This is a genomic window from Arcanobacterium phocae, from assembly GCF_018913465.1.
GTDB lineage: Bacteria > Actinomycetota > Actinomycetes > Actinomycetales > Actinomycetaceae > Arcanobacterium > Arcanobacterium phocae_A.
Genome location: NZ_JABAPM010000002.1, coordinates 173,015 through 230,685 on the forward strand (window position 1 = coordinate 173,015; position 57,671 = coordinate 230,685).

The 57,671-nt window shown below is 49.1% G+C and carries 52 protein-coding genes (1 of these 52 cut by a window edge); 17 read left to right on the plus strand and 35 right to left on the minus strand.

From position 1 onward, the window contains the following. Positions 1 to 53: 53 nt before the first annotated feature. Together nrdR and KSO86_RS03375 are read right to left on the minus strand one after the other, a co-directional pair. Entirely contained in the window at positions 54 to 506 is a 453-nt protein-coding gene (gene nrdR / locus KSO86_RS03370) for a transcriptional regulator NrdR (RefSeq protein ID WP_091281955.1), read from the minus strand. 54 nt (positions 507 to 560) lie between these two features. Next, positions 561 to 1,187 (minus strand): LysM peptidoglycan-binding domain-containing protein, encoded by a 627-nt coding sequence (locus tag KSO86_RS03375; RefSeq protein ID WP_216378939.1) that lies wholly within the window; start codon positions 1,185 to 1,187, stop codon positions 561 to 563. A 255-nt stretch (positions 1,188 to 1,442) separates the two neighbouring features. On the opposite strand from KSO86_RS03375, the gene lexA reads away from it, so the two are divergent. Further along, positions 1,443 to 2,144 carry a transcriptional repressor LexA gene (gene lexA / locus KSO86_RS03380; RefSeq protein ID WP_216431824.1) on the plus strand — a complete coding sequence of 234 codons (702 nt, stop codon included), beginning with the start codon at positions 1,443 to 1,445 and terminating at the stop codon, positions 2,142 to 2,144. Between the two features lie 24 nt (positions 2,145 to 2,168). Here lexA and KSO86_RS03385 read toward each other — a convergent pair whose 3' ends face one another. After that, positions 2,169 to 4,103 (minus strand): ATP-dependent DNA helicase, encoded by a 1,935-nt coding sequence (locus KSO86_RS03385; protein ID WP_216378937.1) that lies wholly within the window; start codon positions 4,101 to 4,103, stop codon positions 2,169 to 2,171. Beyond that, positions 4,096 to 5,547, minus strand: coding sequence for a GTPase HflX (gene hflX, locus KSO86_RS03390; protein WP_216378936.1), 1,452 nt, complete (start codon positions 5,545 to 5,547; stop codon positions 4,096 to 4,098). Before hflX ends, KSO86_RS03385 begins: the two co-directional genes overlap by 8 nt. Before the next feature lie 154 nt (positions 5,548 to 5,701). On the opposite strand from hflX, the gene KSO86_RS03395 reads away from it, so the two are divergent. Continuing rightward, positions 5,702 to 6,334 carry a class I SAM-dependent methyltransferase gene (locus tag KSO86_RS03395; protein WP_216378935.1) on the plus strand — a complete coding sequence of 211 codons (633 nt, stop codon included), beginning with the start codon at positions 5,702 to 5,704 and terminating at the stop codon, positions 6,332 to 6,334. On the opposite strand, the gene miaA is transcribed toward KSO86_RS03395, so the two are convergent. From miaA to KSO86_RS03440, 9 genes are all read right to left on the minus strand, one after another. Further along, complete coding sequence (gene miaA, locus KSO86_RS03400; protein WP_216378934.1) at positions 6,306 to 7,247, minus strand: tRNA (adenosine(37)-N6)-dimethylallyltransferase MiaA; 942 nt, start codon at positions 7,245 to 7,247, stop codon at positions 6,306 to 6,308. The two genes, KSO86_RS03395 and miaA, sit on opposite strands and share 29 nt — an antisense overlap. A 5-nt stretch (positions 7,248 to 7,252) precedes the next feature. Further along, the gene (miaB, locus tag KSO86_RS03405; RefSeq protein WP_216378933.1) at positions 7,253 to 8,797 is read right to left on the minus strand and encodes a tRNA (N6-isopentenyl adenosine(37)-C2)-methylthiotransferase MiaB; all 1,545 of its coding nucleotides are present in this window, start codon (positions 8,795 to 8,797) and stop codon (positions 7,253 to 7,255) included. Positions 8,798 to 8,888: 91 nt separating this feature from the next. Next, positions 8,889 to 9,482 (minus strand): regulatory protein RecX, encoded by a 594-nt coding sequence (locus tag KSO86_RS03410; protein WP_216378932.1) that lies wholly within the window; start codon positions 9,480 to 9,482, stop codon positions 8,889 to 8,891. 55 nt (positions 9,483 to 9,537) lie between these two features. After that, positions 9,538 to 10,584, minus strand: coding sequence for a recombinase RecA (gene recA / locus KSO86_RS03415; protein ID WP_216378931.1), 1,047 nt, complete (start codon positions 10,582 to 10,584; stop codon positions 9,538 to 9,540). A 272-nt stretch (positions 10,585 to 10,856) separates the two neighbouring features. Further along, a complete protein-coding gene (locus tag KSO86_RS03420) occupies positions 10,857 to 11,084 on the minus strand; it encodes a DUF3046 domain-containing protein (RefSeq protein WP_216378930.1) in 228 nt (75 codons plus the stop codon). Between the two features lie 2 nt (positions 11,085 to 11,086). Next, positions 11,087 to 11,446, minus strand: coding sequence for a helix-turn-helix domain-containing protein (locus KSO86_RS03425; RefSeq protein WP_091281988.1), 360 nt, complete (start codon positions 11,444 to 11,446; stop codon positions 11,087 to 11,089). Between the two features lie 126 nt (positions 11,447 to 11,572). Continuing rightward, a complete protein-coding gene (locus KSO86_RS03430; protein WP_216378929.1) occupies positions 11,573 to 12,061 on the minus strand; it encodes a CinA family protein in 489 nt (162 codons plus the stop codon). Continuing rightward, positions 12,058 to 12,663, minus strand: a complete 606-nt coding sequence (pgsA, locus tag KSO86_RS03435) for a CDP-diacylglycerol--glycerol-3-phosphate 3-phosphatidyltransferase (RefSeq protein ID WP_366493455.1) — start codon at positions 12,661 to 12,663, stop codon at positions 12,058 to 12,060. Before pgsA ends, KSO86_RS03430 begins: the two co-directional genes overlap by 4 nt. A gap of 54 nt (positions 12,664 to 12,717) precedes the next feature. Further along, positions 12,718 to 15,309: an FtsK/SpoIIIE family DNA translocase gene (locus tag KSO86_RS03440; RefSeq protein ID WP_216378928.1), complete on the minus strand. Its 2,592-nt coding sequence runs from the start codon at positions 15,307 to 15,309 to the stop codon at positions 12,718 to 12,720. 134 nt (positions 15,310 to 15,443) lie between these two features. Between KSO86_RS03440 and KSO86_RS03445 the strand changes: the two genes are divergently transcribed. The 6 genes from KSO86_RS03445 (at position 15,444) to KSO86_RS03470 (ending at position 19,000) form a co-directional block, all read left to right on the plus strand. Beyond that, a complete protein-coding gene (locus KSO86_RS03445) occupies positions 15,444 to 16,352 on the plus strand; it encodes a 2-hydroxyacid dehydrogenase (protein WP_216378927.1) in 909 nt (302 codons plus the stop codon). Further along, positions 16,352 to 17,191 carry a sensor histidine kinase gene (locus KSO86_RS03450; RefSeq protein ID WP_216378926.1) on the plus strand — a complete coding sequence of 280 codons (840 nt, stop codon included), beginning with the start codon at positions 16,352 to 16,354 and terminating at the stop codon, positions 17,189 to 17,191. Before KSO86_RS03445 ends, KSO86_RS03450 begins: the two co-directional genes overlap by 1 nt. Continuing rightward, on the plus strand, positions 17,188 to 17,865 hold the full coding sequence (locus KSO86_RS03455; protein ID WP_091282005.1) for a response regulator: 678 nt from the start codon (positions 17,188 to 17,190) through the stop codon (positions 17,863 to 17,865). Before KSO86_RS03450 ends, KSO86_RS03455 begins: the two co-directional genes overlap by 4 nt. 213 nt (positions 17,866 to 18,078) lie before the next feature. Then, a complete protein-coding gene (locus KSO86_RS08650) occupies positions 18,079 to 18,216 on the plus strand; it encodes a hypothetical protein (protein ID WP_366493507.1) in 138 nt (45 codons plus the stop codon). Beyond that, positions 18,171 to 18,467, plus strand: coding sequence for a hypothetical protein (locus tag KSO86_RS03465; protein WP_216378925.1), 297 nt, complete (start codon positions 18,171 to 18,173; stop codon positions 18,465 to 18,467). The genes KSO86_RS08650 and KSO86_RS03465 overlap by 46 nt, the downstream gene beginning before the upstream one ends. A gap of 2 nt (positions 18,468 to 18,469) precedes the next feature. After that, entirely contained in the window at positions 18,470 to 19,000 is a 531-nt protein-coding gene (locus KSO86_RS03470) for a HipA domain-containing protein (protein ID WP_216378924.1), read from the plus strand. Between the two features lie 165 nt (positions 19,001 to 19,165). Here KSO86_RS03470 and KSO86_RS03475 read toward each other — a convergent pair whose 3' ends face one another. From KSO86_RS03475 to KSO86_RS03485, 3 genes are read right to left on the minus strand one after another with little or no spacing between them, the layout of a single operon-like run. Further along, positions 19,166 to 20,890 carry an ABC transporter ATP-binding protein gene (locus KSO86_RS03475; protein WP_216378923.1) on the minus strand — a complete coding sequence of 575 codons (1,725 nt, stop codon included), beginning with the start codon at positions 20,888 to 20,890 and terminating at the stop codon, positions 19,166 to 19,168. A 5-nt stretch (positions 20,891 to 20,895) separates the two neighbouring features. Next, on the minus strand, positions 20,896 to 22,635 hold the full coding sequence (locus KSO86_RS03480) for an ABC transporter ATP-binding protein/permease (RefSeq protein ID WP_216378922.1): 1,740 nt from the start codon (positions 22,633 to 22,635) through the stop codon (positions 20,896 to 20,898). 32 nt (positions 22,636 to 22,667) lie between these two features. Then, positions 22,668 to 24,902 carry a YcaO-like family protein gene (locus tag KSO86_RS03485; RefSeq protein WP_216378921.1) on the minus strand — a complete coding sequence of 745 codons (2,235 nt, stop codon included), beginning with the start codon at positions 24,900 to 24,902 and terminating at the stop codon, positions 22,668 to 22,670. 382 nt (positions 24,903 to 25,284) lie between these two features. On the opposite strand from KSO86_RS03485, the gene KSO86_RS03490 reads away from it, so the two are divergent. The 7 genes from KSO86_RS03490 (at position 25,285) to KSO86_RS03520 (ending at position 33,508) form a co-directional block, all read left to right on the plus strand. Further along, a complete protein-coding gene (locus KSO86_RS03490; RefSeq protein WP_216431826.1) occupies positions 25,285 to 26,529 on the plus strand; it encodes a prolyl oligopeptidase family serine peptidase in 1,245 nt (414 codons plus the stop codon). 7 nt (positions 26,530 to 26,536) lie between these two features. Further along, positions 26,537 to 27,565: a FecCD family ABC transporter permease gene (locus KSO86_RS03495; protein ID WP_216378919.1), complete on the plus strand. Its 1,029-nt coding sequence runs from the start codon at positions 26,537 to 26,539 to the stop codon at positions 27,563 to 27,565. Positions 27,566 to 27,583: 18 nt separating this feature from the next. Next, a complete protein-coding gene (locus KSO86_RS03500; protein ID WP_216378918.1) occupies positions 27,584 to 28,576 on the plus strand; it encodes an ABC transporter substrate-binding protein in 993 nt (330 codons plus the stop codon). A 5-nt stretch (positions 28,577 to 28,581) separates the two neighbouring features. Beyond that, positions 28,582 to 29,346, plus strand: a complete 765-nt coding sequence (locus KSO86_RS03505; protein ID WP_216378917.1) for an ABC transporter ATP-binding protein — start codon at positions 28,582 to 28,584, stop codon at positions 29,344 to 29,346. 118 nt (positions 29,347 to 29,464) lie between these two features. Continuing rightward, positions 29,465 to 30,517: an ABC transporter substrate-binding protein gene (locus KSO86_RS03510; protein ID WP_216378916.1), complete on the plus strand. Its 1,053-nt coding sequence runs from the start codon at positions 29,465 to 29,467 to the stop codon at positions 30,515 to 30,517. 28 nt (positions 30,518 to 30,545) lie between these two features. Further along, the gene (locus tag KSO86_RS03515) at positions 30,546 to 32,336 is read left to right on the plus strand and encodes an ABC transporter permease (protein ID WP_216378915.1); all 1,791 of its coding nucleotides are present in this window, start codon (positions 30,546 to 30,548) and stop codon (positions 32,334 to 32,336) included. A 47-nt stretch (positions 32,337 to 32,383) separates the two neighbouring features. Next, positions 32,384 to 33,508, plus strand: a complete 1,125-nt coding sequence (locus tag KSO86_RS03520; protein WP_216378914.1) for an ABC transporter ATP-binding protein — start codon at positions 32,384 to 32,386, stop codon at positions 33,506 to 33,508. 604 nt (positions 33,509 to 34,112) lie between these two features. Here KSO86_RS03520 and KSO86_RS03525 read toward each other — a convergent pair. Beyond that, positions 34,113 to 35,786, minus strand: coding sequence for a ribonuclease J (locus KSO86_RS03525; protein WP_216378913.1), 1,674 nt, complete (start codon positions 35,784 to 35,786; stop codon positions 34,113 to 34,115). A gap of 76 nt (positions 35,787 to 35,862) precedes the next feature. Between KSO86_RS03525 and KSO86_RS03530 the strand changes: the two genes are divergently transcribed. Further along, the gene (locus KSO86_RS03530) at positions 35,863 to 36,444 is read left to right on the plus strand and encodes a hypothetical protein (protein ID WP_216378912.1); all 582 of its coding nucleotides are present in this window, start codon (positions 35,863 to 35,865) and stop codon (positions 36,442 to 36,444) included. A 5-nt stretch (positions 36,445 to 36,449) separates the two neighbouring features. Here KSO86_RS03530 and KSO86_RS03535 read toward each other — a convergent pair whose 3' ends face one another. The 13 genes from KSO86_RS03535 to rimP form a co-directional block, all read right to left on the minus strand. Then, positions 36,450 to 37,760, minus strand: coding sequence for a M16 family metallopeptidase (locus tag KSO86_RS03535; RefSeq protein WP_216378911.1), 1,311 nt, complete (start codon positions 37,758 to 37,760; stop codon positions 36,450 to 36,452). Positions 37,761 to 37,964: 204 nt separating this feature from the next. Beyond that, the gene (locus tag KSO86_RS03540; protein ID WP_216378910.1) at positions 37,965 to 40,346 is read right to left on the minus strand and encodes a polyribonucleotide nucleotidyltransferase; all 2,382 of its coding nucleotides are present in this window, start codon (positions 40,344 to 40,346) and stop codon (positions 37,965 to 37,967) included. Between the two features lie 320 nt (positions 40,347 to 40,666). Further along, positions 40,667 to 40,936 (minus strand): 30S ribosomal protein S15, encoded by a 270-nt coding sequence (gene rpsO, locus KSO86_RS03545; protein WP_091282045.1) that lies wholly within the window; start codon positions 40,934 to 40,936, stop codon positions 40,667 to 40,669. Between the two features lie 155 nt (positions 40,937 to 41,091). Beyond that, the gene (locus KSO86_RS03550; RefSeq protein ID WP_216378909.1) at positions 41,092 to 41,502 is read right to left on the minus strand and encodes a hypothetical protein; all 411 of its coding nucleotides are present in this window, start codon (positions 41,500 to 41,502) and stop codon (positions 41,092 to 41,094) included. A gap of 141 nt (positions 41,503 to 41,643) precedes the next feature. After that, on the minus strand, positions 41,644 to 42,639 hold the full coding sequence (locus KSO86_RS03555; protein ID WP_216378908.1) for a bifunctional riboflavin kinase/FAD synthetase: 996 nt from the start codon (positions 42,637 to 42,639) through the stop codon (positions 41,644 to 41,646). Positions 42,640 to 42,642: 3 nt separating this feature from the next. Then, on the minus strand, positions 42,643 to 42,825 hold the full coding sequence (locus KSO86_RS03560) for a hypothetical protein (RefSeq protein ID WP_157672976.1): 183 nt from the start codon (positions 42,823 to 42,825) through the stop codon (positions 42,643 to 42,645). Positions 42,826 to 43,008: 183 nt separating this feature from the next. Next, positions 43,009 to 44,916, minus strand: coding sequence for an HAD family acid phosphatase (locus tag KSO86_RS03565; protein WP_216378907.1), 1,908 nt, complete (start codon positions 44,914 to 44,916; stop codon positions 43,009 to 43,011). 167 nt (positions 44,917 to 45,083) lie between these two features. Continuing rightward, positions 45,084 to 46,067, minus strand: a complete 984-nt coding sequence (gene truB, locus KSO86_RS03570) for a tRNA pseudouridine(55) synthase TruB (RefSeq protein WP_216379066.1) — start codon at positions 46,065 to 46,067, stop codon at positions 45,084 to 45,086. A 45-nt stretch (positions 46,068 to 46,112) separates the two neighbouring features. Further along, positions 46,113 to 46,604 carry a 30S ribosome-binding factor RbfA gene (rbfA, locus tag KSO86_RS03575; RefSeq protein ID WP_216378906.1) on the minus strand — a complete coding sequence of 164 codons (492 nt, stop codon included), beginning with the start codon at positions 46,602 to 46,604 and terminating at the stop codon, positions 46,113 to 46,115. Between the two features lie 31 nt (positions 46,605 to 46,635). After that, entirely contained in the window at positions 46,636 to 49,545 is a 2,910-nt protein-coding gene (gene infB / locus KSO86_RS03580) for a translation initiation factor IF-2 (RefSeq protein ID WP_216378905.1), read from the minus strand. Positions 49,546 to 49,614: 69 nt separating this feature from the next. Next, positions 49,615 to 49,974: a YlxR family protein gene (locus KSO86_RS03585; RefSeq protein WP_216378904.1), complete on the minus strand. Its 360-nt coding sequence runs from the start codon at positions 49,972 to 49,974 to the stop codon at positions 49,615 to 49,617. 110 nt (positions 49,975 to 50,084) lie between these two features. Continuing rightward, positions 50,085 to 51,062 (minus strand): transcription termination factor NusA, encoded by a 978-nt coding sequence (gene nusA, locus KSO86_RS03590; protein ID WP_216378903.1) that lies wholly within the window; start codon positions 51,060 to 51,062, stop codon positions 50,085 to 50,087. Further along, complete coding sequence (gene rimP, locus KSO86_RS03595) at positions 51,062 to 51,532, minus strand: ribosome maturation factor RimP (RefSeq protein WP_216378902.1); 471 nt, start codon at positions 51,530 to 51,532, stop codon at positions 51,062 to 51,064. Before rimP ends, nusA begins: the two co-directional genes overlap by 1 nt. A 118-nt stretch (positions 51,533 to 51,650) precedes the next feature. On the opposite strand from rimP, the gene KSO86_RS03600 reads away from it, so the two are divergent. Then, positions 51,651 to 52,559 carry a hypothetical protein gene (locus KSO86_RS03600; protein WP_216378901.1) on the plus strand — a complete coding sequence of 303 codons (909 nt, stop codon included), beginning with the start codon at positions 51,651 to 51,653 and terminating at the stop codon, positions 52,557 to 52,559. 16 nt (positions 52,560 to 52,575) lie between these two features. On the opposite strand, the gene KSO86_RS03605 is transcribed toward KSO86_RS03600, so the two are convergent. The 5 genes in view from KSO86_RS03605 to KSO86_RS03625 are tightly spaced (at most 10 nt apart) and all read right to left on the minus strand, a layout consistent with a single transcriptional unit that may run on beyond the window. Further along, complete coding sequence (locus KSO86_RS03605) at positions 52,576 to 53,964, minus strand: glycoside hydrolase family 13 protein (RefSeq protein WP_216378900.1); 1,389 nt, start codon at positions 53,962 to 53,964, stop codon at positions 52,576 to 52,578. A gap of 10 nt (positions 53,965 to 53,974) precedes the next feature. Continuing rightward, positions 53,975 to 55,030, minus strand: coding sequence for a LacI family DNA-binding transcriptional regulator (locus KSO86_RS03610; protein ID WP_216378899.1), 1,056 nt, complete (start codon positions 55,028 to 55,030; stop codon positions 53,975 to 53,977). Between the two features lies 1 nt (position 55,031). Then, positions 55,032 to 56,384 carry a glycoside hydrolase family 13 protein gene (locus tag KSO86_RS03615; RefSeq protein WP_216378898.1) on the minus strand — a complete coding sequence of 451 codons (1,353 nt, stop codon included), beginning with the start codon at positions 56,382 to 56,384 and terminating at the stop codon, positions 55,032 to 55,034. A 2-nt stretch (positions 56,385 to 56,386) separates the two neighbouring features. Beyond that, the gene (locus KSO86_RS03620; protein WP_216378897.1) at positions 56,387 to 57,205 is read right to left on the minus strand and encodes a carbohydrate ABC transporter permease; all 819 of its coding nucleotides are present in this window, start codon (positions 57,203 to 57,205) and stop codon (positions 56,387 to 56,389) included. Beyond that, a protein-coding gene (locus KSO86_RS03625) for a carbohydrate ABC transporter permease (RefSeq protein WP_216378896.1) crosses the window boundary here: on the minus strand, positions 57,195 to 57,671 show its 3' portion. It continues 414 nt past the right edge of the window; only the last 477 of its 891 coding nucleotides appear in the window; its start codon lies off the right edge, out of view; the stop codon is at positions 57,195 to 57,197. The genes KSO86_RS03620 and KSO86_RS03625 overlap by 11 nt, the downstream gene beginning before the upstream one ends.

Here is a 57,671-nt window from a genome sequence, read left to right on the forward strand (position 1 = left end):
TACACCCACATTTTTTAATCGTGTTCGGACACGGGAACTATAAGCTACTTATATCATTGTGCTTCTTCGGCACGGAGCTGGGAAATAGCAGATTCAAAATCTTCCAAGGTATCGAAGCTCGAATAAACAGAGGCAAACCTCAAGTACGCGATCTGATCAAGGTGCCGGAGTGGATTAAGGATCTCACGGCCGATATCGTGAGCATGGATCTGCGCAAGACCCTGAGCACGAATACTCTCTTCAACTTGCTGTGCTAAAACAGCAAGTTGATCATCAGTTACTGGACGACCTTGGCATGCCTTGCCCACGCCAGCAATAATTTTTTCCCGCGAAAATGCCTCTGACGTGCCCGACCGCTTAATAACCATAAGCGTAGCGGTTTCAGATGTAGAAAAACGCCGTTTGCACTGCGGGCATTCACGACGGCGACGAATAACTGTACCGTCATCTGATGTACGAGTATCAATAACACGCGAATCCGCGTAGCGACAGAAAGGACAATGCATGTTCCAACAATAGCGCGTCATGACACATTTTACATATCAAACAATTCATATAAATTAATATTGTGGCAAAACCAGTTCCTGGCCAGGCTGAATTAAGCCCCCGTCTAAGGCATTAAGAGCATAAATATCAGCAATGATCTGCGATGGCTCCACCGGCGCGTCGAGGCTAGAAGCGATAGAAGCTACAGTTTCCCCCGGCTGAACAACACGAATTTGTCCGCTATCAGGAGCTAAATCAAAAATCCCAACAACGGCAAGACCCGCCACCACAGACATAGCCATAAGCCCAATGAATTGAAAAACTTTGCGTAGCTGAAGACTTACGATCATCTCTCGCAATTGCTCATAACCTGATTGCATCTGGAAAGACAGCGAATCCATCTCCAAAGAACTTGTACGAGCAACATTCCTTCCAGTTCCATCTAGCGCGTGAGCGCGGTTAGCCACTACCCACTGCGTGTCTCCATCCGAAATATATGCAGGCGTCTGAGCCGAAGGAACGGCATATAAAAATCCACAGCCATTACTTTGTGGCCGATCTGGTCGAATGGTGCGACGTGGTGTGCGCACGCGATCGGAAATAGGCTGCACTGGTGTACGAACTGCCTTTAATAATGGCTTTGTGCGGTGACGAGCATCTTTTTCGCGGACATCATATTCACGCATCTCTACAACCGACATAACAGCTCCTCATAATCCTGGTTCGAACATCTGTTCTAATGGTAATACAAGTACCGCAGTTTGTCTAGAACATCTGTTCGATAGCATCCGAACAAATGTTTGATTCTTTGCAGCATCTGCATTAGGCTTTGTTATAAGCAAAACATGAGCCTCCCACATACTTTGATGATCACTAGCAGAATCATCATTCACTGTTAGGACTTAGCTTTGTGTTTGTTCAACCACGTCCCCTGAAAGCCAAGAAAGAGAACTCCAATGACTCGGCTACCAATACTCACTCAACGTCAGCTAGCCATCGTTGATGCTCTCAAAAGCCTTCTAGCTCAACAGGGCTATTCACCGACTGTTCGAGAAATTGGCGAAGCTGTCGGCCTGAAATCTCCTTCATCAGTGAAACATCAACTTGATGCATTACTAAAGGCCGGAATCATTTCCCACGATCCCAACCGATCGCGGACTTTGGATCTCACCGATCTTGGTCGCCAGCTAGATACCAGCACTGGCGAGTTTCGTACAGAAACATTTCCTGACGCTGCGGCTTCATTTAACAGGGGTGAGGAGCCTTCATCCGAACCATCGATCAGCTTCGTCAACGTTCCGTTAGTTGGACGAATTGCAGCCGGAACACCTATTCTTGCGGAGCAACTGATCGAGGATACGTTCCCACTTCCCCGTCAGCTAACCGGATACGGCGAGCTCTTCATGCTCCAAGTCAGTGGAGACTCCATGATCGATGCTGCGATTTGTGACGGCGACTGGGTGGTTGTACGTCGCCAGCCAAATGCCGAGCAAGGTGAAATCGTGGCAGCAATGATCGATGGCGAAGCTACTGTGAAAGTTCTATCTCGCACCGACGGCCACCGGTGGCTTCTTCCACGTAATCCTGACTACTCACCAATTCCTGCAGACAACGCCCAAATTATTGGGCGGATCGTCACCGTTCTACGTTCGCTCTGATTCCACTGAGAGAAGCTTTGTTCGTCAACTATCTTGCGCCAGACGTTGTAGAACCTCTCGAACAATCCGCGGATCCGTCGTCGGCCACATTTTCGGCATAGACGCCAATAGGAAACTCGAATACCGTGCCGTTCGCAACCGCGGATCAAGAACCGCCACAACACCGCGGTCAGTGGTTCGACGCAACAAGCGCCCTGCTCCCTGTGCCAGTAACAAAGCTGCTTGAGTCGCCATAACGCTCATAAAACCATTGCCACCATTATGGTTGGCAGCTTCTGAACGCGCCTGCATTAACGGATCGTTAGGACGAGGAAACGGAATCCGGTCGATAATCACCAACCGGCAAGTTCTGCCCGGAACGTCAACCCCCTGCCACAAGGAGATCGTTCCAAATAAACACGCATCTTCATCGTCCGCGAAATTTTTAACCAACGTCGATAGCTGATCTTCGCCTTGAACAAATACTGGAACATCTACCCGATCCCGCACATACTCAGCAGCCCGCTCAGCAGCGGCTCGCGAGGTAAACAGAACAAGTGCACCACCATGCGAAGCTTGGATAAGTTCTACCATTTCCGCAAGCGGCTCGTCCCCATACCCGTTCTTACTAGGAACAGGCAAATGCTTAGCAACATACAGAATGCCCTGCTTTTCTGGCGTAAACGGACTGCCGACGTCTATACCTTCCCAAGGTCCTTGGCTCGGAAAATCTAGCCCTGTTCGCACTGCCATAACATCGAAAGAACCGTTGATTTTCAGCGTCGCCGACGTCAAAACGGTTGCTCGATTATCAAACAACTCATCGGCAATAGCGCCAGCAACTTCTAGCGGCGCGGCATACAACACCCCAACGCCGTCGCTAAACTCAGTTTTCCAGACAACAAGTGTTTCGTTAGCAATCGCGTCAGAAAGCAGATCATCACACAGGTCCCCCATTTCACTCAACCGCGAGCGCAGAATCTGTTTTGCAATTGCTTGATCCTCAACCTTGCCAGACAGGCCAGTAGCGTACTCCCCAGCTTCTTGAATCCGCCCAGTTAAACGCGCAATTGCATCAAACATATCTTGGGAAAAAGCAGTGATTCGTCCCTCAGGAAGATCTGCTAAAAGATCTACTAATTCGTCGGCAGATTCGTCAAGATCACAATCGCTTAGCCCTGATTTACGTAAGAGTCGAGCGATACTTGTGATGTCGTACTTTGATAACACCCGAGTAAGCTGACCAGTAACTCGATCAACAAGTTCATGAGCCTCATCGATAATGAACGCTTGAGCTTCAGGCAAAACCGGTGTACCGGTTGCTGCAATACCCAACATGGCGTGATTAGTTACGACGACGGGAGCCTCATCTGCAGCTTCGCGAGCCAAATAAGGGAAGCAACTCTGCCTGACGGGACATTTTTCTCCAATACATTCTCGTTTCGGTACGGAAACTTGGGCCCATGCCTTATCAGACACTCCCGGGACAAGATCGTCCCGGTCGCCGGTATCTGTACTCATTGCCCATTCGCGCGCTCTGACTATCTCCTCACCCGTCGCAGTTGCTCCTACTTCACCCTCTGCACGTGACAGTAGCGTTCCTTCTTCCGGGTAACCGCCGGTAGCCTTGCGTAAACACACATAATTGTTCCACCCTTTGAGCAACGCAATATCCACGTGCAGGCCCAATTCGCCATGCAAAGCATCTTTGACACGTGGCGCATCATGCAACATGATCTGACGTTGCAAAGCCAAGGTTGCCGTCGAAATAATCGCCCGTTTGCCGCTGGTAGCAGCCCACGACATGACCGGGACAAGATATCCAAAAGATTTTCCAGTTCCAGTTCCTGCCTGAATGAGGAGATGATCGTCATCTTCAAGAGCTTGTGCCACCCGTTGCGCCATCGTCACTTGCCCTTCGCGTGTAGTGCCGCCTACCGAAGCAACAACCTGCGACAGCAAAGGTTCGACATCACTCACGGTGCATCAATCCCGCATCGACTAATATGCCAGCGATTTCCTCCGTGACATGTGCATTAAGATGGGTTCCGTCTGCGGTAAATGACTCGGCGAAGATCTCGCCGTCGTCGTGAATCCGGGAAACGATATCCCCACGTGAGAACGGAATCGTCACGTCAATCAGAATATTTGGACGAGGTAACAACTGATCAATGCGCTCGTAAAGTTCGTCGATACCTTCGCCAGTAACCGCCGAGACCAGAACTGATTCTGGGTATCGGGAACGCAACGTAGCGACGTCGATCGGATCGGCAAGATCGGCTTTCGACAATACAATTAGCTCACGAACGTTTTCCGCTCCGGGGACATCGGCCAGTACCTTACGCACCGCCTGGATCTGCCCAACAGGATCATGATGCGAGGCATCAACGACGTGTAATAGCAGATCTGCCGAACCAACCTCTTCCAGTGTAGACCGAAACGCCTCAACCAATTGGGTTGGAAGATTACGCACGAATCCTACCGTGTCCGTCAGCGTATACGGGCGCCCATCCTTTGTTTCCGTACGCCGCACAGTAGGATCGAGTGTTGCAAAGAGTGCGTTCTCAACAAGCACGCCAGCACCGGTTAACGTGTTAAGTAGGGACGACTTCCCCGCGTTGGTGTACCCGACGACGACGACAGCTGGCACTGCATTTTTTGTTCGAGATGCCCGGCGAGTCACTCGTGCCGGCTTCATCGCCTTAATATCTGCTCGAAGCTTTGCCATTCGGGTACGAATACGACGGCGGTCAAGTTCGAGCTGAGTTTCGCCAGGACCGCGTGAACCAATACCAGCACCACCAGCAACTCGACCACCTGCCTGCCGGGACATCGAATCGCCCCACCCACGCAATCGAGGTAGCAAGTATTCTAATTGGGCAAGCTCAACTTGTGCCTTTCCCTCTTTAGACTTGGCATGTTGAGCAAAAATATCAAGGATCAATGCGGTCCGGTCAATAACTTTCACGTTGACGACATCTTCTAGCGCACGGCGCTGGGATGGAGCCAGTTCAGAATCAACAATCACCGTGTCTGCTTCATGGACTTGTACAATCTCGGCAAGCTCCTTCGCTTTACCTGAGCCGAGATAGGTTGCTGGATCCGGCAACTGACGGCGTTGAATAAGGCCATCGAGAACGGTAGAACCAGCTGTCTCGGCCAATGCAGCGAGCTCGCGCAACGAATCTTGTGCTCCCTCGTATGGTCCTTCTTGCCATAAGCCAACAAGCACAACGCGTTCTAGCCTCAGCTGACGGTACTCAACATCAACCTTATCGTCCACATGAGTTGCTAGGCTTGATACTCGTTTCAGCGAAGAGCGCGCTTCACGATCTAGAGACTCGCCAGCCCACTGCCCTTCGTAAGCTGGATTCTCTTGTAACGCAGTTCCTTCGTACGAGGATAGATCAACGTGTTTTTTCATTGGTTCTTCGTGCTGGTCAGAACCAACTGGACGTGACGGCTTGTTAGCAGAAATAGGGTTCTCCTTATGACTATAGTTAGGTCTCTATTATCTCACTTCTTTTCCCCCTTGCCCAACGTGGACATTCACACATGTGCCACGTATCGTTGTGTAGGTGAATGACCATTATTTTTCTGATTCTCCGCATGTGGCCTCAGCTCCCACCAAACGCACATATTCAGCGCTAGGGCAGCAATGGACAGTCACCACTGATGCCGGAGTTTTTTCGCCTTCAGGGTTAGATAAAGGCACTGCCGTACTACTGCATAAGGTCCCGATTATTGACCTTCCCGACGACGCACTGGTTGCCGATGTAGGTTGTGGATGGGGCCCCGTTACCTTGGCGCTGGCGCACACATACCCGCAGGCTAGAATTTTAGCTAGTGACGTCAATGAACGGGCTCTTGATTTGGCTTCACGCAATGTTGTAGACGCAGGTTTTAGGAACGTTGAGGTTGGTCTAGCACCCGATATGATTTCCCGGCTCACGAGCGAAATTGCGGCAGGACAGCACAAAGGTATCGACCTTATCTGGTCCAATCCGCCAATCCGCATAGGCAAAAACGCCCTGCATGAGTTGCTAGCGACCTGGATGGGCTTGCTGTCTCCTACCGGGGAGGCATTCTGGGTTGTTCAGAAGAACTTGGGCGCAGATTCGCTAGCCAAGTGGCTCAATAATTCCGGTTTCCCTACTGAAAAGATTGGTTCAGCAAAGGGCTTTAGAGTTCTTCACTCGCGTCGGAGATAAGTCGCAGAGCTTGATCGGCTGCAGCTTCGACGTTGTTCTCAGCAACGTCAACCCAGCTAATACGCGGATCTCGCCGGAACCAAGTGCGCTGTTTCTTCGCCAGCCGGCGAGTATGGAAAGCCACTGATTCCACTGCTTGCGGAATATCCATCTGTTGATCGAGCACGCTGATTGCCTCAGCATACCCAGTTGCTTTATGAGCGGTCGGGCTTTCCCGCAGGCCGTTTTTTAATAGTTGTTCAGTTTCTGCTATTAATCCACAGTCAAACATCATTTGAGCACGTGAGCTAATGGCCTGTTCTAACTCTGTTTTATCTCGTCTGACGCCGATATGAATAGTTTCTTCATAGTGGCTGGTGTGCCGAGGAAACACAGGCGTGTACGACTGCCCTGTAAGCCGAACTACCTCTAGCGCACGAATAACTCTCCGCGGATTTAAAAGATTGATTGTCTGTGCAGTGACCGGATCTTTTTCTTGTAGCTCTGCAATAAGCGACGCACCGTGATCATGTTTCCACTGATCTTCTAGCTCTGCACGAATCTGGGGATCAGTACCCGGAAAATCAAGCTCATCAAGGAGCGCACTAACATATAGCCCAGAACCACCAACAACGATAGGAATACGACCGGCTTGATGGATTGTTGCTATATCTTCTCGAGCATATTGTTGGTAGGCAGCAACCGAAGCAGCTTGCGAGACATCAAGAACATCTAGTTGGTGATGGACAATTCCTTGACGCTCTTCTAGGGTAGCTTTCGCAGTGCCGATATCCATGCCACGATATAATTGCATGGCATCTGCCGAGATAATTTCTACCCGATCAGATCCGCCAAGAAACTGGGCTAGACGGATAGATAGAGCTGTTTTTCCGGACGCAGTTGGTCCGACGACGGCTATGACTGGCAATGCCATACTGGCTATTTCTTCCGTACCGGAATGCTCGGAATACCAAGTGAGACTGGAGCACGCCCCGCAGCTTCTTCAGCAAGGTGTGCTTTGCGCCGTTCGCTTGCTTCATATGCGTCACCGGCACGAGTGGGGCGCACCTCAAAAAGACCACCACTAAGAGCAGAATCAGCCACCAAATGCGATGGAGCAGCGTGTGTCACGACTGCAGAGACCATGTCCCCCGGGCGAATATTGTGAGCACTGTGATCGGGTAGCCCGATATGCACGAGCCGGTTATCAGCTGCACGTCCGGTAATTCGAGCAGTCTGAGTGTCCTTACGTCCTCCATCGTGAGAGACTAAAACATCAACGCGCTGGCTGACTAATTTTTCGTTCTCTTCTAAAGTGATACGTTGCTGTAATGCAAGGAGGCGTTGATATCGTTCCGAAGCAACCTCGGCTGGAACCTGATTGTCCATATCCGCTGCTGGAGTTCCTGGACGAGGCGAGTATAAGAATGTGAACGCCGAAGAGAAACGCGATTGTTCCACTATGTCAAGGGTCTGCTGGAAGTCTTCCTCGGTTTCGCCAGGGAAACCGACAATAATATCGGTGGTGATTGCCGCGTGCGGGATTTGCTCCCGAACTCGATCTAGGATCCCTAGGAATTTCGCTGAACGATATGAGCGTCGCATCGCACGCAAAACGCGATCAGATCCGGACTGCAACGGCATATGTAGCGATGGCATAACATTAGGAGTTTCTGCCATCGCATCGATAACATCATCAGTGAAGGCAGCCGGATGAGGTGAGGTAAAGCGAACACGCTCCAGACCTTCAATATCGCCACATGAGCGAAGCAGTTTAGCAAATGCGCCACGATCCCCAAAACCAACGCCGTATGAATTGACATTCTGTCCCAACAGCGTAACTTCAATTGCTCCCTGAGCAACAACTGCTTCTATTTCGGCTAAAATTTCTCCCGGCCTGCGATCGCGTTCTTTTCCACGTAAATGCGGAACGATACAAAAAGTACAGGTATTGTTACAGCCCACAGCGATAGAAACCCACGCAGCATAGGCCGATTCTCGGTGCGCCGGAAGAGTCGAAGGGAAAACCTTGAGGGACTCTTCAATTTCAACTGCGGCTTTTTTATTATGCCGCGCACGTTCTAATAAAGTTGGAAGGACATCAAGATTGTGTGTTCCTAGGACAACATCTACCCACGGAGCTCGCTTGATGATACCGTCCCGCAACTGCTGCGCAAGGCAACCTCCAACAGCAATTTGCATATCAGGACGAGCGTCTTTCACAGATTTGAGCTGCCCAAGCTGCCCAAATAATTTATTGGCAGCATTTTCGCGAACTGAGCAGGTATTAATCACGAGAATATCGGCGCCCTGATCACCGGCTTCAGTCGCACGAGCGGCTTTTTCGGGAACAAGTTCAACGGGAACAATTCCGGCCTGGTCTAACAAGCCAGCCATCCGCTCTGAGTCATGAACGTTCATCTGGCACCCCAGGGTACGCACAGCATAGGTTTTCACATCAGTTGGATCCAGTATATCGTTCATTTCTGCCCTATCTGTCTGTCTGCCCTACAACCGGTCAGTTTAGTAGAAGGTACACACGCAAGCACCTCAAGCGAATGCGATATTAGACGCATCAATAGTTAGCCGAATCCGAATCGATAGAATCGAGCGCGGACTCCACGGCATACCTAACATGATCCGGCGAAAAGCCTCGCCGGGCAAGCGCACCATACAATCGTCGCCGAATGACTAGCGGTTCTAACGATGCCATTGACCTGATTCGCCGGCACGCAAAATCGAGCGCCGCATCACGTTCTGCCTCACTGTCAATCTGTTTAACAGCTCTGCTGATTATCTCTTGCGCGATGCCCTTGCGGACCAGTTCTTGGTGTAAACCACGACGCGAAATAGTTTTTTCGGCAAATTTTGATCTAACGTACATCGATGCGAACCGCTCATCATCGACTAAGCCTGCTTCGCAAAACGATTGTATGGTCTGGTCGATAATGTTCTGCGGAACAAGATTACGCTCCATTGATTGTCGCAGTTGAAAAACGGATCGTTCCATCATTCCCAATTGGCGATAGCACAGGTCTCTCGCATATTGGATCCACTCTTCTTCGCTGCGTCTTGCTGCCCGCTCTTGTTTGCGCTGAGCAATTTCCGCGGCAGATCTATATTTTCTCCTACGAATGCTTTCGTCTGCATCTTCTGCGTAATTAACCATAAAAATACATACCTTGCAGGGTGATCAAGCTATGCCTAACCACCCCGCTCACGTGCTAGAGTTCCGGAGCTTCCTCAGGTTCTTCAATGGGGGTTCCATCTTTGTTAATACCAATAGAGGCGAGAACTTTACGTTCGATCTCCTCTGATATCTCTGGATTATCCTGCAGGAACTGACGAGCTTTTTCTTTTCCTTGTCCTAGCTGGTCTCCTTCATAGGTGTACCATGAACCGGACCGCCGGACGATTCCCATATCGACAGCTAGATCAATGATGCCACTTTCAGTAGATATGCCCTTACCATAGAGAATATCGAACTCAGCTTGTTTAAATGGCGGCGCCATCTTATTCTTGACAACTTTAACGCGCGTTCTATTTCCAATTGGGTTAGAGCCCTCTTTAAGGGTTTCAATGCGCCGTACATCAAGACGAACTGACGCATAAAACTTAAGCGCCTTGCCTCCAGTAGTAGTTTCTGGATTACCGTAAAAGACGCCGATTTTTTCACGTAGCTGATTGATAAAAATCGCAGTTGTTCCAGCAGCTGAGAGTGCTCCAGTAAGCTTACGAAGGGCTTGGGACATCAATCGCGCTTGAAGGCCAACGTGAGAGTCGCCCATTTCACCTTCAATTTCGGCTTTCGGCACGAGAGCCGCAACGGAATCAATGACGATAATATCAAGTGCGCCAGACCGAATCAGCATATCGGCAATTTCGAGCGCCTGTTCGCCAGTGTCTGGCTGAGAGACAATCAATGCATCCGTATCAACGCCAAGCTTGCGCGCATACTCTGGATCTAATGCATGCTCCGCATCAACAAACGCGGCAATTCCTCCAAGCTTTTGAGCATTCGCTACAGCATGTAACGCGACCGTGGTTTTTCCCGATGATTCTGGACCATAAATTTCAACCACGCGCCCCCGAGGCAGACCACCAATACCGAGGGCAACATCTAATGCGAGTGAGCCGGTAGGAATGACCGCAACACGCTGCGGTGGAGCATCCCCCAACCGCATGGCAGATCCTTTACCAAACTGACGATCAATTTGACCTAGTGCAGTTTCTAGCGCTTTTGTACGCGCATCTTTATCCTTAGCAGCCATGACAGCTCCTCACATTCGTGATTGTAATTCTTGAACAGAACAGGTCTCTAGCATGAAAATCTCTCTCCGAGCACCTCATGGGAACAGCTTATGACCGACCTCCGACATAAAACGAAGTCACTTTCAACATTGTGGATAGAAAAATAAGCTTCGTGTCCCGTGGAAAACTCTAACCGAACAGATGTTCGAATTCTAGTCGACACACCGCATCCTAAATCATGCGCGCTTTATACATAAGACGACGGGAGGCCAGTGCCTCCCGTCGTCCCCATCTAGGTTATATCCCGAGGGTTAATTTTATGTAGGTAGTCGTAACGCTCCGGAAGATCCATTGCACGACGAAGTGCAGTCCATACAACTTGTGGATCAACCCGATCCTTCAATGCTTGCGCTGCAGTTACTGACCCAAGTTCCGGCAGGACTAAGTCCATTACCAATCCGCGCCCTAATCCCTCCGGAAAAGCACGCTCAACGCATTGCCAAAACTCGGTATATTTCACTGTTAGCCACGCATAGCAGCAAGCTCTGCACGAACGAGTGATTCAGGGACAGAATCTGGAATTCGCGGCTTACGCATCATTGGCGGAATACGTCCTTCAGCTATATCAATACGATCAGCGACGAGACGTAAGATATGACTCATTGGAACATTAAGTGCGACAGAAATAGAGTGTAGCAACTCAGATGAGGCTTCTTTCTGTCCGCGCTCAACTTCAGAAAGATATCCAAGTGAAACTCGAGCATCAGATGAGACTTCGCGGAGAGTACGCCCCTGCCGTTGACGATACTCACGAAGCACTTCACCTAGTTCACGACGGAATAGGACTGTTTCGCGGGCCATGTCATTCATAGTCATCTTCATTCAACCTCTTCTTGCCAAGTTATTTAGCTCCCGGCTTTAGCTTTCATCAATTAGCTCAACGCCTCTTGATGCAAATATCTTCCCAAGTTAATCTGTGAATTCACTGAAATTACTCTGCGGAACACCTCAGTTACTTTGAAAATTCAACAAAATACAGCGCAAAGCAGCTTCCACTGTTTGATACCTCACATAATCTCGGTCGCCATCGAACTGATAAGAAAACGCCAAGGAACCCGCAGATTTACTCCACACTCCAATCCAAACCGTGCCTGCCTCATGCCCGTCAGCTGGACCTGGTCCTGCCACGCCAGTCGTTGCAACCGCAATATCAGAATCGAATAACTGACCAACACCCGAAGCCATTTGACGCGCGACCAATTCATCAACCGGTCCTGTTAATGCCAAGCGTTCCTTACTTACCCCTAAAACACGAGATTTGCTGTCAGTAGCGTAAGTTACCGCACCTCCCCGAAAAACAGCAGAAGCACCCGGAATATTTACGATCGAATTAGCAACTGCCCCACCAGTAAGCGACTCGGCAACAGCGAGAGTTAACCGACGCGAACTGCAAAGTTCGAGCACCCGGTTAGCCAGCTCATTGAGCTCCTTTTTCATAGATGAGTCCGATGATCGGCAGGTATTTCCGATTCATGGTTAATCTTGCGAGCCTCAATAATGTACTCAACCGCACTGCTAACAGCAAAGACCAATGCAATTCCCATTAGCCCATAAGAAGCACCGATAAGAAGTTCAGTCAGCCCTTCTGATAAAAACGTATGCCACGGCAGGATAAGACCAGCTATACCAAACGACTGGGCAACCATCTTAATTTTTCCACCCAGCCCCGCTGCCATCACCTTTTTCTTCACCATGAACATACGCATTAGCGTAATCCCCAATTCACGGACGATGAATACGATAGTCATCCACCACCACAGATAGCCATGCCATGACAGAAGTATCAGTCCGGAAATAATTAATGCTTTGTCAGCAATCGAATCGGCAAGTTTACCGAAGTCAGTAACCAGCCCATACTTGCGCGCATAATGTCCATCCAACTTATCGGTACTAGCAGCAATGGCAAAGACTCCCCATGCCAGCCAGAGATGTCCATCAGTCACTTCTAAAAACGACACAATGAACACTGGTACGAGGATTAACCGCATAACGGTTAATACATTAGCTATATTGAAATTTGAGACGCGCTGTTCCTTCACCCTTATATCATAAAGGTTTTATGAGCAAAGTGGAGGCAACTCTCCGGTCAATCCTTACCGACCCGTCAGTTGCCATGCATCTTCGCCCGATTCGCCCTCATTGTCATTTTCATCGTCATACCATTGGCGAGCTTCGTCACCCTCGTTCGATTCAAGCGGATCTGTTGCATAACGATTAGCGGGCATGACAACAGTCGCACTCTCATCGTTCGCATACTCAGCTGAATCGACGATCTGGGTTGGAGCAACGTCACTCTCATCATCATCCTTGGGTGCGGTTAAATCCACGTCCTCCCCTTTAAGCAAAGCAATAACATCGCCAAGTTGCTCCGGAGTAACAAGCACATCACGAGCTTTACCACCAGTACCAGGGCCAACGATCTCTCGAGATTCCAATAGGTCCATCATACGTCCAGCCTTAGCAAAACCAATCCGTAGCTTACGCTGGAGCATCGACGTCGAACCGAACTGTGTGTTAACGACTAACTCCGCAGCCTGCAAAAGCACGTCGAGATCGTCACCGATATCGTCGTCGATCTTCTTCATCTCACCAGGCTTAGGAATAACATCCTCGCGATACGTTGGCTGCATCTGAGCCTTAACATGTTTAACAGTCGCAGCGATTTCCTCTTCATCAACCCACGCACCCTGCACACGCATCGGCTTCATCGAACCTGCTGGCGCAAACAGTGCATCACCCATACCAATGAGTTTTTCAGCACCTACAGAATCTAGAATTGTGCGCGAATCCGTTGCCGACGACGTCGAAAACGCCAGTCGCGATGGAACATTCGCCTTAATCAGACCCGTCACCACATCAACCGAAGGTCGCTGGGTCGCCAACACTAGATGGATACCTGCCGCACGAGCTAACTGCGTAATACGCTGGATCGACGCTTCGACATCACGCGGAGCCACCATCATTAGGTCAGCTAACTCGTCAACTACGACAAGCAAGTATGGGTACGGTTGCAACGTGCGTTGTGAGCCCTCATGCGCAGTGACTTTGCCCTCACGCACCGCCTCATTGAAATCATCAATATGCTTAAATCCGTATGCAGCCAGATCGTCATATCGCTGATCCATCTCTCGTACAACCCATTCCAGAGCCTCAGCAGCCTTTTTAGGGTTGGTAATAATAGGCGTGATCAAATGCGGGATTCCGGCATAGATAGTCAGTTCAACACGCTTCGGGTCAACCAAAATCATACGCACTTGTTCCGGCGTTGACCGCACCATGATCGAGGTAATCATCGAATTAATAAACGACGATTTACCAGCACCGGTAGCTCCTGCAACTAAAAGATGAGGCATCTTTGACAAATTCGCGACAACGTACTGTCCCCCAACATTTTTGCCCACGCCAACAACAAGTGGATGCGTCTGTTTCCGAGCTACCGCTGACCGTAAAACATCACCCAAGAGAACTGTTTCTCGATCTGCGTTCGGAATTTCAATACCGACAGCCGATTTCCCAGGGATCGGCGACAAAATGCGAACGTCAGATGAAGCTACTGCATACGCAATATTCTTCGAAAGTGACTCGATTTTATCGACCTTAACGCCCGGACCAAGTTCCACCTCATACTGGGTAACTGTTGGTCCTCGAGAAAAGCCAGTCACTTCAGCATTAATCGAAAACTCAGAGAACACTCGGGTCAACGCTTCAACGACGCGATCGTTAGCCTCAGACCGCTCGAGATGCGGCGGGCCCTGTTTCAACAAATCCATCGAAGGCAATGTATAAGTAATATTCGACGCCAACTCAAGTTGCTCAATGCGCTCCGGGATCGGCTCTGGCTTAGGAGCCTTACGTTCCGGCTCAGTCTGAGTTTTTGCCGGAACTTTGACAGGTTTCGCTGGCATTACCCGAGTTGCATCCGCAGCTGGCTGGCGGGGCTTCGACGTCGTCTTTTTAGCCTCTTCCACAGTGGAATCATCAGCATGTTCTTGTTTCTTGCGAGGTCGACGCAAGCGGGAAACAGGTGCGTCGTCGTCAATTTCTTCCGGATGATCAAATGGCACAGAAGCTGAATGGTGAGGCTCAAATTCTGCTCTTTCAGCTCGCTTGGCCGACACCCAATCAGCGATATCTTTTATAGCTGTTCCTGTTGAATAGAGAATCGCGTACAGGATAATAAAAACAAGGACCGGAACGGCACCCCAAACGGACAAAAGCTTTGCCAGCCCAGTGCCAACAAGAAATCCGACAAGACCACCTGCAGCTTCAACATGAGCAAAACCCGATTGAGGCGTGGGCTGTCCCATAAAGATATGTACAAGTCCGCTCACTGACACAACAATTAAAGCCAAGCCAATAACGACTCGTTGGGTAGTTTCTGTATGAGAACGGCGAAACAATTGCACCACAATTCCGAGTAACACAATCGGTACCAGAACCGAAAGCACGCCAACGATTCCGGCAGTCGCATGATGGATAACTGGCCCAACAGCGCCAGAAAGCCCGAACCATTCTTGCAGAGCCACAATAATAGCCAAGCTAATTAATATGAATAGCCGACCACCATTTCCGCCGAGGATACGGTCACTCACGCTTGATGTATGATTATCCGTTTCTGCTACGGCAGGCGCAGACTTTTTCTTTGGCTTATGTTGTGAATTCTCGGCTGATCCAGAGCGTGCCACTATGTTTCCTCCTCATAGCTATGCAACGGGCATAGCTGACAGTTAGCCTAGAACGAAAGAACATCTACCTACGGATGGCACGCCGACTGGTATCAGAATGCGACTGAAATCGCTTCGTAGGCTAGTCTAAAAATATGACTCTTACTATTTCTTCCCCAGATGAGAATATTCGGCACATTCTCGAAAAGTTTGGTTCTGATATAGAGATTATTGATTGGGACATTTGCGGCCCAGCACCGGTGTCCCACATAGACATGGTTATCACCCCACTGCTGACCAAAAATCCAGACTATCAGCATTTAGATGGGCTCGACTTCACGTACGTTCAGTGTTCCACACTGGGCTATGAACCACTTATTCCGCACCTTCGCAGCCATCATATTCTTGCAAATGCAAAAACGGTTCATGAGACCTCGACGGCAGAGCTCACTCTATCTCTCATCTTGGCTATGCAACGCAATATTAAGCGCTCAATCATTTCCCAAGCTGAGGGAAGGTGGGATACATTCTTTTCGCCCGGTTTAGCAGATCAACGAGTGGTCATGGTGGGCGTCGGCGGAGTAGGCTCAGCGATCGCTCAGCGGCTAGCACCATTCGAGGTAGACCTGATACGGGTAGCACGCAGCGAACGCGACGACGCCGAAGGGCACATCTATTCGACGACGCAACTTCCGCAGCTTTTGCCGGAGGCCGACGTCGTTATTTTGATAGTTCCCGCGACTGATGAAACTCGAGGGCTCGTTGATGACGAGTTCCTCAGCCTAATGAAAGACGGAGCACTGCTAGTCAATATGGCGCGTGGCGTCATCGTTGATACCGCCGCGATGGTCAAGCATGCTGACCGGCTTAGATTTGCGTTCGACGTTGTCGATCCTGAACCATTACCAACCGGACATCCTCTTTATACTCATCCGCATGTGCTTATATCTGCACATAACGGGGGCTATTCACGAGCTTTACTTCCACGGTTACAGAGATTGATCGAACGTCAAGTCCGTCATCTGCTTGCAGGTGAGAAGCTCGAAAATATCATTCACCGCTGATGTTTACAAAGATAGTATTGATTGCACTGGCTGCACTGAGCTGTATCAGTGTGATCATGTGGGTTTGGAATCGTCGTCTACTGTGTAAAGCAAAGCGAAGAAATGACGTCCTGCAGCAACGAGTCCTATCAAATCTAGTATCTCCCGCATACCTTTCGCACGAGATTAGGACGCCGTTAACAGTTATTAAAGGCGCATCAGAAATCCTTACTACCGGAGATTTAGGTCCGATCAGTTCTGTCCAACGCCAATTCCTGAATACGATCGCTGAAAATTCAGCAACTGCCTGCGCACTAGCAGAAGATTTCTTGGTGTTATTTCGGATGGAAAAATCTCTTGCAACTCTGAATTTAATTAATGTCGACCTTCGGCAACTCATCCGCGAGGCTGTCCACGAATTTCGAATTATGCACCCGTGCGATATTCGCCTCGACAATCACGGAGCCCCAACTTTTGTTGACGCAGATCCACGTATGCTAAAACAAGTTGTATGGAATTTGTTAACGAATTCCATACGCCATGGCGGCGAAGGCACACAAGTTCATATTCGAGTCTCCGCCGACGACGGAATAGCTCTCGTTGTTGTTGAAGACAACGGAAAAGGCATCATGGCTCGTACATTTTTGCCTCAAATTTCTTCAACGGACGCACAAACACATAGCGATTTACCGCAAGCTGGTTCCGGAATAGGAATGAAAGTCGTAGAGCATATTATCGCTGCACATCGCGGTAGGCTTATTGTTGATACTGTGCTTGGCTGCGGAACCCAGGTACTTGTCCAGCTCCCGATCCACGGGACACACACAGCTTTTTCTGCTAGAACGGAAGAAACAGTATGAACGTTGTCCTTGTAGTTGACGATGAACCCCAAATTCGAGCCATTATCGGGTATGTTGTGGAATCTACCGGGCGGGAATGGATTGGCGCGCAGAGTGCAGAAGAAGCACAAGAAATACTGAAGACACATAATGTTGAGCTCGTTTTACTTGATGTCATGTTACCAGGAGCGAGCGGAATTGAATTATGCCGTTCCATCCGAACAAGCTCAACACCTGTTATCCTCCTGTCAGCTCTGGGCGAAGAAGAAGATCGTATCCGAGGTTTGGAGGCTGGCGCAGACGACTACATCGTTAAGCCCTTTTCTCCGCGTGAAGTTGGCTTGCGCATTGAGGCGATTCTACGGAGACGTGGTGAAACTTCGTGGAGCGAGGCCGAAGGCATCCGAATTGATTCAGACACCGGTGAATTGAGTTTTGCCGGATCGACGACAGTGTTGCCGGCGATGGAGTCTCGCGTCTTGGAGCAACTCTTGCATAATAACAATCGCACGGTGAGTTTCCATGATCTGTTGCTTCACGTATGGAATACGGATGAGAGTGTGGGTGGGCGTGAAATGGTGCGGATTACGGTGCATCGGTTGCGTGCGCATTTGAAGGCTCTTGGGGTGCGGGAGAATCTGATTGAGACGGTGCGCGGAACGGGCTATCGGGTGCGTCAGCAGTCAACTACATGATTTAATGTTCACTTCACATAACATAAAGATATATATTGTTATGTATTAAGAACATTATAGAAGATGAAAGAAATGGGGAGCTCATGAAAAGTAATGACTTTGTTACTCGTCAGAATCTCCTAGAATTCGGTAAACACCTCCGCAACTGGCAAATTTGTTTCAAGCGAGTTTGCCTATGATTCAGAATGGCTTCATCGCAGAGATTCTTACGCAATTAGTCCAGATCTACCGCTCACTAATAAAACTCTGCCATTTTTCGGAAACCCGTCCTTACCTGGTGCAATTGATGATGCAGGACCAGATTCTTGGGGCAAAAACTTATTCGCATCCAGCAAGGTCCTCAAGAGCTAGCTATTTTTGATTATATAAGCCTTGTAGACGATAGAAGCCGGATGGGAAACCTACGGTTTTTCAGCAATGGTGAGTTACTTGCAGAGCACACTTCTCTTCTCCCAACAGAAAATGACGTTCTTTCTATTGCAGGTAAGGCTCAAAATCTCACTCATCTTAGCGAAGAAGATATTTCACATATTGCTTTCGCAGGATCGTCTCTCGGTGGCGCGCGTCCCAAAATTAACATAATTGATTCACTTTCGGGCTGAGCTTGGTCAAATTTTCATATAAATCAGATGATGATGACGTTGAAGCGTGGGAAGCTGTTGCACTCTCATGTGCACGTGATGCAGGACTGCCTGTTCCAGAATTCCGCCATGTTCGGATTGACACCTATGGTTCAGCATTGATCGCTAAAAGGTTTGATCGAATTGGAGACGAACGGATCGGATATATTTCTGCTGCCTATCTTCTTCATCTTCACAATCTTTCTCAACCGTATTCCTTCGAAATGCTGGCGAGCTATATGGATTCTTTCTGTGTCTCTCCCTGTGAAGATAAGGCGTCCCTTTTTGATCGGATCGCTCTATCAATCATTTTGAATAATGTTGATGACCACATGCGAAACTATGGTTTCATTCGCAATGATAAAGGATGGAGTTTGGCTCCACTTTTCGATGTCTCGCCAGATTTTCGTTCTCAAAGGATTGCAGGAACATCCATTCTTCATAACAGCACAGGTTTTCAACGTAATAAGAAAGAACTAATCCAAGCCGCCCATTGTTTTGGCCTTACAACTTAACAAGCAGCCGCACATTATTCCCAAATTCAAGAAGCTTGTTCTGCGTTTAAAGATTATGCAAACACCTATAACATCGCAGAAATTGATGATAATATCCTCGTCAAAAATATCGAACAACAATTAAACGAATAACACGCGGAGCCTTGAATACGTGCTAGCACGACCCTAGGATAGCTGGTCTCCTAATAATTCCTGATATGAGGGTTCGTGCATGAGTTGTTCGTGAGTACCTTGTGCACATATCTGGCCCTTTTCGAGTAGGATTATATGGTCTGCCATCAATATGGACGTCAATCGATGTGCGATGACGATCGTTGTTCGGTTGTTTCGTAGAGTCCTGACATTGTGAGTGATACTCGATTCTAGGATCGGATCGATATTCGCTAGGGGTTCGTCGAGTAGGAGTATCTCCGGATTGCGCAAGAAGGCGCGGGCAATACCGATACGTTGGCGTTCTCCTCCAGATAGTGTTGTCCCACGGTCGCCAATGTGAGCGTCTAAACCGCCAAGTTGGGTGACTAAATGATCGATGTGGGCAGCACGAAGGGATTCCCATATCTCCTCATCGGAGGCGTTCGGAGCGGCTAATGCGAGATTATGCCGTACAGTTCCCGCGAATATATGGCAATCTTGTGGAACGAGCGCGAGTTGTTTCCGGTAGCCATCAGGACCATACGATCGTAGGTTGGTTCCATTAAACCTGAGTTCGCCGTGTTGCGGATCTAAGAATCGCATGACTAGGTTGGCGAACGTCGTTTTTCCGGCACCGGATCGCCCCACCAGAGCTATTGTCTGGTTTGGCTTTGCAACAAGACTGACGCCGTTGACAACAGGTTCGTTTGCGTAGGAGAAAACAACGTTCTCGCTGACTAACGTTCCTTCTTCATGTTCTCGTGTGAGTGATTGCATCTCTATAGCAGCAGGTATTGGATCTGGAGCAGCGATGATAGTGTTAATACGTTCTGCGCAGGCGCCAATTTCTCCGATTCGTCCCATCATGGCAACGAACGTCATTGTTGGCATCACACACATATTTGCCGTAACGATGGCGATTGGCAATATTTGTCCATCACTATGCCCATCAAGAACGCGGCCAGTGAGGATGATCAGAATGATGGTTGTCCCTACTGCAGTGATGACCGAGGCAAATGTACTTTCCCAGGTTCTGCGCAGCATTTGGCGAGCGTATATATGTTGGACTCTATCGGCGATTTCTCCGATGTGGGCATGCTGATGCTCGTTCATTCCCAAAGAACGTAATTCGCGTTGTCCTTGGATAGAATCAAGCACAGTTGCTCGTAAATCCACGAGCCCGAATCGTAAAATCTTCCCTTGCTGGCGTTGAATCGGCATAAGAAGTAATGGAAAAACTATCATCAAGGCAATCGGAATGATCATGACAAGAGCGAGAGGTCCGATAAGCACGTATAAAATGGATATAAGAATGCTTGGAGTTACCACCGCACAGACAGCTGTGGAGGCGGTGTGGGCGTAAAACCATTCAAGTTTTTCTGCATCGTCCATGGCTGCCGATGCGACATCTGCCGTGCGGCGTCCGTGAAGGCCTAAAGGCGCAATGCGGCTAATAGCAGCATATATATGGCGCCTGAGTGTGTGAAGAATCCGGTAGGCAACTTCATGGGACCACCACACTTCGCATAGGGTTGCTACGGCCTGCGTAAGAACCAAAGTCCCCAAGAGAGCCACAAAACCAGTGAGTTCTGCGTGCGTATCGAGGAGAAAAGACGTGGAAATCCACACTGATGTTATCCCCGCGCCAACGACTGCTAATTGCGCTAGCATCGTGACGATCGTGGATGCTATAAAAAGTGGGAGACATTCGTGTAACCGCACCATCAGTTGCACGATATTGTTCATGGTGTTCTTCATATCTGCTACTGTCCTTTCTGCATTTCAAGGAGGCGCGACCATGCTGATTCTGGATCTTGAGCTAAGAGATGTGCATTACCAGAACACGCCAGCTCTCCATGAGCCATCACGATAATGTGATCCGCTTTCGCAGCAGTATCAATTCTGTGCGTTACGAGTATCAAGGTCAGATCAGGACGAGCCGTTCTTATTCCGGTAAGGAGTAGTTCTTCCGTATGCGTATCAAGTGCAGATGTGGATTCATCCAAGATCAACACGTCAGTGTTCCTGATGAGTGCTCGCGCAATCGCAAGACGTTGCTTTTGTCCACCTGATAGATTCGTTGCATGTTCGTTTATAAACAGATCCAACACATGATTGTGCGAACAGGTGTCCTCCATTTCCATCTGCAACATATCTGCCTGGGCTAGCCGAAGCGCACCCATCATGTCGTCGTCGTTCGCGTCCGGTTTAGCCATGTGGAGAATTTCTCGCACAGTTCCTGGGAAAATAAGTGGATCTTGAGGAACTAACGTCACTAACTGAGATATATCAATATCTGCAGGATTGTTCTCTCCCACCAGTACAGAGCCTGATTCTGGCTGATCGAACCCCATAAGTAATCCGAGTGCCGTGGATTTTCCTGAACCTGATGATCCTACTAAGGCAGTCGTTTGCTTTTCTGCAATGGTGAGGTTGAGGCAAGGAAGCGTTGGAGTATCGGACCCCACATACGTGTAAGTTACGTTCTGGAACGTGATAGTCAAAGGCACGTCCTTGTGAGTTTCTGGCTCTTTTTTACAGTTTTCTGTGGCGGACATAGATAAGATGCTGTTCATCGACGGCAATGCAGAAATGCCAAAGAATGCCTCATGCCAGGATGCTGACAGTTGGTTGAACGGCCGGAACATCTCAACCGATACCAAGGTCACTGTAAATACGTCGCCAATTTTAAGGCTCCCCGACCGAACCTGAATAAAAGCAATGATCAATGCTACAGCAGGCCCTAGGCCTTTCATTAACGTACTGAGCCCCGTCTCCCCTAAAGAAAGACGTAACTGCCCGAGCGTCGTCGCCAATAAATCACGTGACTGACGTTCAAGTCGTTCTCCGTACGCACCCGCTGCGCCAAAAGATTTCAAGGTAGTCATACCGAACATCGCGTCAATAAAATCTGCGTTCAATTCTTCGTAAGCTGCCCAGTGGGATTGACCTCGCTCCGCTAAAGCTTTGTCCCATAGTCGAGGAATAGCCACCACAGCAATCCCACACGTCAATAACACAACGGAAATTAACGGCGATATCATCGCAAGCCCAAATGCGAGTCCTATTGCTGTTACTACTGTAACAACCAGCTGGGTAAAATATTTAACAAAGTAGGTTTCAACCGCTTCAACGCCATCTGTTATCACAGATTGAACAACGCCCGCCCTATCAAGCCCAATTCGCATCGGCCCTTGTTGCTCAACTTTATTCAACAATGTTTGACGAAGATTGCGCTTCACGATTAACCCGGCACGGTTCTGTGCAAGCTGCCCAACAACATCTATCAGTGGGCGAATCAGAAGTAACACTGACACGATACACACGAACCAGATGATTCGCGTTGTATCTCTTTCGCCTAGTAACTCTACGAATAGGCGCGCATTAACGAGCGCTGTTATGACGTATATACAGGAAACGACGAGGCCGATCACGATACACGGGAGCAAGAGAATCACACGTAAACCTGCTGATCGAATAACCATCATTTGTTGAGTGAACATGCGTTATTACTTTCTTTGTGAGATGAGCCTGCTCATGCATGAGGCATCGGAAATAGATTTATCTCAGCATCCGTCAAGGCACGTTCTCGCCATCCAAGTTCTACCGCTTCACGCGCCACGACACCTTGCCCTAGATACGGGAACGCAGCCGGAGAGTTTCCAACTGCCCCCGGGACAAGAGCACGTACCACCCTCAAACCACACGAAGCTACATCAGGGGACGTGATATCAACGATTATGACGCGCTTCCCTCGAGCTTCAATTTTTTCTACATAGGAAGCAAGAGAATTGTCTTTTAGGTGAGGAACACTATTGGCCTGACGCGTTGCTGGGCGATCAATCAAATGTGCAACACGCCGTACAGCACGTGGATCCAGAAATACTTCTTGTTGTACGAGTAAATCGTCAACATCTTTCATATCTTGGCGGAAGTCATCCAGATAGCACCGATCGCCGCGCCATTTTTTATAGGATCTGCCAGGCAAGAAGCCTTCTGCAATAGCTTTCCAATGGACTCCCTCTGGATTTAAGAGATCAAGGGCACCTTCTTGCAACGTTAACGCCTCGCTCCATGCTTTTAACGCAGCATCATCTATCGTTGAACGACACGAGAAACCAACATGTACCAATTGGTGTGAATCATTATGAACGATTCCAGCTGCTACAGGCACATCAAACGTGTTATCAAGATGGACCAAGGAAGGGCGCAGAATATCTTGTGAACTCTCAAATAGCTGGCATTGTCCTGGCGCTAATTCAATACTCGGAAGAGCCTGTGCATTAAGCCACCACACCATCGTGGCATGGCGTTCCAAGATCTCGCTGACTCCTGAACGCGTAGCTTGTTCTATTGTTTCGCCTGCCGCAACTCCTGCAAAAGCTGGAAAGTTCACGCGAGGTTCATGGTGGTACTGATTCGTATACCAGTTGACATACACAAGAGAGGCAGGAACAAAAACGGGAGAATCCGAACCATAATAACGGCCTTCTACCCATGAAACTGGCAAATCATGAGAGAATTTTTCAAAAGGAAAGCCTGGTTCCGCATATTGTTGTTCAGAAAACAATACTAATTCTGAAGGATCAAGAACAGGGTAGCCACGTCGAAGAAGGCTATCGTAACTTCCATGAATAGCTGGGAGAAGATCAATAAGATTCGAACAGTATCGCTCTACAGACTCCCCGATTGCGGACTTCATGTTATATTCAATTTTTTTCTTTCGTTCCGAACCAGCACAAGTATCAGAAATAAGCGTGGAACCTTGACAGAATACCGTATTGGCATACCCCGCTACCCGAGCCAAGTCAGTGACTCTAGCTTGTGTTGTGTGAAGAGTTTTAGGCATCGAAGGAGAATAACGGACCTCATTCAACTCTCTAACTATGCCGAACTTTGAGTCCACCAGGTATGTTGGTGGGTGTATCTGAATTTGTTTTGAGGGTCCGTTAATAAAGGAACACTGCAGTACTGCACGCACATCTAGCTGACCATCTAACCCAATTTCCCAGACAGTATCGAGTGGAGATACTCCTTCTTTGTTTTCTACGTCTTTCTTAATTAGTCCCCTCACCAGATGTGCAAGCATTTCCATTGCAGGATGAGAAGAGATTAAACGACTGAGGAAGTTTCCCCATAACGCTGGTTGTAACTCTGCCAAATAAACTTCTTTATTGATAGCGTTTCCCCATGATCGTTTCATACAATCAGAAAAACGTGCACCTTTCCCATCTTGAACAACTGGGCCAAACAAGAATGATCTCGCAGCATAGTCAACCACTGCCCAGGTTATATCTAAAACTTCTAAAGCCCTCACTTCATCAGCAAACAGCTGACGCGACCCAGGGCCTCTACATATAAGTAGAAATCCTCCTCGAATAACTTCATACGAGCACTCTCGGATGGTTTTGGAAGAATACTGGGCCTTGACCCCCTCATTATGTAATAATGCCACCAAGCGTGTCCCAACAGGTTCATAACCACATACAAGAACCTCAACGCCGCTTTCGCCTTGGTGCACATGACAGTCATTTTCAGCAATAACTGCTTCATTGCAAGGACGTTCAATTGGAAGCACAGATCCATGCTTAAGAAGCATCTTTTTGAGAGGGACGCCCAAACAATCAAGATCTTGACATTCTTCAGCACGTTTGATTTCCTCAATAATGGAATACGTGTCAGCAGTCACAATTATCTTGGCATCATCTGCACAGTGGATCAAAGTACATCCTTCAGAAAGGTGACGAGCCTCAAGACATAACGAAAACATCTTCTCTTACCATCCGATTTTCAATACACACTATTGAAAATGTGGAAGGCGATAGATTTCCTACCACCTTCCACATCACCCATTTTTGCTATGCCCACGCAAAGGTTGGCGTGACTTGAGCGTGATGGCAATGCGGAACAGTAATCTGATCCGTAATAGTTTCGTCTACCTCAATGATTTCAACATCGGACATAGTGTTCTCCTCTTTGACGAACATCCTTTTCACTACAGGTTAGCCAGGTTAGGCTAACCTAAGTCGATTCTAACCATCCAACACTTTTTTCACAAGAACCAAATTTCCCCAACTAAGGTTATCGACACAGTAAGAATGAATTGTTCCAAAGTCTTGAACTTAGGCAAACCTAATTATATATTTTTGTCCATGCACACTCGATTCCCTTCCTTGATGGAGTATATAGATCTACAACAACATAATGAAAACGCTCAAAGAGCTACGTTGGAGACATTCTCGGACCCCGCATCCCGCTTTAAAGGGAAGATGAGCCAAATTAATGGATGCGCACATATTCAAGGCACACAAAAATGTTATTTAACGTCCGCGATCTCAAATGAGAATTCTATCTATATCGGACACTACGATGCCGCTTGTGCAATAGTTTTCTCTTCAAAAGGTTCAGCTAAGGCACTAGTTACCGGAATCGATCTCCCAGCGGGGAACCGAATAGATGTTCTAAGTTACACAGCAAAAAACATATTATTCCGAACATCTTCCTTTATTGACCCTGGAAAAATATGGCGTGTGGATTACCCCTCAGGGAAAGTCAAGCTTCTAGGATCCCTATCTACCCTTGTCCCCAATCAAGGATTGCACTATCGTCGTCTTTCTTCTTATTCAGTTGATGGCACCAAAATCCCAATCGACTGCTATGGTTCATTCGATCAACCTCGGCCAACAATAATACACATATATGGAGGTTTTGGAATTAACAATGACCCTTTTTTCTCCTTCCCTATTTATGCTTTATGGCTAGCTCAAGGAGGCAATATCGTCCTTGTCCGCAGTCGTGGCGGAAGAGAGTTTGGTCCAGCATGGCATACCGCTGGACAACGATCAGGACGATCTCTCGTTAGGAAAGACGTTGAAAATAGCGTAAGGACACTCATCCAAGAAAACATATGTAATGCAGATACAACTTTCCTTCATGGCATGTCACATGGCGCGCTTCTTACAGCAATAACAGCGCTACATGCTCCTGATCTCGTAAAAAATATTATCTGTCAAGTTCCTATAACCAACACCAAGTCTTTATTAAAGAATAAATTTGGTTCTTCCTGGATAACAGAATATGGAAATCCAGAGAGTGCTGACTGGGATAGGTTCATGGCATCCGAGGATCCAATCTTTTTTTATCCTCGACACAGCCTCCCCTCAGACTCAACATGCTATATTTCTGGCTATGTTAATGACCAAATAACACCAATAGTTCATTCGGACCAGTTGGCTCAAAAAATGGCAGAAATGGGATCTCAAGTTACATACAAACGATATAATGTCCCTGGTGACCATCACGGCGCTAAAGATAAAGACACCCGCATAAAACACACATATGAGTTATGGGCTTACCTAGAGAAAACGACGTCACACCGTTTTCATAACAATATTTAGGGAAACTATGCTCCTCACAAGAAAATCACGCCTACTAATCACCCTTGTCACCGCAATAATTCTCAGTGTCAGCCTGATCCTTGCCATCATGATCGGGGCAAGCGATATCTCAATCAGCTCTACTGTGGATGGAATTTTCTACGCCTTCGGCACGTCGGATAGTTCACCTACAGACGTCGATTTACAGATCATCAGCGAAATACGAATTCCGCGCGCGCTCCTCGGAGCAACTATCGGCGCGGGGCTCGCTATCTGCGGGCTCATAACTCAATCTCTTTTACGCAATCCTCTTGGCGATCCATATATTTTAGGTATCTCTTCTGGCGCGTCCGCCGGAGCTGCGCTCGTTATCGTCGTGGGAGCTTCGAACACGTTGTTGGCTTCATTAGGAGTCACTCTGGGCGCCTTCTTTGGAGCTTTAATCGCAATCGCCGCGGTTTCGTTTCTTGCCACGGCTGGTGGTGGCGCTTCCCCTACCCGAATTATTTTTGCGGGAATGGCAGTCAGCTATCTGTTTTCCGCCCTCACCAGCCTCATTGCTATTTTGGCGAAGAATGCTGCAGGAACGAAGTCGGTTATGTTCTGGACGCTTGGTTCACTTGGTTCAGCTTCGTGGAACGACGTCGGGATCGCATCGATCACCACAAGCATCGCGTTCATTCTGTTCTTTGTTTTTGGACGACGAATCGACGTGTTAAATCTTGGCGACGATTCAGCTCGAGCGTTAGGCACACACCCAGCGTTTTATCGAAATCTTTTATTTATCATCGTTGCATTTACTATCGCGGTGCTCGTGTCCTTAACCGGCGCAATAGGTTTCATCGGACTTGTGGTTCCACATCTTGCCAAGCTACTGGTTGGAGAGATGACTCGTTGCGCACTTCCACTCACTGCCTTGCTTGGTGCCATTCTGGTTGTCAACGCAGACATCTGTACACGAATTATGCTGCGCCCCGCAGAACTTCCTATTGGAATTCTGACCGCCATCGTTGGGACTCCTATGCTCATGGTCCTTATCAAAAAATATGCCTCATAACTATCAAAGGAATACCTTATGAAAACTAGCAGAAAACTTGTATCGGGAATATGCGTGCTAGCTCTAGTTGGAGCTTTGGGCGCGTGTTCCACTCCTTCTGGAAAAGCAGAAGCTTCAGATTCTATTGCCTACGATTCTCCGGTAGTAGTGAAGAACTGTGGGCAAGAGACCACACTAACCAGGATTCCAACAAAAATCGTCTCTATGGGAGTCACTGGTTTGGCGTATCTTCTTGCCGCAGGAGGCGAGAACAATGTTATTGGGCGTGCCAACGAATGGGGCGAACAAGCAGCATCATGGATGGGAAAGCGCGCGGATTCCATTCCAGTTATCACAGATGACGCACTTTCGATCGAAGGGCTTATGAGTGTAAAGCCAGACTTGGTGTACGGCGGAGGCTTCGATTCAGCTGGCCTCTCCCCTTCGAGTGTTGCCGATAAGGGAATTCCCGCGATTGTTGATTCTTCAGAATGCCACTATTTCTACCCAGACCGAACCCCTGATGAATCTTTCACAACTATTCTTCGTGAGATCACCCAGCTTGGAAGAATACTGGGAACCGAAGATGCCGCACAAAAAACTGTACAAGATCTTCAGACTCGCATCGCAGAAATCAAAAACGAACAACCCGGTCATGGAGAACGAGTCTCCTATGCCTACTACTTCGGCGAAGACGATGGCTTGTTTAGTTACGGAGAACAAGGTGTCATTGGTGATATCAACAAAACACTTGGCATCCATTCGGCAATCGATCCGAACTACCATCCACACCAAGGCCCGCTCGCACCCGAAGTATTCGTGAAATCTGATCCAGATATGATCATCATTCTGACGGGCATGGGCGGTGCAACCAAAGAAAGCACGCTCAAACGGCTTGAAAAGATTCCAGGATATGGCGATATGAAAGCAGTTAAAAATAACCGGATCTACTATGCGGAATCTGCGATGGCCTACGCCTCCCCTAGTGCCATTTACGGAACTATCGATCTTGCCCAACAGCTCAAAAAATAACACTCATGTCTGATTTCCCTCTCTCAGTACGAAACGCTTCCATCAGCTTCGGAGAACGAACAGTTCTTAACCACGTTTCTTTCAATGTTTTACCTAACCGAATTTTGGGGATTGCGGGCCCCAATGGTTCTGGTAAAACCACGTTGTTACGGTCACTCTTCGGTGCACAACCATTACACGAGGGGGAAATCAGACTATTCGATGTGCCTCTTAAAAAGCTCAAGCCTTCGCAGATTTCGACCCAGTTAGCTGTTGTTTCTCAATTCGAATATGACGCAAGCCGTATGAGAGTGTGGGATCTTGTTATGCTTGGCCGTGCCCCGCATCGCAAAGACATGCAAGGATACAGCAAAGTTGACGTGACACATACGCAGCGTGCGCTGTCATTAGTCGGCATGTCCGACGCGAAGGATCGTTATCTCCACTCTTTATCGGGAGGTGAACGGCAGCGTGCGCTCATTGCGCGTGCACTCGCCCAAGACTGCCCGTGTATTGTGCTTGACGAACCCACAAATCATCTAGATATCACTTATCAGCATCAGATCCTGGCTCTCATACGTGAGCTATCAACAACCGCAGTTATCGTACTTCACGATCTCAACCTTGTCTCTCGATATTGCGATGACGTTATCGTGTTAAAAGACGGAAAGGTCGCCTGCTACGGGACGCCATCCGATGTACTCACGCCCTCAACCATCAGAGAAACATATGATATCGATACGTTAGAAGTCCGCGATTCTGGAATGAAACAATTTATCTTTCGTGGCTAAATATTCGCGCATGTAACACATCTGTAACGATCTGTAACAGAAAATGCTCCCTAAAAAGGCATCATGTGTGAGACTGTGGAATCATCACAATGATGTGATTTATGCAAAGGAGCAACCAATGTCATCGTTGACTAAAAAATCGCTTGCACTTGCCTCCGTGCTCACTCTAGGAGCCGTTTCGCTAACTGGATGTGCAGTTGACGAAGGTAAACAAGCAGAAGGTAGTGGAAGCCTGACAGTCGCTTGCGGCGCACTCGATCAGCTATGCCAAAAGTGGACCGAAACATTCCAAGAAAAAACTGGTATTCCAACTAAATTTGTCCGCCTTTCGTCAGGTGAAACAGTAGCTCGTCTCACCGCTACCAAAGGGAATCCAGAATTTGATATCTGGCACGGAGGCCCAGCAGACGGATTCGGCGCCGCAAATGAAGAAGATTTGTTAGAGCCTTATAAGTCACCAGAAGCTGAAAAGATTCCGGCGAAGTACAAGGATGAAAAAGGTACGTGGACCGGAGTTTATATCGGCGTGCTCGGTTTCTGTTCTAACCAGAAACAACTTGATAAGCTCGGTTTGCCCGCTCCAGAGTCATGGGACGACCTGCTCAAACCAGAACTGGCTCAACAAGTCGAATCTGCCCACCCATCAACCTCGGGTACCGCCTACACCACGCTCTGGGCACAAAACCTCCGACTTGGCGGCGAAGATGCAGCTATCGATTACATGAAGAAACTCTCTGGAAACATTCTCCAATACACAAAGTCTGGTACTGCGCCCGGCCAAGCAGCTGGACGTGGCGAGGTAACTACCGGAATTTCATTCATTCATGACTGCGCTCTCTATAAAGAACAAGGCATGAGCGACATGGTTATCACCACGCCTAAGGATGGAACCGGATACGAAGTCGGTGGCGTAGCAATCATCAAAGGCACCAAGAATCTTGACCTAGCGAAAAAGTATGTTGATTTTGCTATCTCGCCCGAAGCACAGAACATTGGACCTGAGGTTGGTTCCTACCAGGCACACACTCATCCAGATGCCAAAGACGATCCTCGTATCACCAAGCTTGACGAAGTCAACCTACTCACTTGGGACTTCGCCGAAGCTGGCGCAAAGCGAGCTGAACTAACTAAACGGTTCGATAACGAAGTCGTCGCACCGCCGTCGAAATAAGTTACGCGAATAGGGAGCGACGAAAATCATGAGCACTGCACCAATAGTTGGAGCGGTTCCGCCACAGCCAGGCACAGATAAAACTGCTACTGCGCGGGAAATCCGACGCACCATCCAGAACAAACGCAAACACGGACGAGACGTGCCAACGCTAATCATTACTATCGTCGTCGTCTCTATTCTGTTACTCCTCACAGTGTTCCCGCTAATCCGCGTCTTCTCCGAGGCGCTCGGCGAACGCGGCCTCGAGGTATTGACGTCTATGGTTTCCGATCCTTACCCTCGGCAAATCATCGTCAATACTCTCATTCTTGGGGTCGTGGTCGGATTAGCGGGAACGCTCATCGGGTTCCTGTTGGCGTTTGCACACGTTCGCCTTGACTTCAAAGGCAAGAAACTTCTCAATCTACTAGCACTCATCCCGATTGTTGCACCACCATTTGCAGTTGCAACCGCAGTCATTACTCTTTTGGGACGCAACGGCATCATCACCAACGGGTTACTGGGCCTAGATAATTTCAATATCTACGGTTTAAAAGGCATGACCTTAGTACTCACGCTTTCTTTCTTCCCAGTTTCCTATATGAATTTCCGCGGGCTATTGTCCACTCTCGATCCTTCGTTAGAAGAAGCCGCAGCGGATTTGGGAGCAAGCAAATGGAACATTTTCACACGCATTACCCTGCCACTCATGTTGCCTGGTTTTGCAGCATCGTTCTTGTTGTTGTTTGTTGAAGCAATCGCAGATCTGGCAAACCCACTAGTGATCGGTGGCGATTTTACCGTGCTTTCGTCCCGGGCATATATCGCGTTCACCGGCGAATACGACATTCCTGCTGGCGCTGCTTATTCCCTGATTTTGCTTGTGCCTTCACTGTTGGTATTCATTATCCAGCAGTACTGGGTTGGGCGAAAGAACACCGTGACTGTTACTGGTAAACCAGCCGGCAAGAAAAAGCTCATCACAGATAATTCTTGGCGAATTCCAATCCTTACCGCGGTTGGACTCGTCGTGGCAGTCATTATTACTCTGTATGTCACCGTTATTATTGGATCCTTCGTCAACATTTTAGGTGTTGATAATACCTGGACATTGGATAACTACCGTTACGTCCTATCCGGCATCGGCAACGAAGCAATCCTCGATACCACCGTGATGGCGCTCATCGCAACGCCTATCGCTGCTTTCCTTTCTATGATCATCGCATGGCTGGTAGTAAGAAAACTCAAGCATGGGCGCGGAATCGTTGATTTCATCGGTATGCTCGGTCTAGCTGTTCCAGGAACTGTTGTTGGACTCGGCTACGCTATTTCGTTTAATAACCCAGTCATTTTTGGGGGCCGTATGTGGCTTCCGGCCCTTGGTGGCGGTGCGGCACTCTTCGGTGGCGCAATTGCCATCATTATGGTCTACGTCATCCGTTCGGTGCCTTCCGGCCAGCGAACAGCAATCGCTACCCTGCAACAAATATCGCCATCTATCGAAGAGGCATCAGCTTCACTCGGCGCAGATTCTTTCAAGACCTTCCGAAAGGTCACACTGCCATTGATTAAACCTGCACTCGCAGCTGGTTTAATTTATGCATTTGCACGTGCGATGACAACCCTCTCCCCCGTGATTTTCTTGGCCACTCCAGATGTTCAGATTATGACGAAGAAGATTTTGGCAGAAGTTGATGCTGGACGATTCGGAAACGCATTCGCGTTTTCAATGGTGTTGTTCTTGATCGTCATTGTAGTTATCGGAATTATCGAACTGATTCTTGGCGATGGTTGGACAAAGTTGAAGAAAAAGCTACCTAACAGTAGCCACAAATAATAGTCAATTCATACTGAACGTGCACGAACCTAGGAAAGAAACTTCTCATGAATAAAACAACAACTTCCTCAACAGGCCCGCAAGGACGCGTGGTTCTACGAGATATTATCAAAGAATTCCCTACCGATCATGGCGTTTTCCGCGCTGTCGATGATGTAAATATTGAGATTGAGCCGGGCGAGTTTTTAACTCTACTTGGACCTTCTGGCTGTGGAAAGACAACAACACTGCGTATGGTTGCTGGCTTTGAAACACCATCCTCTGGCGCTATCGAACTCGATGGCAAGGACATCGTGGCAGTGACACCGGAAAAGCGGCCGATGACTATGGTGTTCCAGTCCTACGCGCTCTTCCCGCATCTGACAGTCCGCGAGAATATCGAATACGGCTTAAAGATCAAGAAAATGAAACGTGCTGAGATGGACTCGGCTGTGGATGCAGTCTTGGCATCGATGAGTTTGACGGGTTTGCAAGACCGCGCGCCGTCTCAACTTTCTGGTGGCCAGCAGCAGCGTGTAGCGTTAGCCCGAGCAATCGTCATGCAACCGAAAGTATTGTTATTCGATGAACCGCTATCAAACCTGGATGCCAAGCTCCGTGAACGCATGCGGATGGAATTACGGCAAATGCAACGCCGGCTGGGAATCACCTCGCTGTATGTGACCCACGATCAGTCTGAAGCCATGACCCTATCCGATCGGGTGCTAGTGATGAACAACGGCCGGATCGAGCAGGTAGCATCTCCAGAAGAGATTTACCGCCACCCTGCTACCGTGTTCGTGGCAGACTTTATCGGGCGCGCGAATTTCTTACCGTGTGATGTTCTAGAGCGAGGCACTGATCAGGTTCGTGTGAATGCGTTGCAGGAAGAATTAACAGTTCCGGCACATAGTACAGTAGCCAGTAGTGAAGAAACAGTTGTCCTTGTGCGTCCAGAATCGATGCGCCTCGTAGGACTTGCCGATAGCGATCCACGCGCAATCGTTGGCCGCACAGTTCGGGTGCTCTCCACCGTGTTCTTCGGTGACCATGTTGAATACGAAGTGGAAAGCGAATCCGGCACGATCGTTGTGATTGAATCCGATCCGGATATTGACAAGATCGCTGCCGAAGGTGATTGGGCGAGAATCTCCTTCGATCCGCGTAAAGCGTGGGCGTTGCCAGCAGCTTAACGCATTTCCTTCTCTCCTCTTTTATCTCTCCACCGGTGGCCGGGTTCTGAGATTTTCAGAACCCGGCCACCTCTATGGCACTTCTTGTGCATCCAGTTTGCATTTCAGCCAAAATCCGGCAGAAATCACCAGTTTCATACCGAAAATGCAAACTGAGTGCACACGGTACTGGTTACTTGAGCTATAGGCCAGCCACGGTTTTTTACAATAATGCCAAATAGTAAAATAAATGGGATTTTGGTGAGGTGACTTTTCCATGAAAAATACTCATAAATGCCCAAAGTGCGGCAGTAATGAACTTGTCAAGGTCCCCGGAAGCGCAAGGGCCTACGGCGTAGGAAACAATATAGTAGTAGGTTTGACTTATATTTCCGCAGTTTTAGTCGATAGATATGTCTTGTAGATGCGGCTTTTCCGAGGAATGGATCAATCAAGCGGGCATTCAGAAGCTAAAGAAAAAATACCAATAATAGTATTAATCTCAGTCTAAAAAACTTTTGCCTCGTTCACATTGTTCTCACGACTCATACGAAGAAGGTTGGGAGCATCGGTAAATGTTCCCAACCTTCAAAAACTATTAGCCTAACAGCTTTCAAGCTTATCCTTATGCTTCGATCACCGTTGGAATGATCATCGGTGAACGCCGAAGCGACTTAGCAGCCCAGCGCCCTAGTACCCGCCGCATAGCTTGTTGCATCTGATAGGTTGTTGCGCCCTCGGAAGCAATTGCTTCTTCTAATGCTTCAGTGACCTTAGGCAAAATGTTATCGAAAACTGAATCGTCTTCGGCCATGCCACGAGCTTGGATATGTGGACCAGCAATAATACGGCGCTTTTGCCTATCCACAACAGCAAAGACAGCGATAAAGCCTTCCTCGCCAAGCGTCAAGCGATCAGTAAGTTCCGCTTCGGTAATCTCGCCCACCGATGAGCCATCAACGTACACGTGACCACACGGGACTTCACCAACGATGGCACATTTGCCATCGTGCATGTCAATGACGGAACCATCTTCAGTCAAAAGCACGTTCCCCGCCGGCACACCAGTTTTCACAGCAATAGCACCGTTAGCAACGAGGTGGCGTGGTTCGCCGTGTACAGGCATCACATATTCTGGCTCAACAGTGTTGTAGCAGTACAGCAATTCACCTTGGGCGGAGTGACCAGAAACGTGTACCTTAGCGTTGCCCTGATGGACGACGCGAGCACCCAACTTCGTTAACCCGTTGATCAATCGGAATACAGAGTTTTCGTTACCCGGAATCATCGAGGAAGCGAAAATGACGGTATCGTTTGGTCCAACCGCAATCGATTTATGTGTTCCACTGGCAATTCTCGAGAGCACAGCCATCGGCTCGCCTTGCGAACCGGTAGACATATAGACAATCTTTTCCGGCGGAACCGATGGCGCATTCTTTAGGTCTACCAGTACGCCATCTGGAACGTTGAGATAGCCAAGTTCTTCAGCGATGCCCATATTGCGCACCATAGATCGGCCAACGAAACACACTTTGCGGCCAAACTTGGCGGCTGCATTGAATACTTGTTGTACCCGGTGGACGTGCGAAGCAAAAGACGCGACCACGATCTGCCCAGTTGCTTGAGCAAAAACGCTCTCTAACACTGGCCCGATTTCGCCTTCGGAACGGACAAACCCGGGTACTTCTGCATTGGTGGAGTCCACCATGAATAGGTCGATGCCTTCATCGGCGAGCCGGGCAAAAGTGCGCAGGTCAGTAATACGCCCATCGAGCGGCAACTGATCCATCTTAAAATCGCCAGTATGCAAAATAGTTCCAGCCACCGAACGTATTGCCACCGCCAGCGCATCAGGAATCGAGTGGTTAACGGCCACAAATTCGCATTCGAATGGGCCGATCTTTTCCACATCGCCTTCTTGGACTACCATGACGTATGGCTTAATCCGATGTTCAGCGAGCTTGGCCTCGATTAGTGCAATCGTGAGTTCTGATCCGATGATCGGAATATCCTCACGTAACCGCAACAAATACGGCACTGCCCCGATATGGTCTTCATGTCCATGGGTAAGAATAATAGCGTCAACGTCGTCCATCCGGTCTTTGATGTAGTCAAAGTCTGGAAGGATAAGGTCTACACCTGGTTGGGATTCTTCAGGGAACAGTACGCCACAATCGACGATGAGCAGGCGCCCGTTAAGTTCAAAGACAGTCATATTTCGGCCAATTTCGCCGATTCCACCAAGCGGGACGATGCGTACCGTGTCCGGCTGAAGTTCTGGAGGCAATAGTTCATTCACACTACCTATTGTAGCTGATTGCTCTCCTTGGCAGAACCGGGTCGCTAACTCTGAACGAAGTTGAGACAATAGGTACGTGAGTAGCGATAAATTATCAGTACGTCCGGCACTCCCTCAAGATGCGTTAGCTATCGGTCGAGTCCAATCCGAAGCAATGTTCGAAGCGATTAGTGCCGGTTTAGAGCGAACGCCTGGCGTTGGAGTACGCATGATGCTCGACGTCGGATCGCTGGCCTCCGTGTGGACCGATACATTATCGCGCCCGGCGATTCCAGGATGTCACGTACTCGTGGCTGACGCGAATGAACACGTTGAGGGTTTGGCTGTCCTGGCACCGGCGGATCCGGTTATTCTGAACGACGACGATCCCGACGGTCTCGATTCCGAAACCGGTAAAAAACGGGTTGCCGTTGAGATTCAAGCCTTCGATGTGCCGTCCCGGTTTGCAACCCAACAGCATGAGCCTCGAATGCTAGCTGCACTAACTGATATCGCCAAGGACGCTGGGGCAACCGAGATCCACATATGGGTCATCGCCGGGCATGACAAAATGACAAACCTACTTACTCAGACCGGATTCAGAGCGCGCCCGCTCCGCCGCGTGGCACAGATCGATGGCGGCGAGGTAGCCGAGTTCTTGTGGTGGGCGTTATTGTAGTTACGTTATGGTCCAACGATAGCTGACGATCGTGGCTGGCTAAGAATATCGAGAGCCAGCTGCTGTACTTGATCTGCCGTCACCCGGCGTGAGGCTTCGAGCGAATGCTCGATAGACCAAATATCGCCACGGAAAATCTCAGATTGTCCTAGCCGTGACCGTCTAAAACCATTCGCTTCAGCTGAGAAAACAAGCTGAGCGCGGCGTTGGTTGAATGCCGTCAACATTTCTTGCTGGGATACTCCCCCATGCGCAATATCTTCTAGGCATTGAGTCATAATTGCCGCCACATCGTCAGCATTTTCTGGCTGGCATTGAGCTTCCAAGAAGAACGCACCGCCTTCAGCTGAATTCATCTGCCACGCATAGGTTGAGTATGCCAACCCGCGCTTTTCACGAACCTCTTGGAATAGCCTCGACGACGGACCACCGCCAAGAATAAGTTCAAGAGCCATAGCCGTATGCTCGCGTTCGTCGTCGATCGTCAAACCTGGCCACCCAAGAGCTACCGCGGTCTGTCGTCCCGGACGAGTCATGCGTACGTCCTGCCCGATCGTCGGGTAAGAAATATCAGCAACTCGCCGGCGAGGAGCCGGCAGAACGCCGTCGTCAAGAATCCAACCACTCCCCAACAACAATGCCTGCACAAGTTCACAAAAATCACGATGGTCAACATCGCCAACAGCGGTAAAAATAATCTCCTGTGGCTGGTAGTTCCGGTGATAGTGATCGAGCATGTCACTATGACGCAACCCAGACACGGTTTGCGGCGTGCCACCAACTGGGCGTGCTAGCGGATGGTCGCCCATCACCAACGGCAGTAGCGCATGTTCGGCAACATCAGTGACGTCGTCTTCCGAAGCAGCTAATTCTTCTAAAATCACGCCGCGTTCGGTTTCCATCTCTCCCGCGTCGAGCGTAGACCGAGTGAGCATATCGATCAGCAACTCCATCAGCTGCGGAAGATCCGACGCAAAAACACGCCCATAATAGGAGGTGTATTGACGTGCAGTAGCGGCGTTGAGCGTTCCACCGAGGAAATCACCAAGAGCAGAAATATCTGTAGCACTTTGTGTGTCAGTACCTTTAAACAGCATATGCTCTAAAAAGTGTGTGGAGCCTTCCTGCCCTGGTAGCTCGTCACGCGAGCCGGCACTCACCCAAAACCCTGCCGACACCGAACGCTGGCCTGGTACTTTTTCAGTCAGTACTCGTACCCCACCAGGCAAAATCGTTCGTTGACCAACGATGCCATCTTCTACAAAAGTCAGTGTTTCGTAGGTATCCATCGGCAAGTTGACGGTTGTGAAGGTCATACATTCCTCCTAATGTGGGCAATTCGCCGGTGTACACACAGTTACACACGGCAATTCCCTATCTTACTGCATCGTCACAGGTAACGGCTCGTAAGACTTTTCTGACTGTTACTGGGAAGGCAGTTATTAGCGAGCATCCTTTGTATACGGATACTACAGAGCGGGACAAGACCGAAGTCTTGTCCCGCTCTATGAGTTAGTTAATCACTCAGCTGATTCTGCTGACGGAGCTGAATCTGCCGATTCTTCGACCTTACGGGTCCGACGGCGTGGGCGACGCTCGCGACGCTCACCACGGTCCGAACGCTCGCGACGCTCACCGCGGTCCGAACGCTCGCCGCGTTCACCACGTTCCGCGCGCTTGGCCTTGAATTCAGCCTCTGCAGCCTTTTCAGCTTCGAGCTGTTCTTCGGTCAGAACGGCATGAAGGGAAAGCTTTCCACGCTGATCAATCTCAGCGAGTTCAACCTCAACCTTATCGCCTACGTTCAGGACGTCTTCGACGTTCTCAACGCGCTTACCACCGACGAGGCGACGGATCTGCGAGATGTGGAGCAAACCGTCCTTGCCTGGAGCCAAGGAGATGAATGCGCCGAAGGTCGTGGTCTTGACGACGGTTCCAACGAAACGCTCACCGACTTCTGGCATGGTTGGGTTAGCGATCTGGTTGATCGTCTGACGAGCAGCTTCAGCGGAGGTTCCATTGGTTGCACCAATGAACACTGTGCCATCGTCTTCAATCGTGATATCTGCACCAGTATCTTCTTGGATCTGGTTAATCATCTTGCCTTTCGGTCCGATGACCTCGCCGATCTTGTCTACTGGGATCTTCACAGAGATGATGCGTGGTGCAGTCTGTGCCATTTCTTCTGGTTCCGGAACAGCTTCTTCGATCAGATCGAGGATTGCCTGACGGGCATCATGCGCCTGGCCGAGTGCACCCGCCAAAACTTCAGCCGGAATACCATCAAGCTTGGTGTCAAGTTGGAGTGCGGTGACGAAGTCACGGGTACCGGCAACCTTGAAGTCCATATCGCCCAATGCGTCTTCTGCACCGAGGATGTCAGTCAAAGCTACGTAACGCTGTTCGCCGTCGATCTCGCCAGAAACGAGACCCATAGCGATGCCAGCAACAGCTGCCCGCAACGGAACGCCTGCGTTCATCAACGAAATAGTTGATGCACAGACCGAACCCATCGAGGTAGAACCGTTCGAACCGAGAGCTTCGGAGACCTGGCGGATAGCGTATGGGAACTCATCACGCGACGGCAACACTGGAACAAGTGCACGCTCAGCAAGCATTCCGTGACCGATTTCGCGGCGCTTTGGTGTGCCAACGCGACCGGTCTCACCAGTTGAGTATGGCGGGAAGTTGTAGTGATGAATGTAGCGCTTTGAGGTAACCGGAGAAAGGTTATCCATCTGCTGTTCCATCTTGAGCATGTTCAGGGTGGTGACGCCCATGATCTGGGTTTCGCCACGCTGGAAGAGTGCCGAACCGTGAACTCGTGGCAAAATGCCAGACTCTGCGGTGATGGTACGGATTTCGAGTGGGGTGCGGCCGTCCATGCGTTCACCGGTGGTCAGGACGCGCTCACGCATTGCCTTCTTCCAGTGAGCATTGACTGCCAAGGCAAGTGCTTGCTCGCGCTCTGGGAATTCCTCGATGAGGGATTCGACGATGTCTTCAGTCAACGCATTCAATGCATCGTCACGTTCATGCTTATCGACGATGCCCCATAGTTCTTCGAACCGGTTGCCGAGCTTACCTGCAACAGCATCGTATTCAGCATCTTCGTACGATGGGAAGAGTGGGTATTCTTCGGTTGGCTTGGCAGCCTGAGCAGCCAATTCTGCCTGAGCTTCACACAACACGCGAATGAACGACTTTGCAGCTTCGAGACCTTGAGCAACAACTTCTTCAGTTGGCTTCACGCCACCCTTAGCAATGTTCTCGATGGCATTTTCGCCACCTTCTGCTTCGACCATCATAATGGCGACGTCGTCGCCCACAATACGTCCAGCAACAACCATGACAAAAGTCGCGCGTGGAAGTTCAGACCAGCGTGGGAATGCTACCCACTGACCGTCAATAAGAGCAAGGCGAACGCCTCCGATTGGACCGGAGAATGGTAGACCCGAAAGCTGGGTGGACATTGACGCAGCGTTGATTGCTACGACGTCATAAGCGTCATCTGGGTGAATGGTAAGGATAGTCGCTACGACCTGAACCTCGTTGCGCAAGCCTTTAACGAAGGCTGGACGCAGAGGACGGTCAATGAGGCGGGCAGCCAAAATAGCGTCAGTAGTTGGACGGCCTTCGCGACGGAAGAACGATCCTGGGATACGACCGGCTGCGTATGAACGCTCTTCCACATCGACGGTGAGTGGGAAGAAGTCGAAATGTTCCTTCGGCTGGCTTGACACAGCGGTTGCCGAGAGAACAGTTGTTTCGTCATCTAAGTATGCAAGTGCGCAACCAGCAGCTTGACGGGCCAATAGGCCGGTTTCAAAACGAATGGTGCGGGTGCCGAATTTTCCGTTATCAATAACGGCTTCAGCAAATTTTACGTCTGGACCCTCCATGGGATCTCCTTTACGGTTATCGCCCTGGTGCGGTCATCGATTCTCATGAACGGACTTCCTAGCTTCTGCTAGTTTCCGTTCACCACAACCGAGGACCGAACCTCGCGGGCAGCTTCTTTATCTTCGATGCGTACCAGCGAGGTACGCGGTTTTCCGTAGGCGCTTGGCGCCGTGTATAAAACTGGACGTTTTATACGTAGTGACGACGACGGGGCCGCCAGTTACGTAATCTATGTTACGCGATTATCTGCCTTAATGTTGTGAAAGGCGCACATAAACTTATCGGCCCGAACCATGACGGCCGGGCCGATATTTTCACGTCAGCGACGCAAGCCGAGACGTGCAATAAGGGAGCGGTAACGCTCGATATCTTCAGCAGCCAAGTAGCCGAGGAGGCGCTTGCGCTTACCAATGAGAAGCATCAGACCACGACGTGAGTGGTGATCATGCTTGTGAGTGCGGAAGTGCTCTGTCAGTTCCTTAATGCGGGCAGACAGAAGTGCAACCTGGACCTCCGGAGAACCGGTGTCACCTTCATGAGTTGCGTATTCCTTGATGATTTCGTTCTTACGCTCTGCAGATAGAGCCATACGATCACTCCTTTTGTCCTTGTTGCACGGAGCCCGAGGCTTGTTCTCTCGAGCGATGACACTCCGTGGCCGATCCAACGGCTGTTTGATTCTACCACGGCTAGACTTGACGCCCGAATCGAGCCTTGTGAAATTGGGTACTTACTTCACGTACCTCAAGGCAAGCGCGACGTTTCCGCACCAATATGTAAATACCTAAGCGTCCGATAAAGCCATACAAATAATCCGAGCAGACTCACTGCTGCTAAAATTAACACCTCTGCATCTGGTTGTAACTCCCCAGCTGACCCTAGACTATTAGACCACGCAAGCAAAACACTTCCACAAGCTACACCGCAGGCAAACGCTAAAATCGTAATTCCGGCAATCGCTTTTCTCGCGGAGCAAGTAATATCGCGGTATGCCAGCGCTTGCATAATCAGTCCAGCAACCAGAAGTAGCCACACGACTAGCTCCATTAAATAAAACGGATACTGGTTAGTACTGAGCACAACAGAACGCCACACACCAATAATTGTAAATAGACTGGCTTCTCCGATAGCTTCATTGCGTAGGTACTTATCCATGTCGGTTCCTCAATGACGTATTCCCCTAAAAGGGTATTTGAGCGTGCAGACATCTTCCTCATTTGGCCAGAATCTGCAGATATTGAAATCAATCCTAGCGCAGATTGAAGCAACCGTCTATGAGTATTTAGTGCCTAACCGCTAGTACGCCGTCACCGAATCTGGATCGACTCGTCCCGCCACTGGCACGGACAAGATGTCCGCGGTGGACCGCAAATCATTATCCATTTGGCAGAGCAGCTCATTAACATCAGAAAAGCTCATCATGGGGCGCACATAGTCGATAAAATCGATCGCGACTTCTTCCCCGTAAAGGTTAAGATCACTTCGCCCTAGTACGTGGGCCTCTACTGTGCGTTCAACACCATCAAATTGCGGATTAGTTCCAATAGAAATTGCAGCCGGCAAATGTTCCGTTGCCTTCGTTTCTGGGATGGTACGTACTAGCCAGCCAGCATAAACACCATCAGCAGGTATTTCGCCAACGCCTACGCCCGGCAGATTCGCCGTCGGAAAGCCAAGTTGACGACCACGCTTAAAACCATGCTCAACTACGCCACGAATCCGGTGTGGTCGGCCTAGTACTTGCGTTGCTTGCCGAACATCACCGGCACGCAGTAGATCACGCACCCATGTAGAGGACCACCGTCTACCATCATGCAAATCACAAACATCATCCAAAATAATCGCGGTTAAATCATGGTTACGCCCATAGGAACGCAGAAAATCACCATCTCCTGAGTTATTACGCCCAAACCGTACATCTTCTCCAGCTACAACCACCCCAGCATGCAACATGTCTACAAGTTGCTGGTCAACAAATTCTTGTGGGCTCTGGCGCGCGTAGTCCAGCGTGTAATGTTGAACAAAAACCGCATCAATCCCAGCCGCTTCTAATCGTTCTAAGCGATCAGCAAGAGACGTAATCAACGGTAAGGGAGTATCCGGATTATGAACGAGACGCGGATGCGGATCAAAAGTTAATGCGACTGCTTTCAGACCACGCTGACGGGCTTGCCGGACGGTTTCTTGCACCACTACCTGGTGCCCCTTATGCACACCGTCGAAAATACCAATAGTCACAACTGTCGTGCCGATATCGCACGGAATATCGATTGCACTATGCCAAATTTGCATCGGTTAAATTCCACGCAATCCTAATTGTTTACGACCCTGCGAGACATCATCCGGCGCAGAGGCTGGGGTGTTCTCAGTACGAATTCCATGATGACGACCCTTGCCGCCACAACCACACCCACTGTGCTGACCAGCTGTTGCTGCTTTCTTACCGCCGCAACCGCAGCCCTTTTTCTCTTCAGTCATGGGCACCATGATAATACGGCCGGTTGACAATAGGTTAGGTGGTGTGCCGGAAATTCGGTAATAGCGCAAACCTCGTCCATACATACCTATGTTTGCGTTATTGCCAAGATTTTGGCACAACATCCGTAGAAAAAGGGAGCAGGATAGATGAGATCTATCCTGCTCCCTCAGTTCACCGTTAACTCACGGCAAATAATATGTAGGATTAGGGAGCTTGTAGTGGGCGTCCGCGTATCCACCAATCAGATCAGAGTATTGATCGCCAAAATTACCGACGATGCGATAACCTAAGTCATTCTCGATATGCTTACGAACCGAGGATTTGAACTCGATAGTAGTGCACTTTTCCTTAGCACACGTAACCCACTGCGGAAGTTCAGCAGCCTTGGATGTCTTCTTCGTGAAGTAGATGCTCGGATCAATAGCTGGATATCCAACTTCCGTCATGTTCCGCTGAGTTATCTCTTTTAGATCATCGGAACGTCCAGTTAAACCAATAACCTCACAGCCGGCACCCTTAGCAGCAGAAACTAGTTCCGCCATTCCAGGTGTTGCTGGAAGCGCATGGTAGTTCGTCTTGAGGTAATCAATCTGCTTTGCTGGTGAGAACGCGAACTCCATCCATTCTTCCATGTCATAAGTCCATAACGTCGTGTCATCAGCATCCAGCGTGATAGCTGGCTTTTCCCCATGCGCAACAGCAGTCTGGCAGCGCTCGACGACCTCACCGCGAGCTTTATCCGTGACTGCCTTCAGCTCGCTGATGTATGGTGAAGTTTCTTTGCTAGAAACGTATTGACCCAGCTCAGCGTCCTTATGCGCCGCATAGTAATGACGCAAGGTTGACTTCACAATATCCATATTTGGAATATCAGAGTCTTTCACCCCCGGACGCGCTCCGGAAGATCCATCAGGTGCAACAACATACGTGGATTCAGCTGGTGCCATACCTGCAGCTTTATCGCGAGCTTCCCAGTCTGCGTCTAGGTTTGGGCTAGGCAAATAGTAAGTGGCATTTGGTAGTTTGACCCACTTTTCGGCTTGACCACCTTGCAGATCGGACCATTGGTCACCGAAGTTTCCAATAATGGTGTAGCCAAGGTCTTCCTGAATATGTTGGCGAGTACCAGCCTTAAACTGAACAGTTGTACACTTCTTCTTTTCCATGTCACAACGGCCTTGGTTAACTAGATACTCCGGCATCGGATCGTCCTTCATGAACTTCGTAAAGAAATACTCGTTCGTGAACAACGGCTTTCCGTCTGCATCAACATATCCAGCATGCTCCAAATTAACCACGGTATATGCCTGTTGTTTGCTATTACGGCCTGTCAATCCAATAATCTGGCAGCCAGCATCGTGAATTTTCTTCACAGCGTCAACCATTCCCGGAGTTGCCGGCATTTCATGAGCATCAAACCAAGCTTGCTGTTTTGCAGGCGTAAAAGCGAAATTCATCGCCCCGTCTTCCATGTCGTACGTCCATAATGTGGTGTCATCTGAATCAAACACAGCAGCAGGTTTCTTACCAGCAGCTTTGGCATCAGAGCACATTTTCGCTACCTCATCACCGGCCGCCGAAGCAATAGCAGTAACATCCCGAATGTATGGCGAATCGTTCTTGTCGGCGATGCCATCTTTCGAGGCATTCATGTATGCACGCAGCGTCTTTTTAGCGACATCCCAGTTGATAATATCTTCACCAGAAGCAATGTCACCGGTTGAACCATCAGCCTTCATCGTGAAGGTTGTTTTAGGTGTCATCCATGATTCGTCGGTGGCAGGCCGAGAAATGCCCGTGTTGCTGGAATCTGGTTGTTGCTGCGGCTTGTCCGCGTCAGCTTTCTTGTCTTTTGCAGCGTCATAGTGATAGCCTTGCGGGCATTTCTTGGCTGTTGACGCATAGGACTGCACCGGAGCGTACGTCATTGCCCCGACCAATGCGACGAGGAGCATCATGGCTACTCCCGCGCGCTTTTTCCGGATAATTAAAAAAGCACCCAGCATGAGCATGCCGAGTGCAAGTGCAGCTAATAAACCTGTTGACATACCTGTTTTAGCAAGATCAGGTACGCAGTAATCTGGGATCACGTGTCCTCCTCGTTGAAGAATAATAACGTCCTCGCACAATGTGCTCAGAGGTACATGATAGCCCCATTCATATCCCGGTGCCGAACGCTAAATGCGGTAATAGCGCAAACCTCGTCGATATATGTCAAGGTTTGCGCTATTGCCAAGTTTTAGACACAGCCAAAGCGTCAGGAGATCCGAATTTGCAGATCAGGTTTGAGCTGTTTAGAACGCGGGGAGACAATCGCAATTGCTTGCTCCCCCAAGAATGCACATGCAGGCCATTTATTGGCTCCGTCAATCCTAATCGGATCGCGACGATCGATAAACAGTCCTCTCCCAAGCCGTTCAGCCTCCGCCACATCTATATCGATCCGAGAGAATGTTTGTGCACACACGTCATCGATCCCGACTACCGGTAGCTCTCCCCCATCAGCAATACGGTCTCGGAGTATCTCAATAGTATGAGCCTGATCCACATCCCATCGTCCCACATGCTGCCTGCGCAGCATTGACAGGTGTGCCCCAGCTCCAAGTTTTGCGCCAAGATCGCGGGCCAAAGCACGTACATAGGTTCCCGAAGAAACGTCAACGGCAACGTCAAAAGCCAAGGTGTCGTATCTTTTGTCCCCAATTTGCACAGATTCAGATGCAACATCTGAGGTCCGATCAAATCGATAGATTGTAATTGTCTGAGCAGCCAGATCTACTTGCGCACCATCGCGAACAAGATCGTGGGCTCGTTTTCCACCAATTTTCTTCGCCGAAACGGTAGCCGGGACTTGCTGGATCTGACCAGTTAGTTCAGCTATCGCCGTGTCAATCCGATCGGAATCGATCGCGCTAACAGCGTCTATCTGATCATTTGACGGAACGATCGGAACGCCGTCTGCGTCATCGGTGTCAGTTCCGACTCCCAAGACGATCCGTGCTACATACGTTTTGTCAGCACCGGTTAGGTACTGGACCAGTTTGGTCGCTCTACCAAATGCTACCGTCAGAAGTCCGGTGGCCATGGGATCGAGTGTACCGGTGTGCCCGACTTTGCGAGTAGCACCGAGCCGGCGTAAAGCACCCACGATATCGTGCGAGGTAACGCCTTGTGGCTTATCTACAAGAATCAGACCATCGATAGCTTCATGCAGACCACGCGGCAGATCGCCCCACGGCATAATACGCCGGGGGCGATCTATCTCGCGTTTACGATTCCGGGCCACTTACTCGGCCGACTCGGAGTCAGTCAGCTCGTCATCAGCTTCGCTGTCCATTAGGCCTACAGATTCTGCTGATTCTTCATCTGGCTTCCGGTATGGATCAGGATCTCCAGCATACTGGGCATCTTGAGCCATCTTCCGAATCTGTTCATCACGGTAACGAGCCGCAATAAGCAGATCCTCAATGGATTTTGCCGATTCTGGCAGTGCGTCCAAGTGAAATGCCAGCGACGGAGTCAAGCGTAAACCTAGCTGTTTACCAACATTTGAGCGGATCACTCCGGTAGCTGAGCGTAATGCTGCAGCAGTACTCTTTGCGTCGTGCTCATCACCGAAAACGGTGTAGAACACATCTGCATGCTGTAAATCGCCAGTTACCCGCACATCAGTAATGGTGACCATACCTAACCGCGGATCTTTGATCTGCTTGTCAAGCATTGATGCCACTACCTGTTGAATACGTTCCGCTACTCGAGCGGCGCGTGGATTAACCATAGTTCCTCACTTTACTAAGCGCACACGACTATCAGTCGCGTGGCTTTTCGCGCATTTCGTAGGTCTCGATCATGTCGCCTTGAGCAATATCTTTGTAGCCGAGGGTGATACCACATTCGTAACCTTCACGGACTTCAGTGACATCATCCTTTTCCCGGCGCAAGGAGACGATTTCGAGGTTTTCAGCAATCGTCTTTCCGTTGCGGATCAGTCGAGCCTTGTGGCCACGACGGATCGCGCCCGAACGAACAATCGAACCTGCGATGAGGCCGAACTTACCGGACTTGAATACCTGGCGAATCTCTGCAGTAGCAACTTGTACTTCTTCATAGATTGGCTTGAGCTTACCCTTCATAGCTGCTTCGACTTCATCGATAGCATCGTAGATGACGGAGTAGAACTTCATTTCTACGCCTTCAGCATCAGCCAATTCAGTGACTCGTTCTGCTGGACGGACGTTGAAGCCAATGATGATGGCGTTGTCCACGGTTGCTAGATCGACGTCGGACTGGGTGATCGCGCCAACACCACGGTGAATAACGTTCAGCTGAACTTCATCGCCGCCAATTTCGATATCGAGCAAAGACGATTCCAGTGCTTCGACCGAACCGGAGGAATCACCCTTGATGATGAGGTTGAGGTTTTCAATCTTGCCCTCTTCGATGGCTGCGTTGAGGTCTTCAAGCGAAACACGCTTACGGCGCTTGGCCAATGTTGCGGCGCGCTTAGCAGCTTCACGACGTTCCGCGATCTGACGTGCGGTGCGGTCGTCTTCAGCAACGATGAGCTGATCGCCAGCTCCCGGAACTGAAGTCAAACCGAGGACCTGAACTGGACGGGCTGGACCCGCTTCAGTCAACCGGTTACCGTGCTCATCAATCATTGCGCGGACACGTCCGTACGCAGTACCAACGACGATCGGGTCACCAATGCGCAAGGTTCCTTCTTGGACCAGCGCGGTAATAACCGAACCACGGCCCTGATCGAGCTTGGCTTCAATTGCTACACCGCGAGCTGGTTTGTTTGGATTTGCCGTAGGCGTTACCAAAATATCGGAGGTAGTCAGTACGGTTTCCAGCAAGGCTGGAATATTGATGCGTTGCTTTGCCGAAATATCAACGAATGCAACGTCACCACCGTATTCTTCGGCAACTAAGTTGTATTCAGTGAGCTGAGCACGAACCTTATCCGGGTTCGCTCCGTCAACATCAATTTTGTTGACTGCGACGACGATCGGCACACTTGCCGCTTGCGCATGGTTAATTGCTTCTACGGTCTGTGGCATAACGCCGTCGTTCGCAGCAACAACCAAAATAGCAACGTCAGTGATATCAGCACCACGGGCACGCATCTGGGTAAACGCTTCGTGTCCTGGGGTGTCAATGAAGGTAATGGCGCGCTCGCCGTCTTCAACTTTAACGTGGGTCTGGTAAGCACCAATAGACTGAGTAATTCCGCCAGCTTCACCTTCGACAACGTCCGCGTTGCGGATTGCGTCCAGGAGCTTGGTCTTACCGTGGTCAACGTGACCCATGACGGTAACAACTGGTGGGCGTGGGACGCGATCGTTATCAGATTCATCGGCATGTTCGGCATCGATATCGATATCGAAGGACTCGAGAATCTCACGGTCTTCGTCTTCTGGACTCATGATCTTGATGTCATAACCAAGTTCTGCGCCGAGTAGTGCGAAAGTATCTTCGTCTAGGGACTGATTAGCGGTAGCCATCTCACCCATCCGGAACAGCACTGTCACCAATGCCGCTGGATCTGCTTCGATGCGTTCTGCGAAATCAGCGAGCGACGCGCCGGCGCGGACACGAACCACAGTGGATCCATCACCACGTGGAATCTGTACGCCCTGGAGCATCGGTGATTGCTGCTCTTCCCATTCTTGACGCTTTGCGCGCTTGGACTTACGGTTGCCACGGCCACCGCCTTGACGTCCGAAAGCACCTGCGGTTGAGCCGCCACGAGCTTTACCGCCAGAACGGGTGAAACCAGGGCGACCGCCAGAATTGTTACCGCCGAAACCGCCACCGTTACCGCCACGGCCACGGCCACCACCACGGCTAGGAGCAGCTGCTGGCACTTGTTCTGGCATCATATTAGGGCTTGGCCGGTTACCGGCACCAGTGCGTGGTGGACGCGCAGTTCCCTCAGGACGTGGACCACGACCCTGACCGCCACGACCACCTTGGCCACCTTGGCTGCCTTGACCTTTACCAGCAAAAGAAGAGCCATTTGGACGAGGACCGCGACCTTGGCCGCCTTGACCGTTGCGTCCGCCCATCCCTTGTTTTGAAGAGAATGGAGAGTTTCCTGGACGCGGTGCTCCTGGACGAGGACGACCACCACTTGGACGCGGTGGTGCAGCTTCACGGGCTGCCTCTGCAGAGGCATGTGCCGACCCAGGTGTTACCCCACGAGCCACTGGACGTGGCGATGGACTTGGCTTCTTTGCCGGCTTACCCTCACTTGCTCCAGGCTTTTGAGCAGACGGCTTGTTCGTAGCAGGTTTTGCCAATCCCGGCTTTCCTGAGGCCGGCTTAGGCGCAGCTGCCTTTGAGCTAGCTGGCTTAGCAGACTTGGGTGCTGGCTTTGCAGCAGCGGTCTTTGCCGTAGCTTTCTTCACTGCAGGCTTCGGTACCGCCGGAGTAGGCGCACTAGGCTTCTTAGTGTCTGCCACTGGTGCAGACTCAGTAGTTGCTGACGTCGATTGTGCCGACGCAGACTTAGCTGCCGGTTTCTTGGCAGTCTTCTTCGGATCCACCTGATCGGGATGCGATTCAAAATATTCACGTGCTTTACGCACTACTGGTGCCTCGATTGACGAGGATGCTGATTTTACGAATTCGCCTTCAGATTTAAGCACTTCAAGCAACTTTTTGCTTGTCACACCAATCTCTTTAGCAAGTTCATGGACGCGGACCTTAGCCACATTTCTCCTTATGTCTTGGCCCGCGCAAATGTGCGTCAGGCCCCTGTTTGGCAGCTCATCGCTGGGTACTCATCGGGTGCCCATCGGCTCTCTACCCGCTTTCATTGGGTTATTCGCACTTAACTGTGCTGATCGAACAAAATCACTCACATAAGCAACTACTGCATCAGTATTAGCTATAGGACGTTTGAAAGCCCTTGCGAACTGAGACGCTTTAACTGCTTGTGCGACACATTCGGAACATAGATGAATCCATGCTCCCCGCCCCTGCATGGATGCTCGAGGATCTGGTTGAACAGATCCATCATTGCAAGCTACTACACGCAAAAGCTCGTTCCGGTATGCTTTGCCGCGGCAACCGATGCAGGTACGAACCATGATCCGGTCACGGAAACCGGTTACATTCGTATCGATCGATAGCTTTGACATAGACATACAGTATTCAGTCTACTGTATCTGTGAGTCAAAAATAAACGATAAGAGCCGTGCCTCTGCACACATTGCACAAGCACGGCTCTTAGATGTCAGATAAGCCAGTCTTATTCAGATTCCTTACGAATATCGATTGACCAGCCCGTAAGCTTAGCAGCTAGGCGTACATTTTGTGCTTCCTTACCAATAGCCAAAGACGCTTGATCATCAGGAACAACTGCACGTGCTTGGCGCATATCCGGATTGAGAATCTCTACCTCGGCCACCTTAGCAGGAGATAATGCCGCCGCAATGAACTTGGCTGGATCGTCGTCATAATCAACAACATCGATCTTTTCACCATGTAACTCTTGAGTTACTGCACGAACACGCTGACCATTGTGACCAATCAAAGCACCCTTAGCACCGACTGATTCATCATTGCTCCATACCGCAATCTTGGTGCGATGGCCTGCTTCACGAGCAAGCGCAACAATCTCAACCGTACCATCAGCGATTTCTGGGACTTCGCTCTCGAATAGCTGACGCACGAAATCAGGGTGCGAGCGAGATAACCGAATGGATGCTCCATGATTACCGACTGAAATATCCAGTACCAAGGCACGAATAAGATCGCCGTGCTTGAAGTGTTCCGAAGCTACTTGTTCGTCTGCGCGCAATAAACCGCGATTCTCACCTAGCTCCACAAAAATATCGCGCGATAACGACGACGCACCGGCAGAACCTTCAACTACACCAGAAACGAGCTGTCCCTTTTTCCCCTGAAACGAACCAAGGACGCGCTCCGTTTCAGCGTCACGCAAACGCTGTGCAATGATCGACCGTGCCGTTGACGTGGCGATTCGTCCAAAATCATTCGGAGTATCGTCAAACTCGCCAATAACTTCGTCATTCTCATCGACTTCAGGTGCCCATACAGTCACTTTTCCGGTAGTGCGATCTAACTCTACGCGAGCACCACGAACCGCTCCAGGAACACGATTGTAGGCATGAACCAAAGCTTCCTCAATAGCGTTGAGGAGAACATTCAGATCGATACCGAGTTCGGATTCTACAATCCGAAGTTCATTCATTGACAGTTCCATCAGTTCTCTCCCTTGGCCTTGTTAAGCTCGATAACAACGTGAGCACGTGCTACGTCTGCAACCGCAATTGTACCTGCATCGTGCTCCAGCGTGATAACGCCGTCGGCAACATCTGAAATACGTTCCGTTAGCTTCGTCCCATCGGACATTTTGAAAGCAACTTTACGACCAATGGCACGTGAAAAATGACGCTCTTCGGAAAGCTCCCGGGTAGCACCTGGCGTAGATACTTCGAGGGTATAGGCACCACGGATCGGATCGTGCTCATCTAGCACTTCGGACACGGCCCGCGAAACGTCCGTTAGCTGTGTGGAATCAACCCCACCCGGCCCGGACGGCAGATCTACTGTAACCCGGACAACCGTGTGTTTACCTGCCCCTACAACGCGAACTGTTTCCAGCCATAAGCCTGCATCGCGAATGACCGGATCAAGAAGTTGCGCAATCTGCGCCGAAACATTGTCTACCATAGGTACAACATTACCGGCTCGTGCCTAGTGATGTCATAAGAGTGAAGAAAAATCACGTTATCCTATGTAGCGCTGGGACACTTTTCCATGCCAGCACATGATATGGCAAAGTAGTGCTATGACCAATTCACGTTCCCATACTAAATCTGTCCTGGCATCATGGCTATCCTTTGTTGGGCTATCCCTGATTGCGATTGCCATTTTTGCATTGGTTCTTGTTGTTATGGGGACTCGCTGGGAACATATGTCACTTGATCCTGCAAAACCAACCCCAACTGAACAAGCCCGGCAAAATGCGGCAGTTACTATTGCGCGAACGCATACACTGGCGCAGGAGCTTCAAAACGATGCACTGGAACCCGCGATAGCTGCAATCATCGGTGACGTAGCAACCGCAAGTGATCAATGGTTGACTTCTCTTGGAGATGTTTGGGTACCTTGGCCGGACGGCGCTCCTGAAGGCTATAGCAACCCCGAACTAGATCTCACACCAAAAGAAGTGTCAGTAGATGCGCTTCGCAACGAACTTATTCAGTTATCTTCAACGCTGCCTGCCGATACTGATTTAGACGGTCGTATTGCTACGTCAATATCTGTTAAAGCACGAACTTTAGCCGCGCAGCTCTCCCCTGATGAGGAACGAGAATCGAGCTGTCGTACCCCAGATCTATCTCGGCTTGGTTCGCATATCACTGGCGAACAAACACTTCTGCGACTGGAATCTGCTCGGCAATGGCTCGAGCATGATGCTGCGATTACTGATCCGGCACAGCGCCAACGCCCCGAAGAACAAATCGCGCTTTTGACTGCGCTCACCGAAAATATGATCGACGCCGGTACGCCTGATTCACGCCCTGCCTTAGTTCCGCCTGCCTCGAGCGAGGATATAACTGCGGCTCTGGCAGTCACCAATGCTGAACTTATTAGCCAAGCAACTCAAGCAACACCTGAGGAACGAGAAGCAACAGTCTCATTCCTCTGTCTACTGTCAGCTGGTGAACAGCTTTCTGCGTTACCTGGTTTGTAACAGAGATAAAAAGGAGTTATGTATATTGCAATATCCGCACATATTTAGCCGGTACACCGATATGTGATAGATCCACATTCTCTCCCGTTAAGAGGTCTTTAGCATACGATTGCCCCAAGGCAATATGTCTCAGACTTTCTGAACGATTAGCTACAATTAGAATCTTCTCGTCGGGGTGCGAACGTAACTGAGCAATAATGTCATTGGAAGAGTATATTGTGTGCTCTTCTCCGCGGCGTAAGGCGATATGGTTCTTGCGTACCTGAATCAATTCTTTGATCCAGCGGTGGAGATCCGAAACTGGAGATTCTGCTCCCAGCCCAGCAGGCCTTTCTTCGTTCCAAGGCATGCACGCTCGGCAACCAGGATCATTAAATCCAGGAATACCAATTTCATCTCCATAGTAAATCATCGGTATTCCTTCAGCTGTCATTAGGAGGCCGAAACAAAGCTTAGCCACATCATAATCACCCCCGACATGCGTGATAAGTCGTTCTGTGTCGTGCGATCCAAGTAAATTGAGCATAAAAGCTTTGTTTTCGACCCCAATTTCTTCCTCAATCTTTTTCAATCGGAGTGCATAATCTTTCCCCGTAACTCGCCAATCCGTAACCCATTCCAAAGTCGCATCTCGCCAACGGTAATTCATCGCACCATCGGATTTGCCCTTGCCTGCCCAATCTCTTGCTTCTTCCCAGACTTCTGCAACGATGTAAGCATCCGAATTCATGCCCTTAATTTTTTCACGGAATATTTCCCAGAATGAATCGTTTTCGACAAGATAAGGAACGTCTAAACGCCATCCATCAATCCCCTGCTGTATCCAGTACTGTCCAACTTTACACAGATAATCACGTACCTCAGGGTTATAGCTATTTAACTTTGGTAAGTTAGCTACGCCTTCAAATGTAAGATAATTAGGCTCTGGCGTACTTACCACTGGAAAGTCATTAACATAAAACCAATTAACAAACGGAGAACTTCCTTGATGTTCGACTACATCTTGAAATTGGTAGCTTTCATTACTACAGTGGTTGAAAACTGCATCCAGAATAATATGCTTTCCGCACTTGTGTAACGACTGTACTAACGAATCAAAAGAATGTTTATCTCCTAGTCTTGAATCTATAGAAAAATAGTCAACGGTATCATAACGGTGATTTGTAGTGGCAGTAAAAATTGGTGTCAAATACAAAGACGTGATTCCGAGATCGTCGAGGTAATCCAAATGCTGTTCAATTCCAGTAAGATCCCCGCCAAAAAATCCTTCCACACTCGGAGCTCTTCCCCATGCCATTAGATCAGTATTACCGTCTTCCCTATCAGATCTCGCAAATCGATCTGGGAAAATTTGATAGAAAACTTCATCCAGAACCCATTCAGGTCCGCTACTAGTATGAGACATATTTTTGCCTTTATTTCTTCTGGTTATTTGGAGGAGCCGTTGTACCGCGAACAATCAAAGTAGTCTGCAACTTCTTGTGCTCAACAAGGCTAGGAACAGTTGATTTTATTCTCTCAACTAACATCTCTGCTGCTATACGTCCTTTAGCTACTATTGGTTGTCTAATCGTCGTGAGCCCAGGGTTAACTAATTCTGTTCCTGGTAAATCGTCGTAGCCTGTGACCGAAAGATCTGTTGGTATATTAACCTTGGCATTGCGAGCCGCGTGCATAATACCAAGAGCAATGACATCACTGAATGCGACAATCGCAGTTGGTCGTCGTTCGGATCCCCAGAGAATTCTAAAAGCCTCTTCGCCTCCTCTATAGGTACTGGGCACCTCACATAAAATAATATTCGGAGACTCAATTGATAAACCATGCTTCGCTAGAGCCCTCATTGCTCCTTCGACTCTTCTGCGCATTGTGCCTTTCCAACCGGTAACTCTCTCACTGGTATCAGTGTAAATAGCAGCAAACGCAATACGCTCATGCCCAAGAGCAAGAAGGTGCATAACTAAGTCATAAAAATCTTCAGAATCATCGATGCCAACGGTTGAAATATCATGTCTCTCAGAGGGATCTATAACAATTGCCGGCAAATGATCCCCTAGAATATCTAGCACCTCAGAGCGATTATCTTCTAGCCCGCTGATCAAAAAGCCATCGACGGCGGCGGTAGGAATCGCATGTAACATTGAGCCCCTGAGTGGCGGAACTAAAAGTAAATTGTACCCTTCTCTCAAGCAGACCTGTCCTATCCCTTCAATAAGACGGGGATAATAAGGATTTTGGATGGTCTCCTCGATCGTTTGGGGAATCAATAGACCGATAGCAGAAGTTGTTCGGGTCCTCATTGTTCTAGCAACGGGATCAACTACGTATCCCAATTCACTTGCAGCCTGGAAGATTCTATCTACTGTCTCCGATGCCAGTTTCCCCGGATTGTTAAATGCGACTGAAACTGAAGCTCGAGATACGCCAGCTTTGCTAGCAACGTCTTTCATTGTCACTTTACGCTTCTGCATGTTATTTCTCTATGCTCTCACCAGCGATGATCAAAACAGATTTTCCGTCTAACCTATATTCGGTTCCGAGGATACTTGGCACCCCATATAGCGCTTTGATGTTTTTTAAAGGAAGAAACTTCTTGTCAAGCCATGTTCCGTTTCCTCGATGCACGATGGCAGCGTTTCGCTCTTTCTTCCTATCTCTAAAAATAATAATAGTATCCGAATCGACAGCTTCGATATACTGGCTTCCGCATTGCAGAGTCTGTGAAACCGAACGCATACGACAAAGCTCTTGAATAGCTTTTAGAGTCTGGTTTTGCTGGTTTTCCAAATCAAATAGCATAGCACCACGGCATTCTGGGTCATTGCCACCTTTCATCCCAACTTCATCTCCATAGTAAATCATCGGAGCACCAAGACAAGAAAACATTGTTGCCATTGTGAGAATGAATTTCTTTGGATCACCACACCTGGACATCAGTCTTTCAGTATCATGGCTTCCTAGAAGATTCAGCATCGAAGACCGATATTCTGTGGGGATATCCTCATAAAATGCATTCATCTCTTTGGCAAATGTATACCCATCGATACTTCCGTCAGCTATGAAAGCCAAAACCATATCGCGCATTGAATAATTCATGGTTCCGTGCATAAGATCAGGAGACAACCATTCTTCAGGAGAGCGCCACTCTTCAGCAACAAGATATTTTTCTTTACCGAAGCTACGAACTAATGCACTAAACTCTCGCCAAAAATTCTTGTTAATGAAATAGGGAACGTCTAACCGCCAACCATCTACTCCCTGTTCTAGCCAATATTGAGCAACACTAAGATGATGCTCTCTGACCAGCGGATTATATATATTCCATTTTGGCAAGTACCAGCAACCAGAGCACGTCAAGTAGTTTGGATATGGGTCAGTTTCTACTGGAATTCGTTCTACTGAAAACCAGTTGATGTACTCGGAGTCGGCTCCATTTTTTATAACATCTTGAAAATATGGGTGGCCAAATCCGCAATGATTAAATACTCCGTCTAAAATTACCCTAATGTTCTTATCGTGAGCCTTAGCGATAAGCTCTCGAAAATCTTCTATAGTTCCTAACCTAGGATCAACCTTGAAATAATCAGTTGCATCGTACCGATGGTTTGTATCCGCTTGAAATATAGGGGTTAAATAAATTGCGTTTATACCTAGTTTTTCCAGATATGGCAACTTTCGGATAATCCCCCGTAGAGTCCCACCATAAAAATTATCCCTATTCGGGACGAACGAATGCGCTAGAGCAGAGTTCTCCAGATCCAGCGCAAATCTATCTGGAAAAATCTGATAGAAAATCGCATCGTCTAGCCAATGTGGTGCAGTCATCCTTAATCCTTTAATCCGGTCGTTGCTATGCCTTTTTCGAGTGCCCGCTGGAAAAGCATAAAGAAAAGAATACTGGGCACAGTTGCGGTAAGTGTCCCCGCCATTAGATAATTCCATGAAGTACCGTAGCGCCCAACGAATCCGGACAAACCTATCTGGACTGTCCTCATTTCCTCTGAATTCGTGACAAGTAGCGGCCATAGGAAATCGTTCCACGCAAACAAGAAACTAAAAATAACTAAGGTCGCAAGTGCAGGGCGTGCCAACGGCAAAATTATCTGCCAATAAATTCTAATAGTTGAGCAGCCGTCTATTCGCGCAGCTTCGTCCAATTCACGCGGTATCGTTTCAAAGAACTGACGCAACAATATGATTCCGAATACATCTGCTAGTCGCGGAATAATTAACGCTGCAAAAGTGTCGACCCAGTGCAGATGTGCAATGATTGCATAAGCAGGGATTATCGTAACAAAAGTTGGAACCATTAGGGTTGCAAGTAAAACGATAAAGATAACTTTCTTGCCGGGGAATTCTATACGTGCAAAAGCAAAGGCCGCCAAAGAATCGAAGAAAACATGACCCAAAACAATTCCTACAGACATTAAGGCACTGTTAAGATAATAGTCAGCAAAAGGAGCCCCTGACCAAGCTTGAATATAGTTTTCCCAATGCCAGGAGGTTGGAAAAATGCCTTGGCTTGTATAGGTTTCAGCTTTGGTTTGCAAAGATGTTGTAAACATCCATAAAAACGGTATAACTATGGATATCGCACCGATTCCCAAAATAATATGATGCCCTAAATAAGTAAATCTATTTCGCATCTTCTTGCCCTTCGATCTGCACTTTCCACTGAATCATTGTCACGCCCAGAATCAGGAATAAGGAAACAAGCGCAATAGAAGTCCCATAACCAAAATCACCTAAACGGAATGCATGACGATACATAAACATACCGAGAACCTCTGTTCCACCTCTTGGCCCTCCCCCAGTAAGCACGTAGACCAAATCAAATGCTTGGAAACTATTAATTAAAGCTTGAACTACAACAAAAAATGTCATTGGACGCAACAGAGGAACAGTGATATTTCGTAATTGTTGCCACGAAGAAGCCCCGTCGAGCAAAGAAGCTTCATACACTGACGACGGTAGAGCTTGCAACGCTGTCAAATAAAGTACAATATTAAAGCCAACGTTTTTCCATACTGTTAGAAAAACTAACGCAGCAAGAGCAGACCATCGATTTTGCAACCAGTCATACCCCTGGATACCTAAGATTTCCAAAAACGA

Excerpts from the sequence above, each read along its gene's own strand:
- nrdR (WP_091281955.1), bottom strand. The coding sequence starts at position 506 with ATGCATTGTCCTTTCTGTCGCTACGCGGATTCGCGTGTTATTGATACT.
- KSO86_RS03375 (WP_216378939.1), bottom strand. The coding sequence starts at position 1,187 with ATGTCGGTTGTAGAGATGCGTGAATATGATGTCCGCGAAAAAGATGCT.
- lexA (WP_216431824.1), top strand. The coding sequence starts at position 1,443 with ATGACTCGGCTACCAATACTCACTCAACGTCAGCTAGCCATCGTTGAT.
- hflX (WP_216378936.1), bottom strand. The coding sequence starts at position 5,547 with ATGAAAAAACACGTTGATCTATCCTCGTACGAAGGAACTGCGTTACAA.
- miaA (WP_216378934.1), bottom strand. The coding sequence starts at position 7,247 with ATGGCATTGCCAGTCATAGCCGTCGTCGGACCAACTGCGTCCGGAAAA.
- miaB (WP_216378933.1), bottom strand. The coding sequence starts at position 8,797 with ATGAACGATATACTGGATCCAACTGATGTGAAAACCTATGCTGTGCGT.
- KSO86_RS03410 (WP_216378932.1), bottom strand. The coding sequence starts at position 9,482 with ATGGTTAATTACGCAGAAGATGCAGACGAAAGCATTCGTAGGAGAAAA.
- recA (WP_216378931.1), bottom strand. The coding sequence starts at position 10,584 with ATGGCTGCTAAGGATAAAGATGCGCGTACAAAAGCGCTAGAAACTGCA.
- KSO86_RS03425 (WP_091281988.1), bottom strand. The coding sequence starts at position 11,446 with ATGAAGATGACTATGAATGACATGGCCCGCGAAACAGTCCTATTCCGT.
- KSO86_RS03430 (WP_216378929.1), bottom strand. The coding sequence starts at position 12,061 with ATGAAAAAGGAGCTCAATGAGCTGGCTAACCGGGTGCTCGAACTTTGC.
- KSO86_RS03445 (WP_216378927.1), top strand. The coding sequence starts at position 15,444 with ATGACTCTTACTATTTCTTCCCCAGATGAGAATATTCGGCACATTCTC.
- KSO86_RS03450 (WP_216378926.1), top strand. The coding sequence starts at position 16,352 with ATGTTTACAAAGATAGTATTGATTGCACTGGCTGCACTGAGCTGTATC.
- KSO86_RS03455 (WP_091282005.1), top strand. The coding sequence starts at position 17,188 with ATGAACGTTGTCCTTGTAGTTGACGATGAACCCCAAATTCGAGCCATT.
- KSO86_RS03475 (WP_216378923.1), bottom strand. The coding sequence starts at position 20,890 with ATGAAGAACACCATGAACAATATCGTGCAACTGATGGTGCGGTTACAC.
- KSO86_RS03480 (WP_216378922.1), bottom strand. The coding sequence starts at position 22,635 with ATGTTCACTCAACAAATGATGGTTATTCGATCAGCAGGTTTACGTGTG.
- KSO86_RS03485 (WP_216378921.1), bottom strand. The coding sequence starts at position 24,902 with ATGTTTTCGTTATGTCTTGAGGCTCGTCACCTTTCTGAAGGATGTACT.
- KSO86_RS03490 (WP_216431826.1), top strand. The coding sequence starts at position 25,285 with ATGCACACTCGATTCCCTTCCTTGATGGAGTATATAGATCTACAACAA.
- KSO86_RS03495 (WP_216378919.1), top strand. The coding sequence starts at position 26,537 with ATGCTCCTCACAAGAAAATCACGCCTACTAATCACCCTTGTCACCGCA.
- KSO86_RS03500 (WP_216378918.1), top strand. The coding sequence starts at position 27,584 with ATGAAAACTAGCAGAAAACTTGTATCGGGAATATGCGTGCTAGCTCTA.
- KSO86_RS03505 (WP_216378917.1), top strand. The coding sequence starts at position 28,582 with ATGTCTGATTTCCCTCTCTCAGTACGAAACGCTTCCATCAGCTTCGGA.
- KSO86_RS03510 (WP_216378916.1), top strand. The coding sequence starts at position 29,465 with ATGTCATCGTTGACTAAAAAATCGCTTGCACTTGCCTCCGTGCTCACT.
- KSO86_RS03515 (WP_216378915.1), top strand. The coding sequence starts at position 30,546 with ATGAGCACTGCACCAATAGTTGGAGCGGTTCCGCCACAGCCAGGCACA.
- KSO86_RS03520 (WP_216378914.1), top strand. The coding sequence starts at position 32,384 with ATGAATAAAACAACAACTTCCTCAACAGGCCCGCAAGGACGCGTGGTT.
- KSO86_RS03535 (WP_216378911.1), bottom strand. The coding sequence starts at position 37,760 with ATGACCTTCACAACCGTCAACTTGCCGATGGATACCTACGAAACACTG.
- KSO86_RS03540 (WP_216378910.1), bottom strand. The coding sequence starts at position 40,346 with ATGGAGGGTCCAGACGTAAAATTTGCTGAAGCCGTTATTGATAACGGA.
- rpsO (WP_091282045.1), bottom strand. The coding sequence starts at position 40,936 with ATGGCTCTATCTGCAGAGCGTAAGAACGAAATCATCAAGGAATACGCA.
- KSO86_RS03550 (WP_216378909.1), bottom strand. The coding sequence starts at position 41,502 with ATGGATAAGTACCTACGCAATGAAGCTATCGGAGAAGCCAGTCTATTT.
- KSO86_RS03555 (WP_216378908.1), bottom strand. The coding sequence starts at position 42,639 with ATGCAAATTTGGCATAGTGCAATCGATATTCCGTGCGATATCGGCACG.
- KSO86_RS03560 (WP_157672976.1), bottom strand. The coding sequence starts at position 42,825 with ATGACTGAAGAGAAAAAGGGCTGCGGTTGCGGCGGTAAGAAAGCAGCA.
- truB (WP_216379066.1), bottom strand. The coding sequence starts at position 46,067 with ATGCCGTGGGGCGATCTGCCGCGTGGTCTGCATGAAGCTATCGATGGT.
- rbfA (WP_216378906.1), bottom strand. The coding sequence starts at position 46,604 with ATGGTTAATCCACGCGCCGCTCGAGTAGCGGAACGTATTCAACAGGTA.
- KSO86_RS03585 (WP_216378904.1), bottom strand. The coding sequence starts at position 49,974 with ATGTCAAAGCTATCGATCGATACGAATGTAACCGGTTTCCGTGACCGG.
- nusA (WP_216378903.1), bottom strand. The coding sequence starts at position 51,062 with ATGGAACTGTCAATGAATGAACTTCGGATTGTAGAATCCGAACTCGGT.
- rimP (WP_216378902.1), bottom strand. The coding sequence starts at position 51,532 with ATGGTAGACAATGTTTCGGCGCAGATTGCGCAACTTCTTGATCCGGTC.
- KSO86_RS03600 (WP_216378901.1), top strand. The coding sequence starts at position 51,651 with ATGACCAATTCACGTTCCCATACTAAATCTGTCCTGGCATCATGGCTA.
- KSO86_RS03605 (WP_216378900.1), bottom strand. The coding sequence starts at position 53,964 with ATGTCTCATACTAGTAGCGGACCTGAATGGGTTCTGGATGAAGTTTTC.
- KSO86_RS03610 (WP_216378899.1), bottom strand. The coding sequence starts at position 55,030 with ATGCAGAAGCGTAAAGTGACAATGAAAGACGTTGCTAGCAAAGCTGGC.
- KSO86_RS03615 (WP_216378898.1), bottom strand. The coding sequence starts at position 56,384 with ATGACTGCACCACATTGGCTAGACGATGCGATTTTCTATCAGATTTTT.
- KSO86_RS03620 (WP_216378897.1), bottom strand. The coding sequence starts at position 57,205 with ATGCGAAATAGATTTACTTATTTAGGGCATCATATTATTTTGGGAATC.